The sequence below is a fragment of the Streptomyces xanthochromogenes genome, assembly GCF_014650455.1.
Classification (GTDB): domain Bacteria; phylum Actinomycetota; class Actinomycetes; order Streptomycetales; family Streptomycetaceae; genus Streptomyces; species Streptomyces xanthochromogenes.
The window spans coordinates 567997-624576 of the sequence record NZ_BMUZ01000003.1 but is presented as its reverse complement, the minus strand read 5'-3'; the positions used below and the strand labels follow the sequence as shown (position 1 = coordinate 624576).

The window sequence follows — 56580 nt, the reverse complement described above, 5'->3', positions numbered from 1 at the left end:
CCACGAGCACGGCACCGCCCGCCTCGTCGCCACCCAGTCGGTGTCCCGACTGCGCTGGCTGGCCTGGAAGTTGGGCTTCGCGCTCGGCCTGGTCGCGGTCACCACCGGGGTCCTCGGCGCACTGTTCGGCTGGTGGTGGCGGGCCGTCCGCCACGTGGTCTCCAGCAACTGGCTCGACGGCACGGTCTTCGACAACACCCTGCCGGTCCTGATGGCGCTCGGCCTGTTCACCACCACCCTCGGCATCGCCATCGGCGCGCTGGCGCGACGCGCGGTCACCGCCATGGCCGTCACGTTCTTCACCTCGGCGGCATTCCTCCTGGTGTGCGACCACTTCAGGACGCGGCTCGCCACTCCACGCCGTGTCGCCTTCCCGTTCGACGGCGCACATCCGGCCGTGCTGAACGACGCGGTCCAGGTCGACCAGTGGATCGGCACCGCGTCCGGCAAGGTCTACGGCTGGGGCACGTGCGTGTCCGACGCGGCGCCCGAGACCTGCCGGGCCAGACTGGGGATCGTCAACTCGGTATGGGACTACTTCGGTTACGACCAGATGGCCACCCTGCAGTGGACCGCGGCCGGCCTCCTGCTGGGAGGAGGCGCCCTTCTGGTGGCGCTGGTGGTGTGGCGCACCCGGCGTCAGGCGCTGTAGCCGTACCCGGGTCCCTACGCCGGTCCTCACACCAGCCCGTATCGTCGAGCCGCAGGGAAGGAGGCGGGTGCGATGGTCGTGTTCCGCATAGAGCGACGCAGCGGAGTGCCCGCGTACCTCCAGATCGTCCACCAGGTCGAGCAGGCCCTGCGGATGGGCGCGCTGGAGGAGGGCGACCGGCTGCCCACCGCGGCACAGGTCGCCGCCGACACGAAGGTCAACCCCAACACCACCCTCAAGGCGTACCGCGAGCTGGAACGGTCCGGGCTCGTCGAGGTGCGTCAGGGGGCAGGCACCTTCATCACCCGCTCCCTGGCCGCCCCCGGCAGCGAACCGGACTCACCGCTGCGGGCCCGGCTCGCCGAGTGGATGCGGGAGGCCGCCGCATCGGGGCTGACGGAGCAGGAGGTCAGCACCCTGTTCGACACGGTCCGCGCCCATACGTACGCCGCCGCGCTCACCCCGGCACCCTCGGCCTGAGCTTCACTTTCCCTTTTGGAAAGTTCTTGAGAGGGTGGCAAGGACAAGCCGGTGCCCGACCTCCGTTCGGCCGGCGCTCCTACGGAAGGTGGAGGCGTCCCATGCCGACGCAGGACCGCAGCCCCGACGCACCGTCCCTCGATGCGGACGCCGCCGCGAGCGCACTGCGGGACGTCGAAGCGGCCCGCACCCGCGCCGAACTCCGGGCGCGCCTCGTTCCCTCCTGGTACGGCCCCTCGGCCGCGGCCCTGCCGGCGGCCTATGGCATGGGGATGGGTGCGGCCAACTCCCATGGAATCAACGGCATATGGGGCTGGGCCGGGCTCCTGGTCGTACTGCTCGGCCTCGGCCTCGCCCGGCTCCGCAAGCGCGCCACGGGTGTCCTCGTGGGCCGTTCCCCCGCACGAAAGCGAGCGGTCGCCCTCTCGGTCGCGGCCGCGCTCGCCGTGGTGTGGGGCGTCTGCCTGTCGCTCGGTCTCGGTGTCCCGGTCACGCTCGGCGTGGCGGGTGTGGTCCTGGGGCTCGGCGTCTGGGCCCACTCCGCCTGGCAGAACACCACGGTCACAAGGAAGTTGCGGGAGGGGGCGTGACGCCCGGAGCCGCCGCATCGCAGGGCGCCGCCTTCGACGCGGCCTTCCGCCACCCCACCCGGCTCACCGTCGCGGCCTTCCTCAGTGCCTGCGACGAGGCCGAGTTCGCGACCGTACGCGACTACTGCCAGGTCTCCGACTCGGTCCTCAGCAAGGCCGCCTCGGCCCTGGAGGCAGCCGGATACCTGGGCATCCGCAAGGGCGCGGCCGGCAAGCGCTTCCGCACCTGGCTGTGCCTCACCGATGACGGGCGCGACGCGCTGGCCCGGCATCTGGAGGCGCTCCAGGCCCTCGCCTCGGCGGCCCGCGACGCGGGAGCGGCACGGGCGGAAACCGAGCCGTCCCACTCGGCGGCACAGCCCAACGCCTAGCCGCCCGCGCCCGGTTGGGCTGCCCGCGCGCTACCGCTGCGACTCGGCGGGCTCGGTGGCCTCGGCGACGGCCGCGGAGAGTTGTCTGCGTACGGATTCGGGCAGCGGGGTGCCCCTGGCGGACTCCACCACCTGCTCGGCCAGGCAGCGCAATTTGGTGTTGGTGTGCTGGGAGGTGGAGACGAGGGCCTGCCAGGCGTCGTCGGGGCTCAGGCCGAAGGCGGCCATGAGGACGCCCCGGGCCAGGTCGATGGTGCCGCGGCTTCGCATGGCCCGGCGCAGCTGGTCGAGTTCGCGGCGCAGGTCCTCATCGGGTTCCGCCTCGCCCGGGCGCCGGGAGGCGGAGTTCTCGGCGTGATCCGGGCCGAGGCCCTCCCGCCTGATGACCAGGAGGAGGTCCACGCCGGAGCAGTCGCAGAAGTCCACGCCGCCGACAGCGGGCCGCCCGGCCTCCCCGGCGGGTCCGGTGGCGTCGGGTGCGGAGCAGTCCGGGCGCAGGACGTGCAGGAGCTGGTGGTCCGCTGCGAGGTCGAGCTCGCCGCACACGCTGACGACCGTCCGGTCACCGTCGGGGCGGCTGAAGACCGTGAGCCCGGACAGCTGGTGCGCGCCGGTGAACGCGGCCAGCCGGGTGCATGCGCCGGCCTGCCCGGCCCCGTCCTGATCACAGCGCGGCATGGCCATCTCCCCCTGCGCACTACGGCAGTTCATTCACGTCATGCACGCCCAGACTCGCGCGCGCACGCGACGCACGTCAAGTGATACATGAAGTAAAGTTCGGGTATCCCTCGGCGTGCATCGCCAGGCCTGCGATTCACCCATGGGTGGAGTTCCGGAATCGCACACGGGGTGGACGTTCATCACCCGTCACGCACGCGTGCTCGCGACGATCGCGGACGATCAGAACGTTCTGATCCGCGACATCGCTGCCCGGGACGAGGCCGGGCGCGCGGACCCGTCCCGGGCAGACGCCGAGGACGCCCGGTGCTGACGCGCGGGCGACGGACGGGCTGCCCCGCTTGCCGCGGCTTGTTCTCGATAGTGACGCTGGCCGATTGCGAGCTGGTCGTGGGCCTCGTGCGCCGAGAGGATTCTCCCCTGCCGGGTGGGGATTCCGATTGGGGTGGGAGCAGATGCGTCTACGACGAAGAGGCTGTTCGGACAAGGGAGTTGGGGTGCTCGGGCGGGGGCTGGTCGCGGTGGCCATCGCCTGTGCCGGTGTCGCGGCGGTGCCGGCGGCTGCCCAGGCGGAGCCCGTCGCAGCCGCCGCTGCCACGACACCGGCGTGCAGTACGGACACGGGTGCCAGGGGTCTGGCGAGTTCACCGGTCTCCGACAGCCTGGTCTCGGTGGACCGCACGGACGGCCGGATCGCCCAGTTCCAGCTCTTCTACGACTCGACGGCGACCAGGGGCCTGCCCTTCGTCTGGCACCGCGAACAGGTGGCGCCGGGAGGCACCTACGGCGCCTGGCAGCGTGTGAGCGCGGCGACCGTGGGCCCGAAGAGCTACTACATCACCGCGATGGAGAACTCCGCGGGAGCCATCGAGCTGCTGTTCTCGACCTACGGTACGTTCTGCCACTCCGTCGAGAACGGCAGTGCGGCCGGCTGGAGCGAACCCGACGCGTTCGGCCTGGCCCCGACCCCGTACCACGGCGGAGTCGTGCTGTTCAAGGAGCGGGACGGCAGCATCGACGCCTTCGCCTCCGGCTCCAGGAACGGCAGCACGATGGAGCTGCGGCACCAGCAGAGCGCGGCATCGGGCTGGGGCCCCGTCCAGTCGACCGGCCCGGTCCCCGGCCAGGACGTGGGCCTGAGCCAGCCCGGGACGGTCGAGCAACTGGCCGACGGCAGGCTGCATTTGACGGCGCGTGAATGGAACCGCGACCGCACCTGGGAGATCTACCAGACGCTGCCCGGCGGCTGGGGCCCCTGGCAGCTGGTGTCGCCGACAGCGGCGGCGCCGTCAGCGCTCGCCGCCGCCGGCCCGCAGCTGAACGTCGACCGCACGACCGGTCTGCGCGACGGTGACGTCGTCAAGTTCACCATCGCGGGCGGACCGCCCAAGGACTACGTCTGGGTCAAGGAGTGCGGGCCCTCGGCGTCCGTGACCACGTGCGACGACGACACGGGCCGCCAGTTCCGGGTGTACCCGGACGGCACGTACCAACTCTCGCCGAAGAAGCTGTACGCCCAACTCGCGACCACTGCCGGGCCGTTCGACTGCCGTACGGCCTCGGCGGCGAACCCCTGCACGCTGGCCCTGACCGACAACAACGGGGCACTGCTGACCACCGTCGCGCTGCGTGTCGCCCCGCACGGGCCGCTGGAGGCGCCGCCCACCTTGCGGGTGAACCCCGACAAGGGGCTGGTGGACGGCCAGGCGGTGCGGGCGACGGGCAAGGGCTACGAGGTGCAGTACCACTCGCTCGTCATGGAGTGCGCCACCGGCTCCACCGACACCCTCGGTTGCCGCCCCCGTGCCCGGCCCCCGGCCACCAGCGACGAGGGCCGGTTGGACGAGACGGTGACCCTGTCGGCGGCGTTCACCGCGATCGACGGCCGGACCGTCGACTGCCGTGCGGCGAAGGCCTGTGAGCTGGTGGTCTTCGGCACGAGGGTGCGCGGCCCGGAAACCGTCCGCCATCTCCTCGCCTTCGTACCGGCCCCGGCCCCGACGCCCGGAAGCTGAAAGCTGCACTGCCATGAGGGCGGGGCCGCAATCCGGAACCTTGTCCGGGACGCGGCCCCGCCCTCATGTGCCATCGGCACCTCGTCAGCGGTAGGGACGGAAGAACGCGCGCAGTTCCTCCGCGTACAGCTCGGGTTCCTCGAACGGGGCGAAGTGGCCGCCGCGTTCCGGCTCCGTCGCGTAGGTGACGTTCGCCGTGCGCTCCAGCCATGCCCGGGGCGGCCGGACCACGTCGCCCTGGAAGATCGAGAACCCCGACGGCACCTCGACCCGCCGGGTCAACTGGGCGGGCGCGATGGCCGCGTTGGCGCTGTACATGCGCATCGAGGAGCCGATGGTCCCCGTCAGCCAGTAGAGCGTGATGTTCGTGAGGATCTCGTCCTTCGTGAAGGTCCGCTCGATGTCACCCCCGCAGCCGCTCCACGACCGGAGCTTCTCGACGATCCACGCGGCGAGCCCGGCCGGGGAGTCGGTCAGACCGAAGGCGGCCGTCTGCGGCTTCGTACGGTGCATGGCGGCGTACGCGCCCTCGCTCGCGCCCCAGGCGGCGACGCTGTCCAGCCAGTCGCGCTCCGGCGGCGCGAGGTCCGCCCGATCGCCGAGGAAGACCGGCACGCCCGCGTCGGTGCGGTGCACCGCCACGACCCGGTCGGGGTGGTCGAGCGCGAGGTAGCGGCTGACGTGACTGCCCACGTCGCCCCCCGATGCCCCGAACCGCTCGTAGCCGAGCACGCCCATGAGCTCGGCCCACAGTCCGGCGACGGCGATGGAGTCCAGGGGCGCCCCGACGGGGGAGTCCGAGTACCCGTAGCCCGGCATGTCGGGCACCACCACGTCGAACGCGTCGGCGGGATCGCCGCCGTGTGCGGCGGGATCGGTGAGGAGCGGGACGACCTTCGAATACCGCCAGAACGAGTCCGGCCAGCCGTGGCTGAGGACCAGGGGCAGAACGGGGCCGGCCGGGGCCACCGCCCGGGCGTGCACGAAGTGGATCCCGAGGCCGCCGAGCGGGACGCGGAAGCGGGGGAGCCGCGCGAGCGCCGCCTCCTGCGCGGACCAGTCGAACCCGTCGGCCCAGTAGGCGACGAGTTCGCGGAGGTAGTCGAGATCGGTCCCGAGCGCCCACCCCGCGTCCTGCGGTGCATCGGGCCACCTCGTCGCACGCAGCCGCGTACGGAGGTCGTCGAGCGCCGCGGGGGCGGTCTGCGGGATGAACGGCTCGGGGCGAGGCGGAGTGTCCGACATGGGACGCACCCTACCGACGAAGCCGCTCCGCACCGGGAGGTGGCGGAGCCGGCCGCGACCGGAACCACCGGAGCGACCGGCCGACTCGTCCTATGGTGACGGTGTGTCAGGGGCGACTTCCCACCTGCGGGTTGTTGCCGCTCAGCACATGCTGCTCGGCCAGCACCTGGCACAGACCCACATGCACACCGGTCCCGGCGCAGTTGTCGTCGTCATTCGGCGCGGCGGGGTGGGCGTCCGCGGCTCCGGCGAGCGCGAGGGAGGTGAGGGCGGCGATGGCCACCGAGGTGAAGGCGGTGCGCGTCAGAGGCATGCGCTGCCCAACGACCGGCCCCGCCTGGCGACACTCCTCATCCCGGGGCCGCCCGGGCGGGCCCGCGCCGGTCGGCGGATCGGGGCGGCCGGGGCTGTGGGGCGGTATCTCGTTGCGGCCCCACGGGGCGGGCCATAGGGTCAAGGACATGTCACTGCACGTCCGTATGCGCCAAGCCCTGCCCGCAGCCATGCGCGCCCGAGACAAGGTCGCGGTGCGTGCCCTGCGAGCCGCACTCGCCGCACTGGACAATGCGCAGGCCGTGCCGGTCGGCGCGGCCGAGCCGCGTGGTCTCTCGATCGAGGAGTCACCGGTCGGCGCCGGAGCCACCGAGGCGGTACGACGTGAGCTGAGCGAGGGTGGCATGGCGGACATCGTGCGCGCCGAGATCGCCGAACGGCTCGCTGCCGCAGCAGAGTTGAGCTCACCGGCGCATGCCGACCGGGCGGCCCTGCTGCACGAGGAGGCCGCCGTGCTGCGCCGGTTCCTCGACGAGCCGGCCGAGTAAGCGCGCGAGCCGGCCCCCAGTACTCCACCAGCGTGATGTGGGCGGGGTGATGATCTTCGACCGGGCGGTCGGGGGATTCTGGTGCCGGGGGCCGATGAGTTCTGCGGCTCCCCTCCGTCATATCCGCGACGGAACCCACCGCGTCCCGCAGCCAAGGAGCCCCCGACATGCGCAAGATCACAGCAGGCCTTTTCATCTCCCTCGACGGTGTCGTGGCCGATCCCCACACCTGGCACTTCCCGTACTTCAACGACGAGATGGCCGCCGCTGTGATGGGCGACGTACAGAACGCCGACACGTTCCTGTTCGGCCGCATCACCTACGAGGGCTTCGCCGAGGCCTGGCCCGCGCGCGAAGACGCGGGCGGCGAGGACGCGGGCATGGCGAAGGACTTCGGCGACGGGCGCAAGGTCGTCGTGTCGCGTCGCGCGCTCGACTTCACCTGGCGCAACTCCGAACAGCTCCAGGGCGACTTCGTGGCGGGCGTCAAGGCGCTGAAGGCGGAGGACAGCGAGAAGAACATCGCCGTCACCGGCTCGGTGTCCGTAGTCCGCGGGCTCTTGGCCGCCGGCCTGCTCGACGAGCTGCGCCTCTTGGTGCACCCGATCGTCCTGGGCCGTGGCCTGCGTCTCTTCGAGGAGGGCGCGGGCCCCTTCCCCCTGAAGCTCGTGCAGGCCCAGACGTTCACCACGGGCGTGATGGACCTGCTGTACGCCCCGGCCGACGTATCCGATGCGTCGAACCGGAAGTAGCCGAACCCGCTCCGTAGAGACAGGCACCCTGCGGTTCGTGCCTGTCGTGATCGACACCCCGCGTTCCGTGGTGGCTGGTGGCGCCGGAGCCCGGACTCCCCTTGGCCGTACGGCGGGGGCGGCAGCACCCACCGACCGAAGGCCGGCACCTCACAGAGGTGCCGGCCTTCTCACCTCCGGTGCCGTGGCGGCGGCACCGAATGGTGGCAGTGGTGCTCAGCGGCGGCCCCAGGACTTGGTGGCGATGGTGTGCTTGTGGTTGTCGCGCAGGGTCGCGGTGTCCCGGCTGTTGTCCCACGCGTAGTCGCGGCGGTTCTGGTAGACGTCGCGACCGGTGTCGCGGCCCTTGCCGGTGTGGACGCGAACCGACTGGTGTCCGGCCAGGCGCAGGTTGTGGAAGGTGTAGGTCTGGTGGGCGCGGTCGGTGAGCGTCCAGTCCTTGAGGTTCACCGTGCCGCGGCCCGTGTTGGTGACCGTGACCCACTCGGCGTTGAGGCTCTTCTGGGAGTGGTCGTCGCGTCCGGGGCTGTCGTACTGGATCGCCCCGAGAACGATCGGGGAGCGCGGTGCCGCCGGGTGCACGGTGGCGGAGGCGGGAACGGCAGCTGCCGCGGCGAGGGCGGAGGCGGCCAGGGCGAGTGCGGCGACGCGGGTGATGGTGCGAGGAGACATGTGAACTCCCAGTTCACGGCAGCCCGGGCAGGAGCCCGGGGATGCCGAACGGTGTGAAGTCCGACGCTGGTTCGGCCGGACACCCACACTCTGGACCCGGAGCATTGTGGACCGCGCGGAGAACGACTACACGTGACGAAACGCGGAACATGACACACCATCAGCGATCACGGCGTGCACGCCCCCGCGCGCGCGGCGCGGTGCCACGCGGGCCTCCCGTACCGGCCCGGACGCCACCGGCGGGCAGCCGGCCGCACCGGCCGGGTGGGTGCCTGTCCGCACCGGCCCGACGGGTACTTGGCCGCACCCGCCCCGACGGGGGCCTGTCCGCACCGGTGCGAACGGGGGTCAGCACGTGGGCGGGACGGGGGCTGGCCCCATGGCTCGGGCCCGGCGCGTGGGCGACGCTCGGAGCATGTTCCGTACGCCTCCGAACAACGGGTTCCCGCGGACCGAGAGCGCCGCGGCGCACCTTCGGCTGTTCGTCCTCGTCGGCGTCGTCACCGTCCTGGTGACCCGCGCCTTCCTCGCGTTGACCGACTACCCCAAGCTCGGGGGCGGGGCGGGCAACGGCGGCCTGCACATCTCGCACATGCTCTGGGGCGGGCTGCTCATGCTGGTGGGGCTCCTGTTGATGCTGATCTTCACCGGGGTCGCCTCCCGTCGCCGTGGTGCCCTGACCGGAGGTGTCGGCTTCGGCCTCTTCATCGACGAGGTGGGCAAACTGGTCGCCACCGACGGCTACTTCTACCGACCGGCGCCCGGACTCATCTATCTGTCGTTCGTGGCGTTGACGGGCCTCGCCTGGTGGGTGGCGCGGCGTGCGCGTTCGGACCGGCAGGAGGCGCCCGAGGCGTTCCGCGCGGCCTGCGCCGTCGACATCGCTCTGCAGGGACTCCGCTGTGGTCTCACCGCGCGGGAGCGGTGCGAGGCGCTGCGCCGCCTGCGGGGCACCGACGCATCGCCGACGGCCGTGGACGTGGCGCTGGCGGCCCTGATCGAAGCGGTGCCCGAACGCCCGGCCCGTGAGCCCGCCCCGCACCACGAGGTGCTGGAGCGGGTCCGCGTGTGGGCATCGGCGCGCGTGGCCCAACTGGTGGCGAAAAAAAGGCTGGTTCACCTCGTGGCCTGGGGCACGACGCTTCAGGCGGCCCTCCTGCTGGTTGCCGTGGCCGTCGAAGGCCTCACGGGCGGCCTCGATGGCGAGACCCAGTGGACCGCCATCGCCGGAGCACTCGCCTGCTCCCTGGCATCCCTGGTGCTCTCCCTGCGCGGCACGGCCCAGTTGCTCCGCGACGGGGAAGCGGCCCTGCGGACGCTGCGTGCCGCACTCCTGGTGGATCTGCTCGTCGGTCAGGTCTTCAAGTTCACGATCAACCAGTTCTCCGGGGTGACCGACTGGCTCGTCAGCCTGGCCCTGCTCTATCTGCTCTGCCAGGTCTCACCCCAGGTGACACATCGTCAGGCAGCGTGCCCGCAGGGTGTGGAAGGCATCGGCGATGCGCTTCACGCGACGCCACGGCAGACGGCATGACGCCGGGGATCGCTCGCTAGCCGTGCCCGGATTCTCGGCCGATGCCCGACGGCTCGGCCGTCGTGCTTTCGGCCGATGCGTCCCTCGGGCGCGCCGGGGCCAAGGACCTCCTGATCGAGGACGTGTGGCGCAGAGGGGCGGCCGTCTGCTTGGACAGGCTTGATACGTGGCGCCCCGCACCGTGGGCGCCGCCTCTTACCGTTCTCCCCTTTCGAGAGGTTGTCCCTTGATGTTCTCCCGGTCGACTCGCACCCTGCGCCGCCGCGCAGCCGCCGCCGCGATCGTCACCACCGCCGTAGCGGGCGTGTCCCTGGCCGTGGCCGGCCCGGCCTCCGCCGCTTACGGCCCGGACTACGGCGACGGGTGGGTCAACGGCCACACCGGCAAGTACGGCGACAACTGGACGAAGACGTACGACAAGGACTACGGCGACGCCTGGACCCCGCGCGTTCCAACTCAGAACCGGGCCGACGTCGCCGTCAGCGCCTCCGGTCCCGCGCACATCGACCACAATGCGGAGCAGCTGTGGACGGTGTCGATCACCAACACCGGCAGGTCGACGGCTCACGCGGTGCGCTCGGTCACCACCATGCCCAACGGCATCGAGCACCGCGCCCACCGCATCGTCCAGGGCGACGCCCACGCTCGGCTGAACGGCGAGGGCCGCGTCCTGGTCACCGTCGACGCGCTCAAGCCCGGCGAGACCGTACGCCTCCAGATCGCGGGCCGCGGACCCTCGCATGGCGGTGGCACCGTCCAGCTCATCACCAAGGTGACCACTACGTCCGCCGAGAAAACCACGTCCAACAACACCGCGACGGTCCACACCCGTATCGCTTGAGCTGGCACTTGAGGGGTCTTGCGGGGCAGGGAGGCGGTTGGACCGGTGCCGGTGACACCGCCTTAAGAACTTGCTGCAAGTTTCTGAATGATTTTGCGTCACCTCTTGACGGGGCGCCGGGCACGGCGGGATCGTCATCCTCGCGCAACCGAGCCCGACCGCCCCGCGGGCCGAGTGCCGAACGCCGCTGTGTCCGAACGGCTTTCGGCACGGGACGCCCGCGCGCCGGTCCCGGGACGGATTCGGTGTGCGGGTGGTGCCGTGGGCGGCGGACGGGTTGCGCGAGCCGCGGTGTCGGCCGACACCGCGGGTCACCTCCCCGCAGCACGACCGCGCCGGGCGGCCACCTCCCCATGGCCGCCCCGAGGCGCGGATCGGCGCTGCCCCCACCTGCCCAGGGAGCCGCCATGACCGCACCACCGAGCCGCCGAGCGACCACAGCCCCGTTGCAGATCGGGCGCCGCCGGGCCTCGGCCGGCCTGCTCGCAGCCGGAGCACTGCTCGCCGGGGCGGTCCTGCCCGTCGCTTTCCAGGGCACCGCGCACGCCGCCACCGCCAACGGCGGCGACGTGATCGCCAACCTCTTCGAATGGAACTGGAAGTCGGTCGGCCAGGAGTGCACGACCGTCCTCGGCCCCAAGGGCTACGGGGCGGTCCAGGTGGCCCCGCCCGGAGACTCGATCCGGCTGTCCGACGGCACCCACCCCTGGTGGGACGTCTACCAGCCGGTGGGCTACGACCTGAACAGCCGGATGGGCTCGGAAGCGCAGTTCGCCGCCATGGTGACGGCCTGCCACAACGCGGGCGTGAAGGTGTACGCGGACGCGGTCATCAACCACACCGCGGGTGCCAACCAGACCAGCACCGACTCCTACGGCGGCGCGAGCTTCAACCCCGGGACCTATACCTACGGCAGCATCGGCTACGACCGCTCCAGCTTCCACGACTACCCCGCGAACTGCCCCAACGCCGGAAACGTCATCAACGACTGGAACAGTGCCCAGCAGGTCCAGGAGTGCCAGCTGGTCTCGCTCTCGGACCTGTACACCGAGAAGGACGACGTCCGCTCGAAGATCGCCGGGTACCTCAACAAGCTGGTCGGATACGGAGTCGACGGCTTCCGGGTGGACGCGGCCAAGCACATCGCGCAGGCGGACATGGCCGCGATCCTCGCGAAGGTCGGCGACACCCGCTGGGGCGGCCGGCCGTACGTGTACCAGGAGGTCATACCCGGCGGCAGCGGACAGCTCGCGCCCAGCGCCTTCGAGGGCAACGGAAGCGTCCTGGAATTCACCTACGCCCACAAGCTCAAGGACCAGTTCAACGGCAGCATCGCCAACTTGAAGACGTTCGGGCAGGGTTGGGGGTTCGAGCCGAGCGACAAATCCGCGGTCATGGTGACCAACCACGACCTGGAGCGCGACAACAGCACGCTCACCTACAAGGACGGCTCCAAGTACACCCTGGCCCACATCTTCGAACTCGCCTGGGGCTACGGCACCCCGCAGGTCTACTCGGGGTTCCGGTTCAACAGCAGCGACGACTCGCCGCCCGCAGACGCGAACGGCTACGTCGGCGACACCGACTGCTCCGCCGGCGCCTGGAACTGTGCGGACCGCACCCAGGGCATCGCCAACATGGTGGGATGGCACAACGCCGCCAAGGGACAGAGCGTGGCCAACTGGTGGGACAACGGCGCCAACGCCATCGCCTTCAGCCGGGGCAACGCGGCATGGGTCGCCATCAACAATGGCGCGAGCGCGGTCACCCAGACCTTCACCACCGGCCTCGCGGCGGGGACGTACTGCGATGTCATCCATGGCAACCCCGCCACGGGCGGCAGCTGCACGGGTCCGGCGGTCACCGTCAGCTCCTCGGGCCAGGCCACGGTCACGGTCGGCGCGGGTGACTCGGTGGCGCTGTACGCGGCCGGCGCCGCGTGCAACGGCACCTGCCCGACGTCGTCGCCCACGCCGACACCGACGACGTCCGGGACCGTGAGCGAGACCTTCCACGAGACGAAGACGACGGTGTGGGGTCAGAACGTGTACGTGGTCGGCTCGCTCCCGGCCCTCGGCAACTGGGACCCGAACGCCGCCGTGGCCCTGTCCTCGGCCTCCTACCCCGTGTGGTCGGCCACGGTGAACACCCCGGCGAACACCCGGTTCGAGTACAAGTACATCGTCAAGGACGCCTCGGGGAACGTCACTTGGGAGTCCGGAGCCAACCGTGTCCATACGGCGTCCGCGTCCGGCTCGGAGACCTTGAACGACACCTGGAAGTAGCAGTCAGGCCGTAAGCGCGACGTCCGGGTCTCGGACCTGGCGGATCGCGAGGGCGGGCGGGCGCGGGGCCGGAGCAGCCCCGCACCCGCCCGCTCGCCGTGCGGCTCCGCTCGCCCCGGGGCAGCAGAACGGCCGGCCGATGATTTCCACCCGCCCCGGGAGTCGTTATGGAGGAGAACGAAAGGAGATCCGCCATGCCGACACACGGATCCGCCCAGCAGCCCACCACCGAGCTCGACGCCCGCTACAGCTCCGCGCTCAACCCGAGGCCCGGCGCCGCGGGGGCCGACGCCACCGAGTGGGCCGAGGCGCAGCGGCAGCTGACACAGGCCGAGATCTTCTGGGTCTCCACGGTGCGGCCCGACGGGCGGCTGCACGTCACGCCGGTCATCGCCGCCTGGCATGACGGCGTGCTGTACTTCTCCACCGGTCCGGACGAGCAGAAGGCGAAGAACCTCGCCCATGACGACCACTGCGCCCTCACCACCGGGGGAAACTCACTCACCGAAGGTCTCGACCTGATCGTCGAGGGCAGGGCCCGAGCCGTCCGCGACCCGGCGGTCGTCGAGCAGGTGATCGCGGCGTACGAGACCAAGTACGGAGCCCACATCACCGCGCCCGAAGGCACCTTCCACGGCATCGGGGACGCCTTCCGCAAGGGCGACGTGCTGGTTTTCGCGGTTGCCCCGGAAACGGCGTACGGCTTCGGCCGGGACGACGGAGCTTTCACGCACACACGGTGGTCCTTCTGAAGCGGTGACGAAGGCGCGGCCGAGGGGGCCGTCCGACGCGGGCGCGCATGCCGATCGGCGTCCAGCGTCTCGCATCCCCGGCACCTGGACCGTGCGCTGCAACGCGGCCGGCAAACGTCGTGCCCGTGCCGAGGGGGTCGTAGGGCACCCCTGGCGCCTTCGGCACGGGAAACGCCCCGGCCGTCCGCAGACGACCGGGGCGCATGGCGCAATGACCTGATGGAAGGTCAGGAACCCATCATGCGGAACATGTTGTACCCGAAGCCGATCTTGACGGCCGGGGCGTACGGGGCGGCGGCGTTGCCGGTGCCCCGGTAGAAGTAGAGGTCGCCGTTGGCGGCGCGGGCCAGCAGGTCGGCCTTGCCGTCGCTGTTCATGTCGCCGAGCGACAGCAGCTTGTCGTATGCGTTCCAGCCCGCGCCGATCTTGATGCGCGGGGCGAACGGCGCCTTGTAGTTGCCGGTGCCCTTGTACAGCCACAGCACGCCGGACTTGTCGCGGGCGACGATGTCGGCCCGGCCGTCCCCGGTCAGGTCACCCTGGCCGGCGATCTGGGTGTACGCGTCCCAGCCCGAGCCGATCTTGGTGCGCGGGGTCACCCGGCCGTCGGCGTACGCGAGGTACGTCCACAGCACACCGGCCTTGTCGATGCCGATGATGTCCGACTCCGCGGCGCCACCGAGGTCGCCGGGCGAGAGGACCTTGTCGTAGATGTCCCAGCCGCCGCCAACGGTGATGGTGTTGATGTCCGAGGCGGTGGACGTGAAGTTCAGCTGCCCGTCCCACCAGCTGTAGAAGCCGTCCTCCACGCCGTCCCTGTTGTTGTCGACGGCCTGGCTCTGGACCTCGGGGGTGTAGTCGATCTCGCTGGCGTCGATGAGCTTGACGCCCGACTCCAGCCCGCCCGCGTGGTTCTGGCGGTAGAGGTAGATGCTGCCCCGCTGGTCGATCGCGGTCAGGTCGAACGCCGGGGTGTTCACGACACCCTGCCCGGCGGCGGCGCGCGGCGCTGCGAACGTCGGCGGCGTGACCTTGTGCGACTTCTGTACGGCCTCGGCGCGCTTGGTGGCCGCACCGATCGGGTTCGCGTCGGCCGAGGCGGAGCCCACGGCGGCGGTGCCCGCAATCGCCAGACCGAGTGCCGTGGCCGCGATCCCGTTCAGGACGCGGCGGTTCTTGAAGTACGTCATTGAATTCCCCCCTGTTGCAGGTTCAACAGCGGCACCACCAACAAGATGTGCCGCATGCTCCCCGCAGTGTTTCACATGCCCTTCACAAGCTGTTCGGCTGGCACTGCCTTCGTGGACTCGTGACGCCGAACACCGAACGCCGAACGCCGAACGGCATTCGGCATTCGGCGCACGGCGTGCGCTGGGCCGCGAGTGCGAGGGCCCACCGATTCGGGGCGGGGTGGAGATCAGCCGGCGTGGATGGTGCGGTGGGCCCGGACGATGTCCGCGTACCGGTGCCCGCTGGCCTTGACCGTGCGGGTCTGGGTCGCGTAGTCGACATGGACGAGGCCGAAGCGCTTGTCGTAGCCGTAGGCCCACTCGAAGTTGTCCAGGAGCGACCAGGCGAAGTACCCGGCGAGCGGGGCGCCCTTGCGGGCCGCCGACGTGCAGGCGGACAGATGGCGCTCCAGGTAGTCCACCCGCTCCCGGTCGTCGATGGTGCCGTCGGGGCGGACCACGTCGGGGAAGGACGAGCCGTTCTCCGTGACGTAGATCTTCCGGGCGCCGTAGTCCTCGGTCAGCCGAAGCAGCAGGGACTCGATGCCGTCCGCCTCGATCTCCCAGTCCATCCCGGTACGCGGAACATCGTCCCGGCGGATCGAAGTGCCGTACGGGACAGGGCCGTTGGGGTCGTCGGCGACGTACGCCGGGAAGTAGTAGTTGAGGCCCAGCCAGTCGAGTGGGGCCGCGATGGTTTCCAGGTCGCCCGGACGCTCGGGGAGTTCGACGCCGTACACCTCGCGCATATCGGCCGGGAAGCCGCGGCCGTGGACGGGGTCGAGCCACCATCGGTTGACGTGACCGTCCACGCGCCGGGCGGCGGCCAGGTCCTCGGTGCGGTCGGTGGCCGGGTGCACGGGGGAGAGGTTGTTGACGATGCCGATCTCGGCGCCCGGTGCCGCGGCGCGGATCGCCTGGGTGGCCAAGCCGTGGCCGAGGAGCAGGTGGTAGGAGGCGCGGACCGCCGCGGTGAGATCGGTGAGGCCGGGGGCCATCCTGCCTTCCAGATGGCCGATCCAGGCCGAGCACAGGGGCTCGTTGAGGGTGGCCCAGTGCGACACCCGGTCGCCCAGGCGCTCGGCGACGACCGAGGCGTACGCGGCGAAGTGCTCGGCGGTCTCGCGCTCGGGCCAGCCGCCCCGGTCCTGGAGGACCTGCGGGAGGTCCCAGTGGTAGAGGGTGACGGAGGGCGTGATCCCCGCGGCGAGGAGCCCGTCGATGAGCCGGTCGTAGAAGTCGAGGCCCCGGGCGTTGACCGGACCGTCGCCGCCCGGCATCACGCGCGGCCAGGCGATCGACAACCGGTAGGCGTCGACGCCCAGTTGCCTCATCAGGGCCACGTCCTGGGGCCAGCGGTGGTAGTGGTCGCAGGCGATGTCCCCGTGGTCGTCGTTGTCGATCTTGCCGGGGCTGTGCGAGAAGGTGTCCCAGATGGACGGCGAGCGGCCGTCTTCGGCTACGGCACCCTCGATCTGGTACGCCGAGGTGGCCGTGCCCCACAGGAAGTCGTGCGGAAGGGCGGCGAAGTCGATCGGTGCGGACACGTGAGTCCCTTTCGGAATGCGGGAGTTGGTCACTTGACGGCGCCCGCCGTCAGCCCGGCGACGAGATAGCGCTGGAGCAGCAGGAACCCGGCGACCACGGGGACGCTCACGACGAGGGAGGCGGCCATGATCTGGTTCCAGTACACGTCGTTGAGCGTGGAGTAGCCCTGGAGTCCCACGGCGAGGGTGCGGGTGTTGTCGTTGGTCATGACGGAGGCGAAGAGCACCTCGCCCCACGCCGTCATGAAGGCGTAGACCGCGACCGCGACGATGCCCGGCATCGCGGCCGGCACCACGACGCGGAACAGCGCGCCGAGCGGGCCGCAGCCGTCCACCAGGGCCGCCTCGTCCAGGTCGCGCGGTACCGAGTCGAAGTACCCGATCAGCATCCAGATGGAGAACGGCAGCGAGAACGTGAGGTACGTCAGGATCAGCCCGCCGCGCGAGCCGAACAGGGCGACGCCGGTGGCGTTGCCGATGTTGACGTAGATCAGGAACAGCGGCAGCAGGAACAGGATGCCCGGGAACATCTGCGTGGACAGCACGGTGACCGTGAAGACGCGCTTGCCGCGGAAGGAGTACCGGCTGACCGCGTACGCCGCGAACACCGCGATCACGACCGAGCAGACCGTCGCGGTGCCCGCCACGATCAGCGAGTTCACGAAGTACCGCGCCAGCGGGACCGTCGACCAGATGTCGATGTACGGGCGGATCGTCAGACCGCTGGGCAGCCAGCGGAACTTCCCGGAGACGTCCTGGAGCGGCTTGAGCGAGCTGGACACCATGACGTACACGGGCAGCAGCACGAAGCCGGTCAGCAGGGTGAGGAAGAGGCGCCGCGACCACAGGAAGGAGCGCGGCGGCGCCATCGGCGAGGGCGCCGGGTGGCGGCGGGACGTCCGGGGTGCTTCGGCGGTGCTAGACATCGGGCGTCTTCCTTCCTCGGGAGGTCAGCAGCAGATAGCCGCCCGTCACGATCAGCAGGAAGAGCAGCAGCAGGACGGACATGGCGGAGCCGGTGCCGAAGTTCCAGGTGACGAAGGACGACTGGTAGATGTGGATGGAGATCAGGTCAGCCGCCGCGGGCGCGGACTTGCCGAACAGGACGTACGGCGTGTTGAAGTCGTTGAACGTCCAAAGGAAGAGCACCAGGACGAGCACCTGGTTGACCGGGCGCAGCGAGGGCAGGGTGATCCGGCGGATCTGCTGCAGCATGCCGGCGCCGTCGAGTGCGGCGGCCTCGTAGAGCTCCTTCGGGATGTTCTGGAGGCCGGCCATCACGATGAGGAAGGCGAACGGCCAGCCCTTCCACACCGACACGATCAGCAGGGCGTAGAAGCTGTTGTCGCCGATGAGCCAGAAGGAGGGCTCGTCGGTGAGGTGCAGCTGGTCGTGCAGGACGTGGTTCACCAGACCGTTGTCGTGCTGGAACATGAACGCCCAGGTGATGACGGCCGCGTAGACGGGCAGCGCGTACGGCACCAGGAAGATGGTCCGCAGCACGCCCCGGCCGCGGAAGTTGTCCTGGAGGTAGAGCGCGGCAGCGGTGCCGATCAGCCAGCACAGGCTGACCGACAGGAGCGTGAAGACCACGGTCACCAGGAACGAGTGCAGCAGCGCTTCGCCCACGGCGCCGTGGAAGTCCACCGCCAGACGGTAGTTGCCGGTGCCGGACCAGGGCGCGGTGCCCCAGTCGCGGATGTAGAACTGGGTGAGTTCCTTGAAGCTCATCGCGACGCCGATGACCATCGGCACCAGGTGGACGAGGAGTTCGAGGAGCAGGGCCGGGAGCAGGAGCAGGTAGGGCAGTCCGATGCGCCTGATCCGCCCGGGGCGGCGCGGGCCGCGCGCCTCCCCGGGGGAGTGCTCGGGCACCGACCGCGTGCCTGCGGGAGGGGCCGTGGTCGTCATGAGGGTGTCGGTCCTCACTTCGCGGGCATCTGCTGCTGGGCCTTTTGCAGCTTGGCCTTCACCGACTCGGTGGTCACCGCGCGGCCGGCGGCCGCGTCGGCGAACAGGTCCTTCACCGCGGTGCCGACGGCCGTCTCGAACTGCGACTCGTCGGGCACCTGCGGCAGCGCCTGCGCACTGCTCGCCAGGGTCTGCCTGAGGACGGCGGTCGCCTGGGAGTTGAACGCCGGGTCCGACTGCGCGGACTTGACCGGCGGGATGGACCCGTACGTGGTGTTGAGGAGCTTCTGCTCCTCGTCACTGGTCATGAACTTCACGAACTGGGCCGCGCCGTCGAGGTTGTGGGTGTTCTTGAAGACCGCCATGTTGATGCCGGCGACCATCGAGTTGGTCTGCGCTCCGGTCCCGGGCGCTCCGGACTGCACGGGAGCCGCGGCCACACCCCAGTCGGAGTCCTTCATCCCCAGGGACTTGAAGGTGGCCGATGCGGTCTGCCACAGCACCATCCCGGTCTTGCCCTTGGCGAAGTCGCTCAGGGACTGGTTCTGGGCGTACTCGGCGTTGCTCTGGTTGACGACCTTGTCCTTGGCCATCAGATCGACGTACTGCTTGACCGCCGCGACCGCACCGTCACTGGTGAAGCTGGGCCTGCCGTCCGCGGTGAAGAACTCGGCGCCGTGCTGCTTGGCGAGGACGAAGACCTGGTGGATGTTGTTCGACAGGTTGGAGCCTTCGGCGCCGAGCCCGTTCTTGCCCGTGGCCTCGATCTTCTTGCCGTCGGCGACCAACTCGTCCCAGGTGGCCGGTGGCTTGGTGATGCCCGCATCGGCGAAGGCCTGCTTGTTGTAGTAGAGCGCGTACGACATCGAGTACAGCGGCACCGCGGCCGGATCCTTGCCCGGTACTCCGGTGGAGCCGAGCGCCGAGTCGACGAACCGGTCCTTGCCGCCGATCTTGGAGAAGTTGGCCGCGTCCCACGGCAGCAGCGCGCCGGTCGCCTGCAGGGAGGCGCTCCAGGTGTTGCCGATGTTCATCACGTCCGGACCCTGGCCCGACGTGGTGGCGGTCAGGATCCGGTTCAGCAGATCCGACCAGGGCACGACCTCCAGCTTCACCTTGATTCCCGTCTGCTTCTCGAACTTGTCGAGCTCGGGACGGAGGACCTTCTCGTCCACCGAGATGCTGGCGCCCTGGTTCGAAGCCCAGTAAGTGAGCGTCTTGGGCGAGTCGTTGGAACCGCCGCCGGAGGCGGAGCCGCCGCCGCAGGCCGTGGCCGCGAGTGCGAGTGACAGGGTGGCGGCGCCTATGGCCGCGGCTCTGATGGTGCGCATGGCCCCTGGTGTCCCTTCCCGGGAGTCGAAAACCGTGAGGGCGCCTTCGGAGACGCCGGAACGGCGGCGTTCGACTCCTGAAGGTCCGCATGGCTTAATTTAAGACGTGAGTTAAGCGGCGCCGGAAGTGAGGCGTCAAGATGTAAAGCAGGGTGTCTCACCCAACGAACTCGCCGGAGGAGCCGCCCGAGTCGGTGTATGTGGTGGCCGTACGGCCTGTCACCTGCGACGCCGCGAGCGGACCGCACTTTGCAACGGTTGTGTCTCGGAGGGGTGTTGAGCCCGACGCCGATGTTGATGGGTTCAGGGCTCGCTGGTGGGTCGCGAAGTGACATGGCACCCCGCCGCTGGTGATACACCGTCAACTCAGCCTGTGCGAGCGGTGGATGGTGTCGTGGCGGGTCATCCCACCGGATGGGGAGAGGCGCGCTCGTCCCCCGGGCCGGCCGTGGCTAGGCCGTCTCGCGGACTACGAGTTCGGGGTCGAAGACCACGGACGTCGCCTCCGTGCGCTCGCCGCGGATGTGCTGGTCCAGGAGACGGGCCATCTCCGCGGCCATCTGCTCCACCGGCTGGCGGACCGTGGTCAGCGGGGGGCGGCAGGACAGCGCGATGCCGGAGTCGTCGAACCCGATCACCGCCACGTCGTCGGGCACCCGCCGCCCCCGCTCCCGCAGGAGCTGGCAGACACCCTGGGCCATGAGGTCGTTGGCGGCGAACACGCCGTCCACGTCCGGGTGTTCGGCAAGGAGGCGGGCCATGGCGGCGATGCCGCTGTCCAGGGTGAAGCCGCCCTCGGCGACCGGCACATACGGATGGCCACCCCGTGCCATCGTGTCGCGGAACCCGGCCAGCCGTTCCTGGCTGGCCGGGACGGCCAGGGGGCCGGCCACGGTCGCGGGGCGTCGGCACCCGCGCTCCAGGAGCCGCTGGGCGGCGAGCCGTCCGCCGTCGCGGTGGTCCAGGTCCACATAGCTCAGTGGCACGGGGGGCGTCGGACGGGCGAACAGCACGCTGGGCAGGTGCGCCGCGGCGAGCAGGGTGGGCAGGGGGTCGTCCGGGTGGGTCGAGACGACCAGCGCGCCATCGGCGCGGCCCTGCCGCAGATAGGTCAGTACCTCGTGCCGGTCGTCGGCCGACTCGGCGAACATGAGCACCGGGTGCATCGAGCGCGGCCGCAGGAAGCCGACCACCCCCGCGACCACCCGGCCGAAGAAGGGGTCGGCGAAGACCCGGGCGGCGAAGGCCTCCTGGCTCTCCTCGGGGCCGCCGCCCGCGCCGGACACCACCAGGGCGATGGTCTCGGCGCGCCGGGTCACCAGGGACCGGGCCGCACGGTTGGGTGCGTAGCCGGTCCGCTCGATCGCCCGCTGTACCTGTTCCTGGATCGCCGGATCCACATTGCGGACGCCGTTGACGACCCGGGACACGGTCGCCCGGGAGACGCCCGCCTCGCGGGCGACGTCCTCGAGGGTGGGGGCCTGCCTGCTCATGCCCCGCACCTTAACGGCATGCCGGGGACACCGTATAGAGCGCTCTCCCTCCACTCACGGCCATGCCGTGCCCGACGCTCCCGCGCAGGTGCGAGCCGTTCAGCCGGCCGCCCGCAGCTCCACTTCCAGGGACAGCGGTACGTGCCCCGCCGAGGGCCCCGCGAGCACCCGGAAGGCCCCCGCTTCGGTACGCCACCCGCCGGCGCGCTCGTCCCAGTGCCGCAGCGCCCTCGCCGGGACGCGTACGACCGCCGTCACGGTCTGTCCGGCGCGGGCGTGCACGGCCGCGTAGCCCGCGAGCCACCGTCGCGGGTACTCCACCGCTCCTCCGGGGCGGGCCAGATACACCTGGACCACCTCACGCCCGGGGCGGGCGCCGGTGTTGCGTACCCGGACGCGCACACCGAAGGACTCGCCCGCCTCGACCTCCGACGGCCCGTCCAGCTCCTCGTAGTCCCAGGTCGTGAACCCCAGACCGTGTCCGAACCAGTAGGCGGGCGTCCGGCCCGCCCGCAGCCAGGCCCGGTGCCCGATGTGCAGCCCCTCGGTGTATTCGAGACGCCCGTCGAGCGGGGAGGTGCTGGTGACCGGGGCGTCCGCGAGCGCGGCCGGCCAGGTGGTGGGAAGCCGTCCGCCCGGCTCCCGCAGCCCGAACACCACATCGGCGAGGGCCGCACCGCCCTCCTGACCGGGAAACCACGAAAGGAGCAGCGCCCCGACCTCGTGGCGCCAGGGCAGCTCCACCGGACCGCCGCTGTTGACGATCACCACCGTACGGGGGTTGGCCGCCGCCACCGCGTGGACCAGGGCGTCCTGATCGCCGCCGAGCCGCAGGTGAACGCGGTCGCGGCCCTCGCACTCGTCGTCCTCCGTCGTGCCGACGACCACGATCGCCACGTCCGACGAGCGGGCCGCCCGCACGGCGGCGTCGAGTGCGGTGGCCGTGTCGGGGACGGGCGGCGAGGCACAGACGACCACCGCACGACCTGTGTCCGGGGCGAGTTCGCGGCGCGCGACGAGAAGGGGCAGCGTGCCTGCCGTGAGATCGGCGGTGACGGTGTGGACCGGAGGCATGACATGGATGAGGGCCGGGTCGTCTGTCTCCCTGGGGAAGTCGTCGGCGAGGAGCTCCCGTCCGTCCAGACGAAGACTCATCCGGCCGAAACCGGCGATGCCCAACGTCCAGGCACCCGTTTCACGCGGATGCAACTGGGCCCTGATCTCCACCGTGTGCGCCCCCGGCGGCAGGGGTGGCTCCAACTGCCGTGCGCAGAAGCGGTGTTCGGTGTACAGCTCGACTCCATCGGCGTCCAGGACCCGCAGCAGGACCCCGGGCGCTCCGGAGTCCGGGTCGGTGCACAGGGTGCCGTCGAGCGCGGGCGGTGGCCCGGCGAGGCCGGGGCCGGGCACGTGCACCACTTTCGCCCGGCCGCGCAGCCGCCCCCGGATGCCGTCCAGGACACCGACCTCGGCCTGCGGGAACACCCCGGCGCTGCCACCCCCCTGGGTGCGGGTGCGTGCGGCCCGGGCACCGATGACGGCCACCGTGGTCAGTTGCTCGGCATCCAGTGGCAACACGTCACGGTTGGCCAGCAGGACCGTCCCGGCGGCGGCCGCCCGCCGTACCAGGGCCCGCACCGCCGCGGGGCGCGGGCGCGGCCGGCCCGAGGGCCGGCCCACCGGCCCCAACACCCCCAGCCAGTCGGCCAGTCGCAGCACGTTGCGTACCTTGGCGTCCACCGCGTCCTGGGTGACCTCACCCCTCTCGACCGCGCGCAGCAGTGCCTCACCCCACACCCCGTCGGGCCCGGGCATCGCCAGATCGAGACCGGCGCGCGCGGTCTCGTGCGTGGTGCGGACCGCTCCCCAGTCCGAGACGACCACACCGTCGAAGCCCCACTCGGTCCGCAGCGGGGTGCCGAGCAGTGAACTCGCCGTGGCGGTCGTGCCGTTGACCGCGTTGTAGCCCGCCATGACGACCCGGACGCCGGCCGCGACGGCCGCCTCGAACGGCGCGAGGTACACCTCTCGGAGCGCCCGCTCACCGACCCGTACGTCCACGGTGAGCCGGTCCGTCTCGGAGTCATTGGCCACGTAGTGCTTGGCCGCGGCGGCCACCCCCTGTGCCTGGACGCCGCGTACCAGGGCTGCCCCCATGCGGCCGGTCAGCTCGGGGTCCTCCGAGAGGCACTCGAAGTGCCGGCCGCCGAGGGGGCTGCGGTGCAGATTGAGGTTCGGCGCGAGGACCACGTGAACGCCCTTGCGCCGCGCCTCCAGGGCGAGGAGCGAGCCGAGCCGCTCGACCAGCGGCTCGTCCCAGGTGGCGGCGAGCGCGGTGGCCGAGGGCAGCAGGACGGCGGTGTGCCGCTCGTCCCACGACGGGCCGCGTACGCCGGCCGGTCCGTCCGACATCACCCACGGCCGCAGCTCGACGGCCGGTTCCGCCGCCGTGCGCCAGGTGTCGGCGCCCGTGAGCAGCCTGACCTTCGCCTCCGGCGTGAGCTTGTCGATCAGCCGGTCGAGTTCGTCCTCGTCCGTCATGCCGTTCCCCCTTGTCGTCCGTCCCCGTGCCGAGTAGTGACGGACCGTCAGTTGTAGATGCCGAACTCGTACAGCGAGTAGCCGTAACCGGTGCCGCGCGCGGTACCGTTGACGCGGACGTAGCGGCCGGTGCCCTGCAGATCGAAGTCGTCCACACCGCCGTTGCCGTCGGTCACCGTGCGCAGGGTCGCCCAGGTCTTGCCGTCGTCGGACGTCTGGATGGTGTAGGCCTTGGCGTACGAGGCCTCCCACAGCAACTGCACGTGCTTGAACGACGTGCGGGTGCCGAGGTCGACCTGGAGCCACTGCGGGTCGCTCCAGTCGCTGGCCCAGCGGGTGGTGCTGTTGCCGTCGACCGCGTTGGCCGCCGTGCACGGGCAGTCGCCGTAACTCGCCTGGAACGACGAGGCGGTGGCGGGCTTGCCGCGCGCGACATTGGTCCCGTTCACCACGGGCGGCACGACCTTGATGGAGCGGGTCTCGACCCCGACGTTGCCGTGGCCGTCGGTCGCCTTGACGTAGACCTTCCAGACGCCGGGCCGGTCCGGCGCGGTGAACTTCAGCCTGCCGCCGCCCAGGTTGGTGAACGGCTGGGACACCAACTGCTTGCTCGTGTCGATGTAGTTGCTGTTGTCCAGGACCTCATAGGTGATCGGATCGCCGTTGGGGTCGGTGGCCCGGACGTCCAGCGTGACATCACGGCCGGCCTGCACACTGCCCGCGCCGCCCTCGACGTCCAGGGCGGAGATGACCGGGGGAGTGTTGTCGTGGGAGGTGTCCGCGCCGTAGGCACGCTTCACCGCATAGTACGAAAGACGCTTCTGTCCGGCGGGGAGGAGGTTGAACCAGATGCCGCCGAAGTCGTACTCCGTGCCGTAGTGGAACATCGTCGCGCCCAGGGCGACACCCTTGTGTCCCGTGATGCAGCCCCACGCCTTGGTGTAACCGTCGGCCTTGGCCTGGTCGGTGGGCTCCTGTGGCACCCCGTTGGCGTCGTTGGGCACCTCCCACTCGCCGGCGGGCCCGGTCTCCGTGACGATGTACGGCTTGGTGTAACCGCCCTGCTGCCAGGCCGACTTGACGTCACACACGGCGTTGTAGGAGTTGACCGCGTACAGGTCGAGATCGGGCGCGTTCTTCTTGAAGTACGGCCACGCTCCCACCCAGGCGTCCGTCGAGGTCACCGGGTGGTTCGGGTCGATGCTGTGGATCTTCTTGGTGATGTCGTTGACGAGGGTGGTGTACGCGTTGCGCTGCTGCTCCAAGTCGGTTCCGCTGTAACAGTTCTGGAGGCCGAGCACGGACTCGTTGCCGACGTCCCACATCAGGACCCCGGGGTTGTCCTTGTAGGTCTGGACCCACTTCGGGAACTCGTCGAGCACCTGGTTCTTGTACGCCGTGTCGGTCAGGTAGTTGACACATCCGCCCGAACCGGGACCGCCGCCCGGCTGCAGCCAGAACCCCGCGATCACCTTGATGCCGTGCGCCGCGGCCGAGTCGAAGAGCGGCTTGCTGGACGCGTCGGTGCCCCAGGTGCGGATGGTGTTGACACCCATGGACTGCAGGTCGGGCAGGTACTTGTCGGCATCTGCGACGGAGGGACCCCAGGTCAGGCCCTTGACCTGGTACGGGTGCCCGTCCACGGACAGCTGCCAGTTGCCCTGGGTTCCGGTTACCTTGACGACGCTTCCGGCGGCGTGCGCGCTCGTCGCGGGCAGGGCGGCGAGCGCGCCGACGGTCAGGACTCCTGCGGCCAGGGGGGCCAGCAGACGGCGTGGGCGGGTGCGAGGTGGTCGGCTCATTGCGGGTCCTCTTCGGATGTGGGGGCGGGAAGGGGTGGCCGGCCCGGCCGCGGCGGGACGAGTGGGCGGCCGGGCCGGCGTATGGGGGAGGGTGAACTCCTCTAGGGCAGGCGGTAGTTCTCGTCCAGAGCGGCGCCTGCCTCGGGGTGGGTCTGGTCGTAGCCGCGCGCGTCGCACTGCAGACCACCGACGACGCAGTGGTTCACGAGTGCCTTGAGCGTGGCGTCGTCCCAGGCGTTGAAGAAGTCGTAGTGGAACGAGTAGCTCGCACCACTCGCGAGCTTCGCCTGGGAGAGGTCGCCGTTGACCGGGAAGGCCATCTTGAACTCGATCATCGGCAGGGCGACGGGGTGGTCGGCCGGGCAGACGTTGTCGTTGGTGCCGGGCTTGACCACCGGGTAGGCCATGTGGCTCTTGTGATCGGGCGTGTCGAGGTACTTCCCGTCCCAGCAACTGGGTGCCTGGAAACGGATGTTGAGCTGGACGTCGGCCCGGCTCGGGCAGTTGGTCGGGAAGTTGACGTTGAAGAAGCTGTCACCGCACTCCCAGCCTTCGACGAAGCCGGGGTGGTGGCGGAACTCGTCGGCCGACTGCATGGGGTTGGCCACCACGAACCGCAGTCCCTTGGGGAAGGGGCGGACGCTGGTGTAGTCGGTGACACCGGCCTTGTAGTAGATCGTCTGGGGGCCCACCGGCAGGATCTTCTGGGCGCCGTTGAACAGCGAGGGCATCCAGTACCCCGACTTGTCGCCGGGTGCCTTGCAGGTCGTGGATCCCGCGTCCAGCGAAGCGGTGGTGCTGTTGGCGTTGGTCGTGGTGTTGCCCATGAAGGTGTGGTCATGGGATTTGCCCGGTTGCTGCGGGTAGACGATCGGGTCGTCCGGCGCGGTGTGCGTCACCGAACAGTTCGCCTGGAACTCGTGGAAGTAGCGGTGCGGCGGGTCCTGCGTGGACGGCGATACGCCGGTGACCGGCGGATTCGCCGGAATGTAGCCGTCGCCGTCCGGGTCGTCGGGCGAGCTGGCGGTGGACGCGGGCATCCCCGCCATCCCGCTCATGTCGTGACCCTGCGCGGCGACGGCCGACGAAGCGGCGGGGGAACCGCCGGCGGGTGCGTCGACGCTCGCGGCGACACCGCCGAGGCCCAGTGTGGTCAGCAGGACCGCGCCCGCGATCAGTGTGCCGGAAAGGAGCTTCGATCTCCGTGGCATGGAGACCTCCTGAAGGTGGGGGATGGGGAGGCAGAGCGGGCCACCGGCTGCGCGAGTTCACCGGCCGGTGACCGGGAGAGCGCTCTCCCGATCTGGAGTCTCGGGGCGCCGAAGCGAAGGTGTCAAGAGATGTGACAGGAGAAGGAGGGGCGGCGCGTGGGCCCGGTCGAAGAACCCCATGGCCATACGGGCAACGGCAGTTGCGTAACATCTGGCAGGTCGTCAGGTGCCCATCGGCAAGATGACGACCTGTGAACGCAAACCCCGAGGATTTCTGCCGGAGGCCTTGACGTTGCCTTCAGCGGGATGAAGCATTCCCCGGCGAGAGAGCGCTCCCCCGCCCCCCTTCGTTCACCTCTTGAACCAGGAGAGTCGCCCCATGCCCCCAGTTCCGCCCGAATCCAGCGCCCCCCGCCCGTCCACGGTCAGCCGCCGCACCGTGCTCGGAGCCGTGGCCGCGACGGCCGCCTCGGCGCCTCTGCTCACGGGCCTCGCCGCCCCCGCCTCGGCGGTGCCCTCGACCGTCCGGCCGCGTGCCCTGCCCGGCGGGGGAGACCTCGGCCCCAACGTGCTGGTCTTCGATCCGGGCACCTCCGGCATACAGGCGAAGCTCGACCAGATCTTCCACCAGCAGGAGTCCGCGCAGTTCGGCACGGGCCGCTACGCCCTGCTGTTCAAGCCCGGTACCTACAGCGGCCTCAATGCCCAGATCGGTTTCTACACCTCGATCGCCGGGCTCGGGCTTTCCCCGGACGACACCACCATCAACGGGGACGTGACGGTCGACGCAGGCTGGGCCAACGGCAACGCCACCCAGAACTTCTGGCGCTCCGCGGAGAACCTCGCCCTCGTCCCGGTCAACGGCACCGACCGCTGGGCCGTCGCCCAGGCCGCGCCCTTCCGGCGGATGCATGTGCGCGGCGGCCTCAACCTCGCGCCGTCCGGCTACGGCTGGGCCAGCGGCGGCTACATCGCGGACAGCCGCATCGACGGCCAGGTCGGACCGTACTCGCAGCAGCAGTGGTACACCCGGGACAGCGTGATCGGCGGCTGGGTCAACGCCGTGTGGAACATGGTGTTCTCCGGCGTGCAGGGAGCTCCCGCGCAGAGTTTCCCGAATCCGCCGTACACCACGCTCGACACCACACCGGTCTCGCGGGAGAAGCCCTTCCTCTACCTCAACGGCAGCGAGTACCGGGTCTTCCTGCCGGAGAAGCGCACCAACGCGCGCGGGGTCACCTGGGGGAACGGTACGCCCAGGGGCACCTCGCTCTCCCTGTCCCAGTTCTATGTCGCGAAGCCCGGTGTGAGCGCGGCCACCCTGAACCAGGCCCTCGCACAAGGCCTCCACCTGCTGTTGACCCCGGGCATCTACCACGTCGACCAGCCCATCCAGGTCAACCGGGCCAACACCGTTGTCCTGGGCCTCGGTTACGCGACGATCGTGCCGGACAACGGAGTGACCGCGCTGCGCGTCGCCGATGTGGACGGCGTACGCCTCGCCGGATTCCTCATCGACGCAGGACCGGTCAACTCCGCCACGCTCCTTGAGGTCGGCCCCAGCGGCGCCTCGCGGGACCATTCGGCCAACCCCACCACCGTGCAGGACGTGTTCGTGCGCATCGGCGGGGCCGGCGCGGGCAAGGCCACCACCAGCATGGTCATCAACAACCGCAACACCATCGTCGATCACACCTGGGTCTGGCGCGCAGACCACGGCGCGGGAGTGGGCTGGGACACCAACCGGGCGGACTACGGCGTCGTCGTCAACGGCGACGACGTGCTCTGCACGGGCCTGTTCGTGGAGCACTTCAACAAGTACGACGTGCAGTGGCTGGGCCAGCGCGGCCGCACCATCTTCTTCCAGAACGAGAAGGCCTACGACGCGCCGAACCAGGCCGCGGTCCAGGACGGCAACGTCAAGGGCTACGCCGCTTACAAGGTGGGTGACAACGTCACCACGCACGAGGCCTGGGGGCTCGGCAGTTACTGCAACTACACCGCCGACACGGGCATCGTCCAGCACCACGGCTTCGCCGCTCCGAACACCTCCGGGGTGAAGTTCCACGGCGTGCTCGTGGTGTCGCTCGGTGGGAACGGGCAGTACGAACACGTCATCAACGAGGCCGGAGCGCCGACGTCGGGCACTTCGACGACGCCGTCCACGGTGGTGTCGTACCCCTGACCCCCATGGGCGTACCCCTGACCCTCATGGGCCCGGTCCTCCCTCCGCCGGCGCGGGGGAGGGACCGGGTGGGGACGGGGGGTACGCGGCCCGCGGGCGCAGCGCCGGTAGACAGGTCGACGCGGTGTCGGGATAGGCGGCCGCGTCATCCCTGCCTCACTGCTCCAGGGCGCGTGCCGACTGCTCGGCCGCGATCGCCCCGCGCGGTTGCATGATCTCCTCGTAGCGGGAGACGGCCCCGCCCAGGGCGCTGCCTTCGGCGACCGCGTCACGGATGGCGCCGGCGAGATCGGCCGCGTCGAGCAGGGCGAGGTTGGCGCCCTGCCCGGCGGGCGGCATGAGGTGGGCGGCGTCGCCGAGCAGCGTGACAGCCGGGTGGTGCTTCCAGGTGTGGGGGTACGGGAGCCGGTGGACGGGGCGGTTGATGAAGGGCCCCTTCGTGTCGTGGACCGCGCGCAGCAGATCGTCGTGCCAGCCGGCGAACAGCTTCGTGAAGTGGGCCCGCACGGCGGCGCTGTCCGCCAGGTCCACCGCGGCCCGTTCGGCCCAGTCCTCCTCGCACTTGAGCCCGACGCAGACGCGGATGGTGTGGTCACCGCCTCGCTGGCCGATGATGAGGTGGCCGGTGTTCTCCGCGTCGACGGCGAGCATGATGCCGTGACCGACCGTCGCGGCGAGTTCGGGGTGCTGCCGGTCGACGTCGGTGAACCACGTCTCGACGAGAGTGTTGCCGGTGTAGAAGGGGCGGGCGTCGGAGACCGCTGGCCGGACCCTGGACCAGGCACCATCGGCGCCGACGACCAGATCGAACTCTTCGGTTCCGCCCGTGCCGAGGGTGACGCGGGCTCGCCCGCCGGAAGACGGCGCCACCTCGCTGACCGGCGTTCCCCAGCGCACCTCGCCCTCACCGAGAGCGGACAGCAGTATGCCGCGCAGCTGCGTGCGGTCGATCTCGGGGCGGGGTGACGACGCGGGGGCGTCTTCGTGGTTCACCAGGTGCCCGGTGCGGTCGTACTCGCGCACTTCTTGGCCCTCGGGGCGGGCCAGGGCCAGGAAGGCGTCGTGGAGGCCGGCCGCGCGAAGGGCGGCCTGGCCGGTGTGTTCGTCGAGGTCGAGACTGCCGCCCTGCGCGCGGTGGTCGGGCTCGGGATCGCCTTCGAAGACCGTGGTGTCGATTCCGTGCCCGCGCAGGATGACGGCGCACAGCAGGCCGCCGAGTCCGGCGCCGACGATGGCGATGCGGGGTTGGTTGTCCGGCATGGTGGTGTCCCTTCAGGTGGATCGGGTGGATCGGGCCGCGTGAGGAGTGCAGGGAGGGCGGGGGATGCGGGGGAGGTTCATGGTGTGGGTGCGGTGGATTCCCGGGCGGGGGCGGCCACCGCGCGGACGAGCAGCACGGCCGCGGCGACGATCATCACGAAGCCGAGGGTGTACGGCGTGCCGTGGCCGGTGCTCGCGTACAGCCATCCCGCGAGGAGCGGGGCCGTCATCTGTATCGCCGAGCCGATGGAGGAGATGCCGCCCGCCAGCCACCCCTGCTCGTCCGCTCCGACGGCGTTGGACATCAGCCCGTCCAGCGCGGCGGTCATCGCTCCCTGGCCGGATGCGAACAACAGGGCTGCCACGGCCAGGAGTTGGGGTGCGTCGAGGGAGAGGGCGACCAGGGCCATGCCGCCGCAGCCCACTGCCTGGGCGACGATCCCCGAGACGACGACACCGCGCTCCCCGATGCGGGGCAGGAGCAGGGCGAGCAGTCCGCCCTGGATCGCTATGTCGAGAATTCCGGCGACCGAGAGCAACAGGCCGACCTGGGTGGGCCCCCATCCCACGGTGTCCCTGCCGAGCACGGACAGGTTGTTGGCGTAGAAGTAGAACGGGATGCTGACCAGGGTGAATCCCATGAGCAGGGCGCGCAGTTCGGTGCGGGCGAAGGCGTCCTTGAGGACCTTGAACGGGTGGAGGTCTTCGAGCTTCAGCCGCGCCGTCCGGTGCTGCGGGGCGAGGCTCTCGGGGAGCGCGAAGATGGAGACCCCACCCACCAGGACGGCGATCACCGCGGTCGCGTAGACCGGGGCATCGAGGCTCACCTTGGCGAGAAGGCCGCCGATCGCGGGCCCGACCATCATGCCGACGCCGGTCAGCGCGCCGAGCAGCCCGTACCGCTTGGTGCGGTCCTTCGCCGGGGTGATGTCCGCGACGTAGGCGAATATCGCCGGCATGTCTCCGGCCGTGAGCCCCTGGACCGCCCGGGCCGCGACCAGGACCCACAAGGCGCCGCCGACACCGAACATCGCATAACCGGCCGCGGCGCCGAAGGCGCTGATGATCAGGACCGGGCGACGGCCCACCCGGTCGGACAGGCCGCCGAGCAGCGGCGCGACGAGGAACGCGCACAGGGCGTTGACCGATTCGAGGACGCCGACCCACAGGGCGAGTGACCCCGCGTCGACGTATTCGAGCGTGACGAACGGAAGCACCGGAAAGACCACGGTCATCCCGATCGAGTTGAGCAGGGTCAGACACACGATGACGAGCCATGCCCGCCGACGTCCGGACGGCTCCTTCGCCGGTGGGTCCCCGGGGGTGATGGGTCCGGACGGCTCTTTCGCCGGTGGGTCCCCGGGGGTGATGGGTGACGTGTTCACGGCTTCCTCCAGTCGGCGGTCGGAACGCCGCGGTGCAGCGCCTTTCGGAACAGTACTGTAATTGGAACTGTTCCGACTTCACAACTGCTATGGTTGTCTCATGGCGGCACATGGGGCGACAAACGAGCAGCTCGGGCGGCGTGAGCGCAAAAAGGCCCAGACGCGCAGGACGATTGCGGAGACCGCCCTGCGGCTGTTTCTGGAGCGCGGATACGACGCGGTCGGCGTCCGCGAGGTGGCGCAGGAGGCGGACGTGGCGACCGCCACGCTGTTCGCCCACTTCCCCTCGAAGGAGGCCCTGGTCTTCGACCAGGACGACGAGCAGGAGGAGGCTCTGCTCGACGTCGTACGCACGCGCCCCGAGGGCGTCTCCATTCCCGAGGCCCTGCGTCGCTGGTTCCACGGAATGGTCGACGCGGCCAGGAATGAGCCGGACCTGGACCGCTTCCATCGGCTCATCGAGACGACGCCCGCCCTGCGGGACTACTCGGCCAGGATGTGGCTGCGCCACGAGCAGGCGCTGGCGGATGTCATCGCCGCCGACATCGGGCTCGCCGCTCCCGACACCGCCTCACGGCTGGTCGCCCGAACGGCGCTCGGGGTGATCCCGTCGATCACGTCGCTCGACGAAGGGGCCCGGATCATCGACGTGACCTTCGACTTCGTGGAAGCGGGTTGGACCGCCACCGCGCCGACTGCCGACGCCGGTGCGACGGCGGGCGGCCGTCAAGACCGGGCCTGCGCCCGGTAGTTGGAGTGGCGGGTGGAGAAAGCACTTTCCCCGGCAGCGTGACGCGACGATCATGGCGTGGACGCCGGACGCCGGACGCCGGACGCCGGACGCCGGACGCCGGACGCCGGACGCCGCACGAAAGGAAGCGCCCCCATGCCCGTACCCGCCGACTCCACGGTCCTCCACCCGATGCCCGGGCAGCCAAGGGTGGTGCTGCTGAAACCGCTCGTGACCTCCCCGCTGATCGAGGTGGGGGAGTACTCCTACTACGACGACCCGGACGACGCGATCGCTTTCGAAACGCGCAACGTGCTCTACCACTACGGGCCGGAGAAGCTGATCATCGGCAGGTTCTGTGCGCTCGGCACCGGAGTGCGGTTCATCATGAACGGGGCCAATCATCGCATGGACGGGCCTTCGACGTTCCCCTTCCCCACCATGGGTGGCTCATGGGCCGAGCACTTCGATCTGCTCACCGGCCTGCCCAACCGGGGCGACACCGTCGTCGGCCATGACGTCTGGTTCGGGCACGGCGCCACCGTGATGCCCGGCGTGCGCATCGGCCACGGCGCGATCATCGCCGCGGGGGCCGTGGTCACCTCCGACGTCCCTGACTACGGAATCGTCGGAGGAAACCCGGCCCGTCTCATCCGCAGCCGCTACAGCGAACCGGATGTCGCCCGGCTGCTCGCGGTGGGGTGGTGGGACTGGCCGGCGGAATTCATCACCGAACACGTACGGACGATCATGTCGGGCAGCATCGACGACCTGGAAGCCGCCGCTTCGAAGTCCCCCACGGCGTAAGCGATCCGGCAAGGGGCAGGGCAAGGCGCATGAGGTCCAGCGGGCTTCGGTCACTCCCGGCGGCGCACGGTCATGCGGATGTCGTCCGCCGCCCACAGCACGAACCGCTCGATCGGGACGACCTTGTGCCCTGGCACCGGCCGGAACCGGAAGCGCTTGAGCAAAATGGCGAGGATCAACTGCGCCTCGATCGTGGCGAGTTGCGCACGCTCCGCCCGGGCCCTACGGCGCCCGGGAGACGACGGAGGCCATCACCCAGGTCTTTCTGGAGAGCGACGGGTTCCCGGTCGGTACCGGCGTGGGCGCCTTCGGACCAGCTGTCCGCCGGCGCAGTCGTCAGCTCCGTGAACCGCGCGAAGTGCCGCTCGTGGGAGGGGCGCCCGGCCAGGACCGACAACAGCAGGCGACGCCAGGGGGTGTGCTCCTCGACGGGCAGCACCTGTACGTTTCCCGCCTCGAACAGGGGAGTCAGGAAGTCGAAGAGCCGCTCCGGCCGTTCGTCGAGGTGGGCTGTGGCCTCCAGGAGTACGGGATCGGCGATCGACACCGCGGTCTCGGCGCCCGGCAGCTGCAACCGTACGACGGGGCCGTAGGCGGCGTGCAGCAGTCGCTGGTAGTGGTGCAGGCCGCCCGCTGCCGCGATGGCGCCCGCTCCGCCGTCGGTCCGGAGCTCGGGACCGGGGATGTTCATGGCCGCTCCTCATGGCTCGCACCGCGGGGCGGCCCGCCGGCCCGCCGCCGCGCTGGGTGAGAGAGCCAACGTGACAACGGCACCCGGCACAAGGGCACCGGGTGAGCCGTGTCTCACCTGGCCGGTGCCGCTTGTCTATGCAACGAGTTGCATAGAAGGATTCGGGCATGGCGCTTGAGCACGCGATTCTCGTCTCGCTGTTGGAGAAGCCGGGCTCCGGTTATGAGCTGGCCCGGCGCTTCGACCGGTCCATCGGCTACTTCTGGGCGGCCACCCACCAGCAGATCTACCGCATCCTCAAGCGGATGGAGGGCGACGGCTGGATCGACGCCCGTGAGGTGGCGCAGGCCGGCCGGCCGGACAAGAAGGAGTACTCCGTCGCCGACCCCGGCCGGGCCGCCCTCTCGCGGTGGCTCCACGAGCCGATCGAACCCGAGAGCGTCCGGCACGAGCTCGCCGTGAAGATCCGTGGGGCGGCCTTCGACGACCCCGCCGCCCTGCTCCACGAGGTCGAGCGGCACCGCAGGGCACACGTCGACCGCCTCGCGCACTATCTCGCCGGAGAGCTTCGCGACTTCACCGGACCCGAGGCCCCCGCACCCGACCCGGGTCGCGAGCTCCAGCACGTGGTGCTGCGCGGCGGCATCGCGTACGAACGGATGACGCTCGCCTGGCTCGACGACGTGATCGCCACCCTCCACCGCCTCGGCGCCGAGCGCTGAACCGAGCGCATCCGCGCGGGCGCCCGCCCGGGCCGCTCCTTCCCGCCCGCCCACCACCACCGACCCACGCTCCTTGTTCCACCGAGTCTTCCGTCCACCCCTCCTCAACTCCCCGAGCCGGAAAGGCGAATGGCCATGGCCGACGCGCTGCTGTTCAACCCGCACACCTACGACCCGAAGCACTTCGACCCCGAGACCCGCAGGCTGCTGCGCGCGACGGTCGACTGGTTCGAGCAGCGTGGCAAGCGCCGGCTCATCGAGGACTACCGCTCGCGCGCCTGGCTGGCCGACTTCCTGGCGTTCTCCGCCAAGGAAGGCCTCTTCGCCACCTTCCTCACTCCGGCCTCCGCCGCCGGGGACGGCGAGGGCGACAAGCGCTGGGACACCGCGCGGATCGCCGCCCTGAACGAGATCTTCGGCTTCTACGGCCTCGACTACTGGTACGCCTGGCAGGTCACCATCCTCGGCCTCGGACCGGTCTGGCAGAGCGACAACGCCGCTGCCCGCACCCGCGCGGCCGAACTGCTGGCCCAGGGCGAGGTGTTCGCCTTCGGCCTGTCCGAGAAGACCCACGGCGCGGACATCTACTCCACCGACATGCTCCTGGAGCCCGACGGCGACGGCGGGTTCCGGGCCACCGGCAGCAAGTACTACATCGGCAACGGCAACGCCGCCGGGCTCGTCTCCGTCTTCGGCCGCCGCACCGACGTCGAAGGCCCCGACGGCTACGTATTCTTCGCCGCCGACAGCCGCCACGAGGCGTACCACCTCGTGAAGAACGTCGTCGACTCCTCGAAGTACGTCAGCGAGTTCCGTCTGGAGAACTACCCGGTCCGCGCCGAGGACGTCCTGCACTCCGGCCGGGCCGCCTTCGACGCCGCCCTCAACACGGTCAACGTCGGCAAGTTCAACCTGTGCACCGCCTCGATCGGCATCTGCGAGCACGCGATGTACGAGGCCGTCACGCACGCGCAGAACCGCATCCTGTACGGCCGCCCCGTCACCGCCTTCCCGCATGTGCGGCGCGAGTTGACCGACGCGTACGTGCGCCTCGTAGGGATGAAGCTGTTCAGCGACCGGGCCGTCGACTACTTCCGCTCCGCGGGGCCCGAAGACCGCCGCTACCTCCTCTTCAACCCGATGACGAAGATGAAGGTGACCACGGAGGGCGAGAAGGTCATCGACCTGATGTGGGACGTGATCGCGGCCAAGGGCTTCGAGAAGGACAACTACTTCGCCCAGGCCGCCGTCGAAATCCGCGGTCTGCCCAAGCTGGAGGGCACGGTCCACGTCAACCTCGCCCTGATCCTCAAGTTCATGCGCAACCACCTGCTGAACCCGGCGGACTACGCGCCCGTCCCGACCCGCCTCGACGCGGCCGACGACGCCTTCCTCTTCCAGCAGGGTCCGGCCCGCGGTCTTGGATCCGTGCGCTTCCACGACTGGCGTACGGCCTACGACGCCTTCGCGGAGCTGCCCAACGTCGCCCGCTTCCGCGAACAGGCCGACGCGCTCTGCGAGTTCGTGACCACCGCCGCGCCCGACGAGGAGCAGAGCCGCGACCTCGACCTGCTCCTCGCCGTCGGTCAGCTGTTCGCCCTTGTCGTGCACGGCCAGCTGATCCTGGAGCAGGCACGCCTGACGGACCTGGACGCCGACGTGCTCGACGAGCTCTTCGCCGTCCTCGTACGGGACTTCTCCGCGCACGCCGTAGAACTGCACGGCAAGGACTCCGCCACGCCGGAGCAGCAGGGCTGGGCACTGGGCGCGGTCCGCCGCCCGGTCGTCGACGCGGCCCGCTCGGCCCGGGTCTGGGACCGCGTCGAGGCGCTGTCCGGCACCTATGAGATGGCTCCCTGACCGATGCCGCTGTCGCCGGGCGGCCGCTGAGCCGACCGCCCGGCCGACACCTCAGCCGAGGTGGGGCCAGTCCGGCAGGGTGATCGAGTTGGCCGCGCGGGCGAGTTCGTCGGGCGGGGTCCTGTTGGTGTCGGCCGCCCGGTTCTGGGCCAGCCGCTGGTTGTCGCGGACGTAGTCCCGCATCAGGTCCTGGTACCGGGTGAAGGCGGAGCGGTGGTCGTGCGGGTGGTTCGCGAGTTCGCCGGCGAGCACGTACGCGCCGACCATCGCGATGCTGGTGCCCTGGCCCGACCGGGGCGAGGCACAGTAACCGGCGTCCCCGACGAGCCCGACGCGGCCGTTCGACCAGTGGTCGAGGTGGACCTGGCTCATCGAGTCGAAGTAGAAGTCCGGCGCGTCCCTCATGCTCTCCAACAGCCGGGGCGTCTCCCAGCCGACGCCGGCGAACCGCTCGGCGAGGATCGACTTCTGCTGATCGAGGTCGCGGTGGTCGTAGTCGAGTTCCGGGGAGTCGAAGAGCAGCATCGCCCGCGCCTCGGTGTTCTGCCGCACGCTGTAGACGCCGACCAGCAGGTCGTCGCTGGTGTGGTACGTCTGCCAGTGGTCGAGGCCGAGGTAGTTCTGCACGCTGAAGATGGCGAGGTAACTGCCCAGGAAATGAAGGAAGTCCGACTCGGGACCGAATGCCAGCCGCCGCACATTGGAGTGCAGTCCGTCCGCGCCGATCACCAGATCGAAGCTCCGCGGCCGTTCGTGCCGGAAGCGGACCTCCACGGTGTCTTCGTTCTGCTCGACGGACGTGATGACATCGCCGAACAGGTACTCCGTGCCGTAGCGGCTCGTGTCGAACAGGAAGGTCGTCAGGTCGTCCCGCATGATCTCGACGTCGTCGTTGTCGATCAGACCGCCGGTCAACGTGGCCTCGGTGGACCGGGACAACTCCTTGCCCCGGGCGTCCACGAACGACATGCCTCGCATGTCGGTGGTGGCGGAGCGGACCTTGTCGAGCAGCCCCATCCGCTCCACGACGCCTAACGCCGAGCCACGGATGTCGATGGCCTGCCCACCCCTGCGCAGCCCGGGCGCCCGCTCCACCACGGTGGGTCGAAAGCCGGCCCGCTGCAACCAGTGGGCCAGCGTCAGTCCCGCGACGCTGGCTCCGGATATGAGTACATTCCTGCTGCGCATGGCTCTCCCCAAGTCTGCTGATGTCCGGTTCGCCGAGTCGACGATGCAGCCCCCGCGCCGGGGACCGCGGACTCGTCGAGTCCGAGTCTTGGCAAGGGGGTGCCACGGCGGCAATGCGTAGATCGGCAAGTAATGGTTGCGTTTCGGGCAATCTGCCGTTGCGCCCGGGCTGCGACGGGACTGATGGGTTGTCGTGCGGTCATGCCCCGCGGACGGCAGCCCCTAGGTCGGAAACCCCTCGGACGCCTGCCCCGTGGACGGCCGCCGCGGTACGGGCGAGCGAGTGGACGAGCGGGGCCGGGGCGCTCTCGCGCCACGCCATCACCAGGCGGCTCGGCGGCATGTCGGTCAGGGGCACCACCGTCAGGCTCTCCCCGGGGTCGTGGTCCAGGAGCGTCAGGCCCACCGTGCCGTTCCACAGGACGGCCTGACGGCACTCCTGCACGGCTCGCACCACGGGCCCCTCGCGCGGCTCCCCGCCGTTCCAGTACGCCTGCCACCGCGGGTCGGTGCCCTCGGGGAAGACGAACCAGCGTCGATCCGCCAAGTCGGCCAATGTCAGGGCCACTCGACCGGCGAGCGGGTCGTCGGTGCGCAGGAGCGCGCCCACCGGGTCGGTGCGGAGTTCGTGGACGGTGAGGCCGGTCTCGTCGAACGGCCCGCGGGTCAGGGCGACATCGACCGTTCCCGCGTGCAGCCCGCAGGTCGGATCGCTCAAGTCGGCCTCGCGGACGCGTACTTCCACGTGTGGATGCCGTCGGCGGTACGCGTCGGCCAGCCGCAGGACGCGCGGGTCGGCGCTGTCACCCAGGATGCCGAGGGTGAGGGTCGCCGTACCGGCCGCACGGGCCACGCGTCCGCGTACCCGGTCGGCCCCAAGGAGCAGGGCACGGGCCTCGTCGAGCAGTACGGCGCCCGCTGGTGTGAGGGCGACCCCGAGCGGGGAGCGGTCGAGCAGCGAGGCACCGAGGTCGGTCTCCAACTGCTTGATCGCCCGGCTCAGCGGCGGCTGGCTCATGTGCAGACGCCGAGCGGCCCGGCCGAAATGGAGTTCCTCGGCGACCGCTACGAAATAGCGCAGCGTACGTAGCTCCATGCTGCGACGATACCCGTCCGGTATCGGCCCTGCGCGACTGGTCTTGGACAGTCGTCGGGCCGCGCAGTGCAATCGAGCCATGACCTTCGAACCGAAGAACAGCGAACTGCCCGCCGAGTCCGCCGAGTCCGCCGAAGCAGCCGAGCCCGCAGTGTCGGTGGTCGGCCCGGATGACGGCGAGATGATCGTGCTGGGCACCACGCGACTGCGCCTCCTCGAAGACGGGAGCAACACCGGGCACCGGCTGGGAATCGCCGAGTCCGTGCTCGCCCCGCACACCCCGGGCCCGCCGCAGCACCGTCACGCCCAGCACGACGAGGGCTTCTACGTCATCTCCGGCACCGTGCGGTTCACCGTCCGGGACCGCGACTACGACGCCACCGCGGGCACCCTCGTGATGGTCCCGCCGGGAGCCCCGCACACGTTCGCCAACGTGACCGACCAACCGGCCGTCATGCTCAGCACGTTCACCCCGGACCTGTACGTCCAGTACTTCCGGGACCTCCAGGACATGGTCGCCGGTGGCCGGGCGATGACCCCCGAGGCGACGATCCGGACGATGAGCCGGTACGCCACCGAGCCCGCCGCCGACTTCGGCTGACCGCGGCTCAGTAGCCGCTCAGCAGGGTCCGGACCCTGCGCAGGGCGTCCGGCCCTGCCGAGCTGCTCCAGCGTGACGGGTCCGCCGGGCGGCGCCCCCACAGCAGCAGGACCCGGGTGGCCGCGTCGCTCTCGACGGTGGCGGGGCCTTCGGGGGCGGCGAGACGAATGCCGGTGCCCCCGGCGTCGGCCGTCACGACGACGTCGTCGGTTCCGGGGCAGCGCAGACGGCCCTCGATCCTCCCGTCGGGTCCCAGATCGAGGCCGGTGCTGCCTCTGACCAGCAGGGGACGGCCGACGGACACCACACTGTGCTCCGTCATCCAGGGCTCGGCGAGCGCCTGCACCGCCGTCCGGTCGTCACCGCTCAGGTCCCAGCGGTGCAGGATCAGCTCCTCCCGCATGTGTTCGGCGAAGAACGGCACGTTCACCGACCGGCCGGTCCACATGATCTCGGTGTCGGGCGACAGATCGCGCTCGGCGGCCGCGGCGATCTCGGCGAGGTGTTCGCAGCGACTCATGAAAGCCGCCCAGAGATCGGGGTCGGACATCCGCCGATAGGGCTCCTCCCGGTCGAAGCCGCGCGTTTCCACCGGGGAGCCCGCGAGGAACGCTTCGAGGACCCGGGCCAGTTCCTCGGCGTTGCCCGTCTGGTGGGCCAGCACGTCCCGTACCGTCCATGCCTCGCACCAGGTGCCGTCGTCGGGCCGGTGGGCCCGCACCTCGTGCAGGAAGGGCGCCAGCTCCGGCAGCGTGTCATCGACGTGGGAGGGGATCACGTGCCACGGGTATCCCGACCGGGTGGCCCGTCAAACCACCGGGACCGAACGGCGCCCGGTCGGGCGACCGCCCGCAGGGCCTTCGGGCGCCCGCGCGCCCTCGGCCGCCGCCATGGCGAGCGGCCCGCACGGACGAGCGATGCCCTCACCCGATCGTGAGTTCCCCGGCGGAGGACCGGCGGGCGCCGCGATTCTGGAACGCATGGCATATGACGGACGCCGTCCGGCTGTGCCGCGGGGTGAGGGGAAAAGCCATGACAGGGGAAGCGGGACGACGTGAGGGCCTGGACGAGCAGGCCGTTCTCTTGGCGGCGGGAATCGCCGACTTGGCGGTGAGCACCCTGGGCTCGGCCCTCGGGGTCGTGCGGGGACTGCTGCGCCGCTCGGACACCGCTGAGATGGCGGCGGACGCCGAGCACGATCTGCTGGCGCGCGGCCGTCTGGTGGTGGACCGGTACGCCGCCGCGCCGCCGGCCCACCTGGAGGTGCTCGCCCGGCACGCCCTGGCTCGGCGGGCCGGCGATGTCTGACCGGTGGGAGCCGGCCGCCTTCAAGGCCCGCGTCGACGAGGTGCTGCGGCATTTCGTGGCCGCGGAGGCCGACGAGCTGTCGGCCATCGACCCCCTGCTCGGCCCGGTGGCCGGCCAGTTGGAGGCGGCGGTCGCCGACGGCAAACGGCTGCGGTCGGCGTTCTGCTACTGGGGCTGGCGCGCGGTGGGGCAGCCGGACAGTGACGCGCTGGTGCGGGCGGCGGCCTCGATGGAGCTGGTGCATGCCGCGGCGGTGGTGCACGACGACCTCATCGACGACAGCCCATTGCGGCACGGCCGGCCCTCGGCACACATCGCGTTACGCGGTGCCGTACGCCGTCGGCCGCGTGCCGTCGCGGCCGCCAGATCACTCGCGATGCTGGTGGGGGACCTGCTGATGTCACTCGCCGGGCAGCTCTTCGCCACCAGCGGACTGCCCGCCGCCTATCTGGCGCGGGCCCGCCCGCTGTGGTCGCTGCTCGCCCGGGAACTGATCGCGGGCGAGTGCCTGGAGATCCTGCGCACCGGGGCCCCTCCGGACATCTCGGCCTCGCTGAAGGTGATCCGGTACAAGACCGCCAAATACACCGTCGAACAGCCCCTATTGATCGGCGCGGCCCTTGCCGGGGCCGGCGAGCGGCTGCGGCAGGGCTACTCCGCGTACGGGCTTCCGCTGGGGGAGGCCTTCCAGCTGCGCGACGATCTGCTGGGCCTGTTCGGCGACCCGGAACGCACGGGCAAGGCCAACTCCGACGACGTGCGCGGCCACCGGCCCACCGCCCTGCTGGCCGAGACGTGGCGCCTGGCCGACGCGGGTGAACGGGAGCGGCTCGGCTCGCTTCTCGGCCGCCGTGATCTGGACGAGGAAGGTCTCACCGAGGTCCGCGCGGTGATGCGCAGCCTGAAGGCCCCCGAACGCATCGAGCTGATGATCGGCGAGCGGGTCGACGAGGCCCTCACCGTGCTGGGGACGCTGAACGCCCCCGCGCCCGCCACCGCCGCCCTCACCGCGCTGGCACGGTCCGCCGCGATCCGTCTGTCCTGACCCGCACCGCGGGTTCCTGTGTGCTGCCCGGCGGCGGACCGCGCCTGCCGTCGACGACCGTGAAGGACGAGGAGACCTGTCATGACCTACACCGAGGCATCGATGGACGCCCTGCGGCAGGCCGGAGACGAACTCGCCGACGCCACCGTCGCAACGCTCTTCCAGCGGGGCGAGGTGGGCAAGTTCAACACCCTGATGCGGTACGTCTCCACCGTCGGCGCGCCCTTGCCGGACGGGCTGCCCGATGTGGCGCGGGAGTACCTCCAAGTCACCAGCGCGCCGCCGCCCTGGGTGGACTGGGGCGAGATGGAGCGCGCCCGCCTGTTCTTCATCGACAACAACGTGCACATCTCCACCGCCCTGTCCTTCGCCTCCATGCCCGCGTGTTACGTCGTACCGCACGTGGCGAAACTCCTCTCGGCCACGCACGGGCTCAAGTACCCCTCCAAGCGGATGGCGGAGACCGGGCAGTTCACCGTCTACCTGATGCAGCCCGACGCCTTCGAGGCGGGCAGCCGGTTCATCCCCGCCGCGCAGAAGGTCCGCCTCCTGCACGCCTCCATCCGCCACCACCTCAAGCGGGAGAACCGTTGGGACACCGAGACGCTCGGCACCCCGATCTGCCAGGAGGACATGATCGGCGGGCAGATGTTCTTCTCCCTGCTCGTCCTGGACAGTCTGCACCGCCTCGGCATCCACATGTCCACGGAAGGAGCCGAGGCGTACTACTACGCCTGGCGCGTGGTCGGCGCGATGCTCGGCGTCGACCAGGAGGCCGTCCCCAAGTCGCTTGAGGAAGCACGCGAGTTCCTCGATCTTTACATGGTGCGGCACATGGCACCCTCCGACGAGGGCGCCGAGCTGACCCGGCAGCTCATCGACCTCTACGAGGAGATCGTGCCCGGCACCTTCTTCGACCCGATCGTCTCCGCGCTCATCCGCCACCTCGTCGGCGACACCTGCGCGGACTGGCTCCAGGTGCCGCGCACCCGCTGGGACACCGTCGTCAAGGCGGTGCCGCACCTCCTCGGCGTACTGGAGACGATCGAGGACCGCTCCCCGCTCGGAGCCTGGGCGCTCGACCGCATCGGCCACCTCACCGCCGTCCTCGAACTGTCCTCGCTCACCCGGGGCCGCGTCATGCACTACGCCATCCCGGAGCAGCTCAAGAAGGACTTCGGCGTCGCCGGAGCAGTGGCCCGCACCCACCGGTGGACGCCGCCCACCGCCACGGTCCCCTCCTGACCGGCCGATCCGCTCATCGCCCCGGTTCCTTCCCGGCCGGCCGACCCGCCCCCGCGCGGACGGGCGTGGGCGGGAGCGGGCCGCTCCGGGCGTCTACCGGATGTCGCACCAGGCGATCGCGTCCTCCACCAGGCTGCCCAAGACCAGTCGCCCGTCCCGCTCGGCCACACCCGTGGCCATGCGGAACTGCCGTCCCGTGTCCGCCAGTTGACGTATCCCGCGGCCCCGAACGTCGACCTCCACCACACCGGCGGCGTGCGCGGGCAGCGGTGGCAGCAGCCGGAGTGCGGCGGCCGCCGCCCGGCGCACCGGCGGCGCGGTCCGGTGGAGCCAGTCCAGGGGCGGTGTGCGGGGACCGGCGAGCGCGACCCAGAACCCGCCGTCCGGACTGCGGGACATGTTGTCGGGGAAGCCCGGCAGGTCCCGTGCGAACGTGTCGTGACGGCCTGCTTCGGCACCGGTCAGCCACCACCGGGTGAGCCGGCGCGCTCCGGTCTCGGCCACCGCGACGAACGACTCGTCGGGGGCGAGAGCCACCCCGTTGGCGAACTGCAGCCCGTCCAGGAGGACCTCGGGCTCCCCGCCCGGGGTTAGACGGACGAGCAGGCCTGTCGGGCGGTGCTCCACGATGTCGCTCGGCCAGTCGGCGAGGCCGTACCGGCGGCTGGACACCGTGAAGTAGACGGTGCCGTCGGACGCCGCCACCGCGTTGCTGCAGAACCGCAGCGGTTGCCCGGCCACCGAGTCGGCCAGCACGTCGAACCCGGCCGTGCCGTCGGGATCGAAGCGGAGCAGGCCTCGTTGGGCGTCGCACACCAGCAGCCGTCCGTCGGCGAGGACGTCGAGCCCGAGCGGTCGCCCGCCGGTGCGGCCGATCTCCACGAGGTCGGCGGGTCCGCCGGGACGCCCGGGCAGCTCGATCCGCAGGAGGCGGCCGTCCCCGAGCCCCGTGAGCACCCGGCCCGCGTGATCGAAGACGACGTCCTCGGGGCCGGTGCCGTCGAGCTCGATGCGGTGCAGCCTCGGCAGCGGGGCCGGGGCGGGGCGCCGAGGGCTCATGCGCCACCCCTGGCGAGGCGGGTTCCGGTGGGAGTCGGCATGGCGGCCCTTCTCATCGCGGACAGGTGTCCAAGCTTCGCGCGTATCGTTCCGGGGACTCCGGGGCCCGTGTGATCCGGCGGCGCGAGTGCGTCCGCCTGGTACGGCCCCCGGCACGGGTGACCGTTCCCGCGCGCCGAAAACCCATGGCTGGGCGGTGGACACGGCCTCGGCGGGACCGCCGGGAAACGGGTCCGAATCTCGTGCGAATGGATCGGTGAGTTCGGGGCAGACGCGAAACGAATGTTATTTGTACGGGGGACGAGGAGGGGAGTGGCTGTGACTGCCGTAGCGACTGCGACGATGAGGACCGCCGAGCCGGAGACCGGACACGAGGTGCGGGTGCTTCCGGTGATCGAGGACCCGGCGCGCGTGGCTCCTCGCGATGCGCGGGCGCTGTCCCGGCAGTTCTTCGAGCGCCTCGCGGTCCTTGAGGAGGGCACGGCCGAGTACCAGTACGCGCGGAACACCCTGATCGAGATGAACATGTCCCTCGTGCGGTTCGCCGCTCGTCGCTTCCGTAATTTCGCGGACGAGATGGAGGACGTGGTCCAGGTCGGCATGATCGGCCTGATCAAGGCGATCGACCGCTTCGAGCTCTCCCGCGAGACCGAGTTCGCGACCTTCGCGGTGCCGTACATCGTCGGCGAGATGAAGCGCTTCTTCCGTGACACCACCTGGGCCGTCCACGTGCCGCGACGCCTCCAGGAGCGCCGCAGTGAGCTGGCCCGGGCCCGCGAGGAGCTCGAGAGCCGTCTGGACCGCTCGCCCACCGTCAAGGAACTCGCCGCCCTCATGGACCTCAGCGAGGACGAGGTCGTCGAGGCGCAGATGGCGGCCAACGGTTACAACTCCGCCTCCCTGGACGCCGCGCTCTCGGGCGACGAGGAGAGCGGGGAAGCGGCCCTGGCGGACTTCATCGGTGCCGAGGACCCGGCGATGGACCTGGTGGAGAACTTCCAGAGCCTCGCCCCGCTGATGGCGGAACTCTCCGACCGGGAGCGCCTGTTGCTGCAGCTGCGCTTCGGCGAGGAGCTCACCCAGAGCCAGATCGGTGAAGAGCTGGGCGTTTCCCAGATGCAGGTTTCCCGGCTTCTGTCGCGTACCGTCGCCAAGCTCCGCGCCGGAATGTTCGAGACCGCCACGGGCGCAACTGCCTGAAGTGCCGTCCGGGACAGTGCGATCCAGGACAACCGGACGTTGAACGAATGAGGAAAAGGAAGTCGACCGGGCTTTGAATTCAGGCCAGTCCTGATTCATCCCGTCGGCTTCCTTTTTCGTCTCCCGTCGGCATCGATGCCGACGGCATACGGCAGCCGAAGGTATACGACAGAAGACGTACGCCAAATGACAGAGAACAAGGGCCGGAGACCTGCTCAAGGTCCGGCCCTTGTCCTATGTCTGCTGTCCTATGTCTGCGTGGTCTGCGTGCCGCTCGGCTACCAGCGGTACCAGCGGGAGCTGCCGCCCCTGGGGCGGGCGACGAAACCGACGAGCCACAGGACCAGGACCACGATGGCCACCCACCAAAGGATCTTGAGGGCAAAGCCCGCGCCGAAAAGGATCAGGGCGAGCAGCAGCACGAGAAGAAGGGGAACCATGGCTTTCAACCTCCAGTCCACCGCGTGCCCGGAAGACACCCGTCACGCACTCGAATCGGCTTGATACATATTCCCTGGCTCAAGCGCCCGAATCGCCTCGCCCTCCGGAATTCTGGCGCAATCCCGTACGCTGGGAGAAGGCGGTGGACTTCCTTTGGGTCTCTGCGGTTTGGATCGGCCGAATGCGGCGAGGAGTACTGCTGTCGCAGTTTGACGTCGATTTGTGGGAGTGGTGGTTGTTGTGTCCGGTGAGGAAAAGGGCAAGTCGAAGGTCGAGCAGGCCAAGGGCAAGGTCAAGGAGGCCGCTGGCCGCGCCGTGGGCAACGAGCGCCTTGAGGCCGAGGGCCGCGGCGAGCAGGCCAAGGGTGACGCCCGCCAGGCCAAGGAAAAGATCAAGGACGTCTTCAAGCACTGAGCGCACTGGCACTCGACGCGCTGACCGAGCGGGTCAGGGCGCGAGGGCGAGGCCGGCCGGCTGATTCGGTCGGCCCCGCCCTCGTCCTCGTGCGTCCTCGTGTCGCGTCCGTGGCGGCACCCCGGACGCGATCGTTCTTGGGACGGGCTTGGGACGGGCGCGGGACAGAGGCGGCGGCAACGCCTACGTCGCCCCGTACGGCCGACGCAGAGCCAGTGCGAGGCGGCCCCTGCGACCCCAGGTCACCTGGAAAAGCACGAACAAGGTGAAGATCGCGGTGGACGGCCTCGCGGGCTCCGATGCCGCCGATTTCTTCGATGAACATGTCAGGCAGATGCGGTCCATCACGCCTCCGGAGGGCGGGCACGCCCTCGATGCCGAATACCGTCAGGCGGGCTCGACGGCTTGCATGAGGCGCTGGAAGGCCGACATGCAGGGCAGACAGTGGTGGTCGGTCTGAGTGTCCTCGACGGGGTCGAGGGGCTGGCCGCACAAGGTGGCGCGCTGGTCGTGGGCGACGACGTGCCACACCCGGCGGGTGCCGGTCACGGCCGTGCCGACGTGCATTTCGTACATGGCGGTCCTCCTACGGGGGAGAGCACTTCACACCACCACCCCTGAGGGGCCCACGCCTGTTCAGGACGCTATTCGGGTGAATCCGGAGCCGCCGCGATTAGGATGCGGACACCGGTCCCTGACGCCGCCTCGCACCGCCGTCCGCGGCCCGGGACCCGGGGCGCCTGCTCGGGGTCTCGGGGTGGCTCTCCGAGGTCCCCAGGGCCTCCAGCCCCTTCGGGGTCTCCAAGCCCTCCAGGGTCTCCGCGGCCGTCACGCGTCGCCGTGGAATCCGATGTTGATCACGTTGCCGTCCGGCGCCCGGACGAAGAAGCGACGGTGGCCCCACGGCTCCGTGGTCAGCGGATGCACGATCTCGAACCCGAGCCGCCGCGCCTCGGCGAAAGCGCCTTCGACGTCATCGGTCAGGACGGAAATGACCGAGTCCTCGGGCGCCGTCGCGTCGTGCGTCACGAGCTGGACGCTCGCCGCGGAATCGGGCGATGTGCAGCGGGCCACCCATGTCAGATCGAACTCCTCGGTGCTCAGGCCGAGGTAGTCCCGGTAGAAACTCTTGGCCGTCGCGATGTCGGCCACCGGAAGATTGGCCATGATGTGCGTGGTACGCATGCGGTCCTCCCGCTCGTAGGAGAGACGGGCGACGGCGGATCGCGGTGACACGGGCCGACGTGGGCGCGCGCACCGACCGCCGTCGGCCTGTTCTGGCTCGCGATGATTCCGTACCCGACAGGACGGGGGAGTGGCGTTCCGCCGTGGCGCGGGCGCGCGGGCCCCCGCATGGCCGTCAGAACACCACCGTGCCCCACCGGTTGAAGCTCACGTCGCTCCCGCTCGGCCCGCACTGCGCATGCGCGTTCGCGGGTGGCGGGCTCTCGTCTCGCGGGGGTCGGGCGCCGGCCTCCTCTGGTGGGGAGGAACAACGCTTCGTCACGCGCGGGCCTTTGATCGGATGAGCGCACTCTTCCATGGAAGGGGGAACGAGCGACTGCCCCGGGAGGATGCGCGAGGCGCGTACGGCGCCCGGAAGGCACCCGCACGCCCCCAAGAGGCGCTCGCGGTGTGACTGTCATCCGATTCGCTCGTTTGAAGGGCAAAGCCACAACGTCCGCCCCGGAGAAGGTGTTCCACCATGTCAGCCCCACAACGCGAGCGTCACCCCCGTCCTGCCGGTCCGGTGCCCGCGCTCGGCCAGGCGGAGGCGACGCTCGTCGAGCACTACCCCCGGCTCGTCCGGCTGGCCTACCTCATCCTTCCGCCCCGGCTCGGCCGTCATCGGCGCGTGCTCGCCGCGCACGGCGTGGTACAGAACGCGCTGCCCGCCCGGCCGACGCCGATCAAGAAGGGCCGGGTGCCCGCGCCGCGCGGCGACCGGGCGCCGGCCCTCGGCTGGATCGTGCGCCGCGTGGTGGGCGCGGCCCTTTCCTACGAGCACGGTGCCGCCCGCTGGCGCCGGGCCGTGCGGCCCGCGCTGCCCGCCGTGTGGGGGCTGAGGCTGACACCCCGTATCGGCGGTGCGGACGAACTGGCCCTGGAGCAGCAGTTGGCGACCGTACCGGCAGGGGTCCGGGCGGCCTTCGTGCTGCAGCACCTGGAGGGGTACGCCTCGGACACCGCCGCCGAGCTGCTGACGGCGGCCGGAGTCCCGGACCCGCAGGCCGCGCTGCGCGCTGCCAAGGCCCTGGGCCCGCAGGACGACGGCACCCGGGCGGGGCTGCTGCTCGACTCCGTCGAGTTCGACCCGTGCACCGTGCAGGCCCGGCCCACGGACCTGTTGCGCCGTCGCCATTGGCGGCGCTGGGGGGCGGCTGCCGCTCTCCTCGTAGCGGTGATGCTCACGGTGGGCCAGAGCGCCAAGGACCCGGCGTCGCCGCATCCCACCACCCCCTCGGCCGTCGGCGTCGCGATGGTCGACCCGGGGGCCGTGGGGCGCGCGCCGGGCACGGCCTGGCAGTCGAGCTCGCGCATCGACTTCACGGTCTGGCCCGCGCGCGGCAGCCTGGTCGACGACCGGGCCCTGCTGGGGCGCGCGCTCCGTGCCTGGGCGCGGCCGGGCACCGCTGTCCAGGTGTCGGCCGCGCCCAGGACCGGGACGGGACCGACGGCCGCGTCGCCCCAACTCCTGTACGCGGGAAGGGTGGACGACGCCGACGTGGTCCTCCTGTACGACGGCGAGCGGGTCGTGCGCTACGCGGAAACCACCGGGCAGCCGGCCGAACTCGCCTTCTCGCGCGCCGACAACGCCGATGTCACCACGGCGGCCGCGCTCGTCCTCAGCCGGACCGGGAGCCGGACACGCTTCCTGTTCGCCCCCTGGGTGGCCGAATCCACCACGCGCGACCTGCTCGCCCCCGACAGCCCGGCCCGCGCATTGCACGTCGGCGACGACGGCGTCAGTGACGCGGTGGCTCGCCCCGACCTCACCGGGCCCTGCTCCAACTGGCCCGCCCTGCAGCTGCGTTCGTCCGAGCGCATCGCCGAGAAGCACGCCTTCCTGCTCACCGACCTCGGTGACCTGTCACCCGTCCACCTCACCTACACGCCGCCGCCCGGCGGCGGCGTCCCGGCCCGTCAGCCCCGCGAGGCCACGAGCACGGCGGCGCTGGTGAGCTGGTCCCACACGGCCTGTACGTTGCGGTCCGCGGTGGGGGGCGGCGTACGGTCGGTCAACAACTGGGTCTTCGCAGAACAGCAGTTGCCGGAGAACGCGGGCCAGGCGGAGTGGCTGTGTTCGAGGGCAGACACCTGGAACGGTCCGGGCCGGGCCGTCGTACGGTTCCAGCCGCCCACGACGGCGGCGCGCGAGCCCGGCACCCTGATCGCCGACGCGCGGGACACCTCGTACTGCAGCCGTTTCAACCAGCACATCCTGGCCGACGCCCGCTGGAGCGCTCCCTCGGGCGCCACCTACCTCCTGGCCGCGGGAAGCCGCGCCGTCACGCGGATCACCGTGACGGGCCAGGTGCGCGCCGACACGACCGGCACGACCCTCGCCGTGAAGGCGCCCCCGGGCCAGTCGGCGGAAATCGGCGCGGTGCTCAGCACGGGAAGGACGCTCGGCGCTGTTCATTGAGGCGGTCCGGAGCGGCATCCCGCCGAGGTCGCGCAGAGCAGCACCTCGCCGCAATCGCAAGCGGACGGCCATGTGCGATATGGCCGGTCGCGTGTGCATGCTTGGCCACGCGACCACTGCAATCAGCAAGCGAGGTAGGGGAGTTGGCGGACCGGTGACGGCCCGTGTCCCGCTCGCCCCCTCTGTCGAAGGAGCACTGCCATGGACGACTGGTACGTGGACGACCGTTGCACCAACTGCGATGTCGCCCGCCAGTTCGCGCCCGAGCTGATCGGCGAGACCGGAGGGAAGTCGCAGATCCTGCGCCCGCCCAGCGGTGCGGAGGAGACACGGCGCCTGCACGCCGCCGTCTTCGCCTGCCCGACACGTTCGATCCGGCCCAGGTCCGGGCGGGCGGACCAGAGCCGCGACCCGTTTCCGATGGAGTTGGACGACGGTCTGTGGATCTGCGGGCACAATTCCCGGCACACCGCCGGGGCCAACTCCTACCTCCTGCTGCGGCCCACCGGCACGGCGATGATGATCGACACCCCGCGCTGGAGCGCCGAACTCGCCGATCGATACGCGGCGTCGGGGCCGGTGACGGACGTCCTGCTGACACACCGGGACCATGCCGCACACGGCAGGAGTTACGCCGACCATTTCGGCGCCCGCCTGTGGATCCACGAGGGAGACCTCGATGCGGCCCCGGACGCCGACTGTGTGATCCGGGGGATCGACCCCGTGGAGATCGCCGAGGGGGTGACCGTCCACCCGCTGCCCGGCCACACCCGGGGGAGCGTGCTCTACCTCGCGGACGACAGGTACTGCTTCAGCGGTGACAGCTTCTACTGGTCGCGGGCCACCGGGGACCTGGAGGTGGCGGACAGCGTCACCTGGTACTCCATCGAGGAGCAGGCCGTTTCACTGGCGAGGACGGCCGAGCGGCTCCGCTTCGAGTGGGTGTTGCCGGGCCACGGCGACCGCCACCGGCTGCCCGCCGACGAGATGTCCCGCCGGCTGCGCGCGCTGACGGAACGCACCCGGCTGCTCGAACCCCGGCCGGTCGACTTCACCGCCGTCCGCTGGTGACGGTGACGGTGGTGCGGGCGAGGGGGCGAGGGGGCGAGGAGGCGTGGCGGTGCAAGGCGTGGACGAGTGAGGCGTGGAACGGATCTCCCAATCCGTTCCACGCCCCTCTCCGCAGCGGCCGCCGGCCCTCCGTCCGGCGGCCGACCCGGGCCCCTCAGCCCCGGTCGTAGAGGTGGAACCCGCGGCCGCTCTTGCGGCCGAGCAGCCCTGCCTCCACCATGCGCTGCAGCAAGGGCGGCGGGGCGTAGAGGGGTTCCTTGAACTCTTCGTAGAGGGATTCCGCGATGGCGGCGACCGTGTCCAGGCCGATCAGATCGGCCAGCTTCAGCGGGCCCATCGGGTGGGCGCAGCCCAGCTCCATGGCAGCGTCCACATCGGCCGGGGTGGCGAAGCCGGACTCCGTCATGCGGATCGCCGACAGGAGGTAGGGCACGAGGAGCGCGTTGACGACGAACCCCGCCCGGTCCTGGGAACGTACGACCGTCTTGCCCAGGGTGTGCTCGGCGAAGGCCGCCACGGCATCGGTCGTCCGCGCCGTGGTGTGCAGCGAGGACACGATCTCGACCAGCGGCAGCACCGGTACGGGGTTGAAGAAGTGCAGCCCCAGGACGCGGTCGGCGCGCCGGGTGGCCATGCCCAGGCGCATGACGGGGATGGAGGACGTGTTGGTGGCGAGGATCGCGTCCGGGTCTTCGACGATCTTGTCGAGGCGGGCGAAGACCTCTGTCTTGACCGCGGTGTTCTCGACGACGGCCTCGATGACGAGCTGGCGGTCGGCCAGGTCGTCGAGACTGCCGGTGAAGACCATGCGGGCCAGTGTGTCCTCGGCCGCACCGCGGCCCAACTTGCCTCGCTGCACGGCCCGTTCGAGCGAGACGGCGATCCGCTCGCGTGCGGCCCTGGCGGCGAACGCGTCGGCCTCGCAGACCACGGTGTCCAGTCCCGCGCGGGCGCACACTTCGGCGATCCCGGCGCCCATCTGACCGCCGCCCACCACGGCGATCCGGCTGATGGCTGTGGTCATGACTGTCCCTCCGGGCGGTGCACGAGGTGGCGGGTGTAGGCATCGGTGGTGAAGAAGTCCGGCAACTCCGCTGCCAGAGCCGTGCGTTCGAAGAGCTCGCGCAGTGAGTCGATCGCCGCGCGGGGCAACTCGGCTTCGAGACGGGCGAGTTCGCCCTCCATGAGCTTCAGGACCGTCGGGCGTCCGACGACCCGTTGTCTGAGCCACTGCCAGATCTGCACCCGCGCGATCTCGGCGGTGGCGGCGTCCGCCATCAGCCCGTCGAGGGCGACGGTTCCCCGGCCGTCCAGCCAGGCGGCGAAGTAGCGCAGGGCGACGACCACATTGGTCCGGACGCCCTCGGGGGTGGGCGGGGCGCTGGTGCGGCGCACGGAGACGAGCTGGGCGGCCGTGACCTCGACGTCGCCGCGGGTGCGTTCGATCTGGTGCGGGCGGGCGCCGAGGACGCCGTCGAAGGCCTCGCGGCAGACGGTGACGAGGGCGGGATGGGCGACCGAGGAGCCGTCGAAGCCGTCCTCTGCCTCGCGTTCCTTGTCGAGCCGGACCGTGGCCAGAGCGGCCCGGTGGGCGTCGGCGTCCTGGCCGGGCAGCTGGGCGGCCGCGCCGCCGATGGCGTGGGCACCCCGCTTGTGGCAGGTGTGCACCAGGAGTTCGGTGCAGGCCCGCAGGAACGGGGCGGTCATGGTGACCTTCGCGCGGTCCGGCAGCAGGAAGTCGGTGCGGTGACCGAAGGTCTTGATGAGGCTGAAGAGGTAGTCCCACCGGCCCGCGGTGAGCCCCGAGCTGTGCTCGCGCAGTTCGTAGAGGATCTCCTCCATGGCGACCGCCGCCGTGATGGTCTCGATCAGGACGCCGGCGCGGACGGTGCCGCGGGGAATGCCCAGGCGCTCCTGGGCGAAGACGAAGATGTCGTTCCACAGGCGGGCCTCGTCACGGCTCTCCAGCTTCGGCAGACAGAAGTACGGCCCGTGCCCGGCGTCGATCTGCCGCTGGGCACAGTGGAAGAAGTAGAGCCCGAAGTCCACGAGGGAGGCGGGTGCCGGGCGGCCGTCGAATTCCAGGTGCTCCTCGGTGAGGTGCCAGCCCCGCGGGCGTACGGCGATGGTGGCGAGCTGCCGGCCCAGCCGGTACCGCTTTCCGGCGGGCGTGGTGAAGTCGATCCTGCGCTCGATGGCGTCGAGCAGGCTGAGCTGGCCGTCGACGATGTTGTCCCAGGTGGGCGAGGTGGCGTCCTCGAAGTCCGCCGTCCACACCTGGGCGCCCGAGTTGAGGGCGTCGACCGTCGTGGCGCGGTCCGGCGGGCCGGTGATCTCCACCCGGCGGTCGGTCAGGCCGGGCGCGGGCGGCGCCACCTTCCAGGACCCGTCCGCGCGGATGGCGGCCGTGGCGACGGAGAAGCCGAACGGTGAGCCGGAGGCGAGCCGGGACGCCACTCGCTTGCGCTCCCGCAGGATGTGCAGGCGGCGGTCGCCGAACTCGTCGACGAGGAGGCCGAGGAACTCAAGGGCCTCGGGGGTGAGGATCTCGTCGTGGCGGTGTCCCGGAGCGCCGAGGACCCGGGCACGGACGGTCGGGGCGGAGATGGTCATGCGGGTCTCCTCAGCGGGAGGGGCGGGGGCCGGACGGAGACGGTCGGTCGTGCGGCCCCCGCCGGGACACGGGGATGGCGGGGTGCGGGGCAGGAGGAGCGGGGCGCGCCGGTCCTAGTGGAACTGCTCCTCCTCGGTGGACCCCGTCAGGGCCGTGGTGGAGGAGGCCGGGTTGATGGCCGTGGACACCTGGTCGAAGTAGCCGGTGCCGACCTCGCGCTGGTGCTTCACGGCGGTGAAGCCGTGCTCCTGGGCGGCGAACTCCCGCTCCTGCAGGTCGACGTAGGCGGTCATGCCGTGCTCGGCGTAGCCGCGGGCCAGGTCGAACATGCCGTGGTTGAGGGAGTGGAAGCCGGCCAGGGTGATGAACTGGAAGCGGTAGCCCATGGAGGCCAGTTCGCGCTGGAACTTGGCGATCTGGTCGTCGTCCAGGGACGCCTTCCAGTTGAAGGACGGCGAGCAGTTGTAGGCCAGCATCTGGTCCGGGTGCTCGGCGTGAACGGCCTCGGCGAACTCACGGGCCTGCGCCAGGTCCGGGGTGCCCGTCTCGACCCAGATGAGGTCGGCGTAGGGGGCGTAGGCGAGGCCGCGGGCGATGACGGGAGCCATGCCGTTGCGCACCCGGTAGAAGCCCTCCGCGGTGCGCTCGCCGGTCACGAACCGCGCGTCGCGCTCGTCCACGTCGCTGGTGAGCAGGTTGGCGGCCAACGCGTCGGTGCGGGCGACGATCAGCGTGGGAACGTCGGCGATGTCGGCGGCGAGGCGCGCCGCGTTCAGGGTCCGGATGTGCTGGGAGGTGGGGACGAGCACCTTGCCGCCGAGGTGGCCGCACTTCTTCTCCGAGGCGAGCTGGTCCTCGTAGTGGATGCCGGCGGCGCCGGCCGTGATCATCGCCTTGGTCAGCTCGAAGGCGTTGAGCGGGCCGCCGAACCCGGCCTCGGCGTCGGCGACGATCGGAGCCAGCCAGTCGGTGGTGTCCGTGCCGCCCTCGGCGGTGGCGATCTGGTCGGCGCGCAGCAGCGCGTTGTTGATCCGGCGCACCACCTGGGGAACGGAGTTGGCCGGGTAGAGGCTCTGGTCGGGGTAGGTGTGTCCGGCCTGGTTGGCGTCTGCGGCCACCTGCCAGCCGGACAGGTAGATAGCCTGGAGACCGGCCTTCACCTGCTGGACGGCCTGCCCGCCGGTGAGCGCGCCGAGGGCGTGGATGTAGTCCTGCTCGTGGAGCTGGCGCCACAGCCGCTCGGCGCCGCGCCGGGCGAGGGTGGCCTCCTCACGGACGCTGCCGGAGAGCCGCACCACGTCCTCGGCGCTGTAGGTGCGCTCGATCCCCTTCCACCGGGGGTCGCTCGCCCACCGCTGGGCCAGTTCCGCGGCCGCCGCTGTCGTCGTGTCTGCCTGTGCCATGACCGTCTCCCGATGAGTCGTGAACCGCGCTGCGTGACTGCTTCGTGAACTGTGCTGCGTGAACTGTGCGAAGGTTCGGCACGGGGTGCCGTGACGATGTGGGGTCGCGGCCCGTCGCTCTCCTGATCGGCAATCCGAGCAATGGTGCAGAGCCGGGGGGCGGAGTCGGGATCTCCGACGTCAGGGCATTCATCGGCGCCCGGACTTCCGCTCCACCCGACGGAGTCCGACGGGCCGCGTTACGACTCTGACACTGGCACCGAGTGCCAACAAGCTGGGAACGATGCCAAGTTCTGCGCATCTTTCCCCCGCACTTTGCCAAGGTTGCCAAGGCTCCGAGCGGAACCCGGGCGGCTACGATCGCGGGCAGTGCCGACGATCGTGACCACACGGGAGCCACGGGTGAGCAAGACGTACGCGGGGGCGCGGCTGCGCCGGCTGCGGGAGGAACGGCGGATGAGCCAGGCCGACCTGGCCCGAACGCTCGGCATCTCGCCGAGTTATCTGAACCAGATGGAGCACGACTCGCGCCCGCTGACCGTGCCCGTACTGCTACGCCTGACCGAGGCATTCGGCGTCGACCCGGGTTTCTTCTCGGAGCGCGATACCAGCCGCCTGGTCGCCGATCTGCGGGACGCCCTCACCGGAGAGGTCTCCGTGGGCCGCGTGTCCGCCTCCGACCTCGCGGACCTCGCCGCGCGCATGCCCGCGGTGGCCTCGGTCCTCATCGAACTGGGCCGCCGCAACCAGCACTTGACCGAGCAGCTCGCCGAAGTGGCGGAGGGCAGGGGGCTCGGCGCCGTGGCACAGCCGCGCTCGCCGCACGAGGAGATCCGTGAGTTCTTCTACCGGCGGCAGAACTACCTCCACGACATCGACCTCGCCGCGGAGGACCTGGCCGCCGAGACCGGCATACGGCCCGGGGAGGTCCTGCGCGCTCTTTCCGCACGCCTCGGTGAACGGCACGGGGTACGGACGGCGACGGACTCCGAGCGGCTCCTGCACCACTACGACCCCGTCGCGCGCGTCCTGCACCTCTCCGGCCGGTTGCGCCCGGGCCAGCAGGCGTTCCGGATGGCGACCCAACTCGCCCTGCTGGAGCACGCGGAGGGGATGTCCGCGCTGGCGTCGGAGGACTTCGACGAGGCCTCCGCCGCATGGCCGCTCGCCCGGATCGGCATCGCCAACTACTTCGCCGCCGCGCTGATCCTGCCCTACCGCCGTTTCCACGCGGCCGCCGAGGAGTCCCGCTACGACATCGAGCGGCTCACCGACCACTTCGGGCTCGGGTACGAGACGATCTGCCACCGTCTGAGCACCTTGCAGCGCCCCCGGCTGCGCGGGGTTCCCTTCTCCTTCGTACGGGTCGACCGGGCCGGCAACATGTCCAAACGCCAGTCCGCCACGGCCTTCCACTTCTCGCGGGCCGGCGGCACCTGCCCGCTGTGGAACGTGTACGAGGCGTTCGCGGCGCCCGGCCGCATCCACGTCCAGGTCGCCGCGATGCCGGACGGCCAGCGCTACCTGTGGACCGCCCGGGCGGTCTCCCGGCACCGGGGCGGCTGGGGCGAGCCGGGCAAGACCTTCGCCATCGGCCTCGGCTGCGAACTCCGGCACGCCTCACGGCTGGTGTACTCCGACGGCCTCGACCTGGACAATACCTCCGCAGCCGTCCCCATCGGCATGGGATGCCGGCTGTGCGAGCGCACCGACTGCCCTCAGCGTGCCGTTCCACCACTGGACCGGCGCCTCGCGATTGACGAGAACAGCAGCACGTTCGTCCCCTACCCGGTGGCGGACTCCTCATCGGCCGGCCGTTGAAGGCACCACGCTCTTCTGGAAGTCGGCTGCGCCAC

51 protein-coding genes and 2 pseudogenes (1 of these 53 only partly in view) are annotated in these 56580 nt (G+C 70.6%); 26 read left to right on the top strand and 27 right to left on the bottom strand.

The features are described 5' to 3' along the window. From IE267_RS10170 to IE267_RS10155, 4 genes are all read left to right on the top strand, one after another. Nucleotides 1–652 carry the 3' portion of an ABC transporter permease gene (locus tag IE267_RS10170; RefSeq protein WP_189762896.1) on the top strand. The gene continues 332 nt to the left of window position 1, outside the view, so the window shows 652 of its 984 coding nt (coding positions 333–984); the start codon falls outside the window, past its left edge; it ends in the stop codon at nt 650–652. A 72-nt stretch (nt 653–724) separates the two neighbouring features. Beyond that, the gene (locus IE267_RS10165; protein WP_161244301.1) at nt 725–1132 is read left to right on the top strand and encodes a GntR family transcriptional regulator; all 408 of its coding nucleotides are present in this window, start codon (nt 725–727) and stop codon (nt 1130–1132) included. A 101-nt stretch (nt 1133–1233) separates the two neighbouring features. Then, nucleotides 1234–1722: a hypothetical protein gene (locus IE267_RS10160; protein ID WP_189762895.1), complete on the top strand. Its 489-nt coding sequence runs from the start codon at nt 1234–1236 to the stop codon at nt 1720–1722. Next, nucleotides 1719–2093 (top strand): transcriptional regulator, encoded by a 375-nt coding sequence (locus tag IE267_RS10155; protein WP_167160630.1) that lies wholly within the window; start codon nt 1719–1721, stop codon nt 2091–2093. The genes IE267_RS10160 and IE267_RS10155 overlap by 4 nt, the downstream gene beginning before the upstream one ends. 30 nt (nt 2094–2123) lie before the next feature. Here IE267_RS10155 and IE267_RS10150 read toward each other — a convergent pair whose 3' ends face one another. After that, entirely contained in the window at nt 2124–2771 is a 648-nt protein-coding gene (locus IE267_RS10150) for an ANTAR domain-containing protein (protein ID WP_189762894.1), read from the bottom strand. 142 nt (nt 2772–2913) lie between these two features. On the opposite strand from IE267_RS10150, the pseudogene IE267_RS10145 reads away from it, so the two are divergent. Further along, a pseudogene (locus IE267_RS10145) lies at nt 2914–3027 on the top strand (MarR family transcriptional regulator); the annotation flags it as partial. Between the two features lie 241 nt (nt 3028–3268). Next, nucleotides 3269–4786 carry a neocarzinostatin apoprotein domain-containing protein gene (locus tag IE267_RS10140; protein WP_189762893.1) on the top strand — a complete coding sequence of 506 codons (1518 nt, stop codon included), beginning with the start codon at nt 3269–3271 and terminating at the stop codon, nt 4784–4786. An 84-nt stretch (nt 4787–4870) separates the two neighbouring features. Here the strand turns inward: IE267_RS10140 and IE267_RS10135 are convergent, their stop codons facing one another. Together IE267_RS10135 and IE267_RS10130 are read right to left on the bottom strand one after the other, a co-directional pair. After that, the gene (locus tag IE267_RS10135) at nt 4871–6031 is read right to left on the bottom strand and encodes an epoxide hydrolase family protein (protein WP_167160636.1); all 1161 of its coding nucleotides are present in this window, start codon (nt 6029–6031) and stop codon (nt 4871–4873) included. A gap of 106 nt (nt 6032–6137) precedes the next feature. Continuing rightward, nucleotides 6138–6344, bottom strand: a complete 207-nt coding sequence (locus IE267_RS10130) for a hypothetical protein (RefSeq protein ID WP_189762892.1) — start codon at nt 6342–6344, stop codon at nt 6138–6140. 190 nt (nt 6345–6534) lie between these two features. Between IE267_RS10130 and IE267_RS10125 the strand changes: the two genes are divergently transcribed. Next, a complete protein-coding gene (locus IE267_RS10125; RefSeq protein ID WP_189763026.1) occupies nt 6535–6852 on the top strand; it encodes a hypothetical protein in 318 nt (105 codons plus the stop codon). Between the two features lie 167 nt (nt 6853–7019). Continuing rightward, nucleotides 7020–7604 carry a dihydrofolate reductase family protein gene (locus IE267_RS10120; RefSeq protein ID WP_189762891.1) on the top strand — a complete coding sequence of 195 codons (585 nt, stop codon included), beginning with the start codon at nt 7020–7022 and terminating at the stop codon, nt 7602–7604. A gap of 216 nt (nt 7605–7820) precedes the next feature. Here the strand turns inward: IE267_RS10120 and IE267_RS10115 are convergent, their stop codons facing one another. Further along, on the bottom strand, nt 7821–8276 hold the full coding sequence (locus IE267_RS10115) for a lamin tail domain-containing protein (RefSeq protein WP_167160642.1): 456 nt from the start codon (nt 8274–8276) through the stop codon (nt 7821–7823). 415 nt (nt 8277–8691) lie between these two features. Here IE267_RS10115 and IE267_RS10110 point away from each other — a divergent pair, with 415 nt between their 5' ends. The 4 genes from IE267_RS10110 (at nt 8692) to IE267_RS10095 (ending at nt 13688) form a co-directional block, all read left to right on the top strand. Beyond that, on the top strand, nt 8692–9810 hold the full coding sequence (locus tag IE267_RS10110) for a hypothetical protein (protein WP_189762890.1): 1119 nt from the start codon (nt 8692–8694) through the stop codon (nt 9808–9810). Between the two features lie 229 nt (nt 9811–10039). Beyond that, a complete protein-coding gene (locus IE267_RS10105) occupies nt 10040–10651 on the top strand; it encodes a DUF11 domain-containing protein (protein ID WP_189762889.1) in 612 nt (203 codons plus the stop codon). A 407-nt stretch (nt 10652–11058) separates the two neighbouring features. Then, entirely contained in the window at nt 11059–12936 is a 1878-nt protein-coding gene (locus IE267_RS10100; RefSeq protein ID WP_189762888.1) for a carbohydrate-binding module family 20 domain-containing protein, read from the top strand. Nucleotides 12937–13130: 194 nt separating this feature from the next. Next, on the top strand, nt 13131–13688 hold the full coding sequence (locus IE267_RS10095; RefSeq protein ID WP_167160651.1) for a pyridoxamine 5'-phosphate oxidase family protein: 558 nt from the start codon (nt 13131–13133) through the stop codon (nt 13686–13688). Nucleotides 13689–13915: 227 nt separating this feature from the next. Here the strand turns inward: IE267_RS10095 and IE267_RS10090 are convergent, their stop codons facing one another. The 9 genes from IE267_RS10090 to IE267_RS10050 all read right to left on the bottom strand — a co-directional run bounded on the left by IE267_RS10090 (nt 13916) and on the right by IE267_RS10050 (nt 26753). Beyond that, a complete protein-coding gene (locus IE267_RS10090; RefSeq protein ID WP_189762887.1) occupies nt 13916–14878 on the bottom strand; it encodes an FG-GAP repeat domain-containing protein in 963 nt (320 codons plus the stop codon). Nucleotides 14879–15105: 227 nt separating this feature from the next. Then, nucleotides 15106–16464: a GH1 family beta-glucosidase gene (locus tag IE267_RS10085; protein ID WP_189762886.1), complete on the bottom strand. Its 1359-nt coding sequence runs from the start codon at nt 16462–16464 to the stop codon at nt 15106–15108. Nucleotides 16465–16493: 29 nt separating this feature from the next. Beyond that, nucleotides 16494–17333 (bottom strand): carbohydrate ABC transporter permease, encoded by an 840-nt coding sequence (locus tag IE267_RS10080; protein ID WP_161244303.1) that lies wholly within the window; start codon nt 17331–17333, stop codon nt 16494–16496. 49 nt (nt 17334–17382) lie between these two features. Continuing rightward, nucleotides 17383–18375 (bottom strand): carbohydrate ABC transporter permease, encoded by a 993-nt coding sequence (locus tag IE267_RS10075; protein ID WP_189762885.1) that lies wholly within the window; start codon nt 18373–18375, stop codon nt 17383–17385. A gap of 14 nt (nt 18376–18389) precedes the next feature. Next, nucleotides 18390–19706: an ABC transporter substrate-binding protein gene (locus IE267_RS10070; RefSeq protein WP_167160659.1), complete on the bottom strand. Its 1317-nt coding sequence runs from the start codon at nt 19704–19706 to the stop codon at nt 18390–18392. Nucleotides 19707–20158: 452 nt separating this feature from the next. Next, a complete protein-coding gene (locus tag IE267_RS10065) occupies nt 20159–21199 on the bottom strand; it encodes a LacI family DNA-binding transcriptional regulator (protein WP_167160661.1) in 1041 nt (346 codons plus the stop codon). Between the two features lie 99 nt (nt 21200–21298). Beyond that, a complete protein-coding gene (locus IE267_RS10060; RefSeq protein ID WP_189762884.1) occupies nt 21299–23740 on the bottom strand; it encodes a glycoside hydrolase family 3 C-terminal domain-containing protein in 2442 nt (813 codons plus the stop codon). Nucleotides 23741–23787: 47 nt separating this feature from the next. Further along, complete coding sequence (locus IE267_RS10055; protein ID WP_189762883.1) at nt 23788–25542, bottom strand: discoidin domain-containing protein; 1755 nt, start codon at nt 25540–25542, stop codon at nt 23788–23790. A gap of 101 nt (nt 25543–25643) precedes the next feature. Continuing rightward, a complete protein-coding gene (locus IE267_RS10050; protein ID WP_167160668.1) occupies nt 25644–26753 on the bottom strand; it encodes a DUF1996 domain-containing protein in 1110 nt (369 codons plus the stop codon). A gap of 379 nt (nt 26754–27132) precedes the next feature. Between IE267_RS10050 and IE267_RS10045 the strand changes: the two genes are divergently transcribed. After that, nucleotides 27133–28938: a pectate lyase-like domain-containing protein gene (locus tag IE267_RS10045; RefSeq protein ID WP_189762882.1), complete on the top strand. Its 1806-nt coding sequence runs from the start codon at nt 27133–27135 to the stop codon at nt 28936–28938. Nucleotides 28939–29094: 156 nt separating this feature from the next. Here IE267_RS10045 and IE267_RS10040 read toward each other — a convergent pair whose 3' ends face one another. Next, nucleotides 29095–30198, bottom strand: a complete 1104-nt coding sequence (locus tag IE267_RS10040; RefSeq protein ID WP_189762881.1) for an FAD-dependent oxidoreductase — start codon at nt 30196–30198, stop codon at nt 29095–29097. A 77-nt stretch (nt 30199–30275) separates the two neighbouring features. After that, on the bottom strand, nt 30276–31583 hold the full coding sequence (locus IE267_RS10035) for an MFS transporter (RefSeq protein ID WP_229860924.1): 1308 nt from the start codon (nt 31581–31583) through the stop codon (nt 30276–30278). Between the two features lie 100 nt (nt 31584–31683). Here IE267_RS10035 and IE267_RS10030 point away from each other — a divergent pair, with 100 nt between their 5' ends. Continuing rightward, on the top strand, nt 31684–32334 hold the full coding sequence (locus IE267_RS10030; RefSeq protein ID WP_189762880.1) for a TetR/AcrR family transcriptional regulator: 651 nt from the start codon (nt 31684–31686) through the stop codon (nt 32332–32334). Between the two features lie 135 nt (nt 32335–32469). Continuing rightward, nucleotides 32470–33120, top strand: a complete 651-nt coding sequence (locus IE267_RS10025; RefSeq protein WP_189762879.1) for a CatB-related O-acetyltransferase — start codon at nt 32470–32472, stop codon at nt 33118–33120. A gap of 50 nt (nt 33121–33170) precedes the next feature. Here the strand turns inward: IE267_RS10025 and IE267_RS39525 are convergent, their stop codons facing one another. Together IE267_RS39525 and IE267_RS10020 are read right to left on the bottom strand one after the other, a co-directional pair. Further along, nucleotides 33171–33299, bottom strand: coding sequence for a cytochrome P450 (locus tag IE267_RS39525; protein WP_229860922.1), 129 nt, complete (start codon nt 33297–33299; stop codon nt 33171–33173). A 77-nt stretch (nt 33300–33376) separates the two neighbouring features. After that, nucleotides 33377–33811 (bottom strand): annotated as a pseudogene (locus IE267_RS10020) (cytochrome P450); the annotation flags it as partial. Between the two features lie 167 nt (nt 33812–33978). On the opposite strand from IE267_RS10020, the gene IE267_RS10015 reads away from it, so the two are divergent. Both IE267_RS10015 and IE267_RS10010 read left to right on the top strand, forming a co-directional pair. Then, nucleotides 33979–34533 (top strand): PadR family transcriptional regulator, encoded by a 555-nt coding sequence (locus tag IE267_RS10015; RefSeq protein ID WP_189762878.1) that lies wholly within the window; start codon nt 33979–33981, stop codon nt 34531–34533. A 135-nt stretch (nt 34534–34668) separates the two neighbouring features. After that, entirely contained in the window at nt 34669–36393 is a 1725-nt protein-coding gene (locus tag IE267_RS10010; protein WP_189762877.1) for an acyl-CoA dehydrogenase family protein, read from the top strand. 51 nt (nt 36394–36444) lie between these two features. On the opposite strand, the gene IE267_RS10005 is transcribed toward IE267_RS10010, so the two are convergent. Beyond that, nucleotides 36445–37581, bottom strand: a complete 1137-nt coding sequence (locus IE267_RS10005; RefSeq protein WP_189762876.1) for an FAD-dependent monooxygenase — start codon at nt 37579–37581, stop codon at nt 36445–36447. A gap of 199 nt (nt 37582–37780) precedes the next feature. Further along, nucleotides 37781–38677 carry a LysR family transcriptional regulator gene (locus IE267_RS10000; protein ID WP_189762875.1) on the bottom strand — a complete coding sequence of 299 codons (897 nt, stop codon included), beginning with the start codon at nt 38675–38677 and terminating at the stop codon, nt 37781–37783. Between the two features lie 79 nt (nt 38678–38756). On the opposite strand from IE267_RS10000, the gene IE267_RS09995 reads away from it, so the two are divergent. Then, nucleotides 38757–39278 carry a cupin domain-containing protein gene (locus IE267_RS09995; RefSeq protein WP_373300094.1) on the top strand — a complete coding sequence of 174 codons (522 nt, stop codon included), beginning with the start codon at nt 38757–38759 and terminating at the stop codon, nt 39276–39278. Between the two features lie 7 nt (nt 39279–39285). Here IE267_RS09995 and IE267_RS09990 read toward each other — a convergent pair whose 3' ends face one another. Beyond that, nucleotides 39286–40056 carry a maleylpyruvate isomerase N-terminal domain-containing protein gene (locus IE267_RS09990; RefSeq protein WP_229860918.1) on the bottom strand — a complete coding sequence of 257 codons (771 nt, stop codon included), beginning with the start codon at nt 40054–40056 and terminating at the stop codon, nt 39286–39288. Between the two features lie 254 nt (nt 40057–40310). Between IE267_RS09990 and IE267_RS09985 the strand changes: the two genes are divergently transcribed. The 3 genes from IE267_RS09985 to IE267_RS09975 all read left to right on the top strand — a co-directional run bounded on the left by IE267_RS09985 (nt 40311) and on the right by IE267_RS09975 (nt 42876). Then, the gene (locus IE267_RS09985; RefSeq protein ID WP_167160686.1) at nt 40311–40586 is read left to right on the top strand and encodes a polyprenyl synthetase; all 276 of its coding nucleotides are present in this window, start codon (nt 40311–40313) and stop codon (nt 40584–40586) included. Further along, nucleotides 40579–41631: a polyprenyl synthetase family protein gene (locus tag IE267_RS09980; protein ID WP_189762873.1), complete on the top strand. Its 1053-nt coding sequence runs from the start codon at nt 40579–40581 to the stop codon at nt 41629–41631. The genes IE267_RS09985 and IE267_RS09980 overlap by 8 nt, the downstream gene beginning before the upstream one ends. An 81-nt stretch (nt 41632–41712) precedes the next feature. Beyond that, on the top strand, nt 41713–42876 hold the full coding sequence (locus IE267_RS09975) for an oxygenase MpaB family protein (RefSeq protein ID WP_189762872.1): 1164 nt from the start codon (nt 41713–41715) through the stop codon (nt 42874–42876). A 93-nt stretch (nt 42877–42969) separates the two neighbouring features. Here IE267_RS09975 and IE267_RS09970 read toward each other — a convergent pair whose 3' ends face one another. Beyond that, nucleotides 42970–43935 carry an SMP-30/gluconolactonase/LRE family protein gene (locus IE267_RS09970; RefSeq protein ID WP_167160692.1) on the bottom strand — a complete coding sequence of 322 codons (966 nt, stop codon included), beginning with the start codon at nt 43933–43935 and terminating at the stop codon, nt 42970–42972. A 342-nt stretch (nt 43936–44277) separates the two neighbouring features. Here IE267_RS09970 and IE267_RS09965 point away from each other — a divergent pair, with 342 nt between their 5' ends. Next, on the top strand, nt 44278–45135 hold the full coding sequence (locus IE267_RS09965) for a SigB/SigF/SigG family RNA polymerase sigma factor (protein WP_161249320.1): 858 nt from the start codon (nt 44278–44280) through the stop codon (nt 45133–45135). A gap of 278 nt (nt 45136–45413) precedes the next feature. Here the strand turns inward: IE267_RS09965 and IE267_RS09960 are convergent, their stop codons facing one another. Further along, a complete protein-coding gene (locus IE267_RS09960) occupies nt 45414–45575 on the bottom strand; it encodes a hydrophobic protein (RefSeq protein ID WP_167160694.1) in 162 nt (53 codons plus the stop codon). A 241-nt stretch (nt 45576–45816) separates the two neighbouring features. Between IE267_RS09960 and IE267_RS09955 the strand changes: the two genes are divergently transcribed. After that, complete coding sequence (locus IE267_RS09955; RefSeq protein WP_100573672.1) at nt 45817–45990, top strand: CsbD family protein; 174 nt, start codon at nt 45817–45819, stop codon at nt 45988–45990. Between the two features lie 387 nt (nt 45991–46377). Here the strand turns inward: IE267_RS09955 and IE267_RS09950 are convergent, their stop codons facing one another. Continuing rightward, complete coding sequence (locus IE267_RS09950; RefSeq protein WP_167160696.1) at nt 46378–46566, bottom strand: hypothetical protein; 189 nt, start codon at nt 46564–46566, stop codon at nt 46378–46380. Between the two features lie 252 nt (nt 46567–46818). Next, a complete protein-coding gene (locus IE267_RS09945) occupies nt 46819–47175 on the bottom strand; it encodes a VOC family protein (RefSeq protein ID WP_189762871.1) in 357 nt (118 codons plus the stop codon). Nucleotides 47176–47695: 520 nt separating this feature from the next. On the opposite strand from IE267_RS09945, the gene IE267_RS09940 reads away from it, so the two are divergent. Then, the gene (locus tag IE267_RS09940; RefSeq protein ID WP_189762870.1) at nt 47696–49636 is read left to right on the top strand and encodes a hypothetical protein; all 1941 of its coding nucleotides are present in this window, start codon (nt 47696–47698) and stop codon (nt 49634–49636) included. Nucleotides 49637–49837: 201 nt separating this feature from the next. After that, nucleotides 49838–50707: an MBL fold metallo-hydrolase gene (locus IE267_RS09935; protein ID WP_167160702.1), complete on the top strand. Its 870-nt coding sequence runs from the start codon at nt 49838–49840 to the stop codon at nt 50705–50707. 154 nt (nt 50708–50861) lie between these two features. On the opposite strand, the gene IE267_RS09930 is transcribed toward IE267_RS09935, so the two are convergent. The 3 genes from IE267_RS09930 to aceA all read right to left on the bottom strand — a co-directional run bounded on the left by IE267_RS09930 (nt 50862) and on the right by aceA (nt 54724). Continuing rightward, on the bottom strand, nt 50862–51731 hold the full coding sequence (locus tag IE267_RS09930) for a 3-hydroxybutyryl-CoA dehydrogenase (RefSeq protein WP_189762869.1): 870 nt from the start codon (nt 51729–51731) through the stop codon (nt 50862–50864). After that, nucleotides 51728–53320 (bottom strand): malate synthase A, encoded by a 1593-nt coding sequence (gene aceB, locus IE267_RS09925; protein WP_189762868.1) that lies wholly within the window; start codon nt 53318–53320, stop codon nt 51728–51730. Before aceB ends, IE267_RS09930 begins: the two co-directional genes overlap by 4 nt. Before the next feature lie 114 nt (nt 53321–53434). Continuing rightward, nucleotides 53435–54724: an isocitrate lyase gene (gene aceA, locus IE267_RS09920; protein WP_167160707.1), complete on the bottom strand. Its 1290-nt coding sequence runs from the start codon at nt 54722–54724 to the stop codon at nt 53435–53437. Between the two features lie 402 nt (nt 54725–55126). On the opposite strand from aceA, the gene IE267_RS09915 reads away from it, so the two are divergent. Continuing rightward, nucleotides 55127–56545, top strand: a complete 1419-nt coding sequence (locus tag IE267_RS09915) for a short-chain fatty acyl-CoA regulator family protein (RefSeq protein WP_189762867.1) — start codon at nt 55127–55129, stop codon at nt 56543–56545. Nucleotides 56546–56580: the final 35 nt, after the last annotated feature.

Coding starts and splice junctions, on each gene's coding strand:
- IE267_RS09965 (WP_161249320.1), top strand. CDS start 44,278: ATGAGGACCGCCGAGCCGGAGACCGGACACGAGGTGCGGGTGCTTCCG.
- aceB (WP_189762868.1), bottom strand. CDS start 53,320: ATGACCATCTCCGCCCCGACCGTCCGTGCCCGGGTCCTCGGCGCTCCG.
- IE267_RS10100 (WP_189762888.1), top strand. CDS start 11,059: ATGACCGCACCACCGAGCCGCCGAGCGACCACAGCCCCGTTGCAGATC.
- IE267_RS09970 (WP_167160692.1), bottom strand. CDS start 43,935: ATGAGCCCTCGGCGCCCCGCCCCGGCCCCGCTGCCGAGGCTGCACCGC.
- IE267_RS10080 (WP_161244303.1), bottom strand. CDS start 17,333: ATGGCGCCGCCGCGCTCCTTCCTGTGGTCGCGGCGCCTCTTCCTCACC.
- IE267_RS10120 (WP_189762891.1), top strand. CDS start 7,020: ATGCGCAAGATCACAGCAGGCCTTTTCATCTCCCTCGACGGTGTCGTG.
- IE267_RS09995 (WP_373300094.1), top strand. CDS start 38,757: ATGACCTTCGAACCGAAGAACAGCGAACTGCCCGCCGAGTCCGCCGAG.
- IE267_RS10000 (WP_189762875.1), bottom strand. CDS start 38,677: ATGGAGCTACGTACGCTGCGCTATTTCGTAGCGGTCGCCGAGGAACTC.
- IE267_RS10115 (WP_167160642.1), bottom strand. CDS start 8,276: ATGTCTCCTCGCACCATCACCCGCGTCGCCGCACTCGCCCTGGCCGCC.
- IE267_RS09935 (WP_167160702.1), top strand. CDS start 49,838: ATGGACGACTGGTACGTGGACGACCGTTGCACCAACTGCGATGTCGCC.
- IE267_RS09940 (WP_189762870.1), top strand. CDS start 47,696: ATGTCAGCCCCACAACGCGAGCGTCACCCCCGTCCTGCCGGTCCGGTG.
- IE267_RS09980 (WP_189762873.1), top strand. CDS start 40,579: ATGTCTGACCGGTGGGAGCCGGCCGCCTTCAAGGCCCGCGTCGACGAG.
- IE267_RS10015 (WP_189762878.1), top strand. CDS start 33,979: ATGGCGCTTGAGCACGCGATTCTCGTCTCGCTGTTGGAGAAGCCGGGC.
- IE267_RS09945 (WP_189762871.1), bottom strand. CDS start 47,175: ATGCGTACCACGCACATCATGGCCAATCTTCCGGTGGCCGACATCGCG.
- IE267_RS10060 (WP_189762884.1), bottom strand. CDS start 23,740: ATGACGGACGAGGACGAACTCGACCGGCTGATCGACAAGCTCACGCCG.
- IE267_RS10125 (WP_189763026.1), top strand. CDS start 6,535: ATGCGCGCCCGAGACAAGGTCGCGGTGCGTGCCCTGCGAGCCGCACTC.
- IE267_RS10135 (WP_167160636.1), bottom strand. CDS start 6,031: ATGTCGGACACTCCGCCTCGCCCCGAGCCGTTCATCCCGCAGACCGCC.
- IE267_RS10090 (WP_189762887.1), bottom strand. CDS start 14,878: ATGACGTACTTCAAGAACCGCCGCGTCCTGAACGGGATCGCGGCCACG.
- IE267_RS09960 (WP_167160694.1), bottom strand. CDS start 45,575: ATGGTTCCCCTTCTTCTCGTGCTGCTGCTCGCCCTGATCCTTTTCGGC.
- aceA (WP_167160707.1), bottom strand. CDS start 54,724: ATGGCACAGGCAGACACGACGACAGCGGCGGCCGCGGAACTGGCCCAG.
- IE267_RS10045 (WP_189762882.1), top strand. CDS start 27,133: ATGCCCCCAGTTCCGCCCGAATCCAGCGCCCCCCGCCCGTCCACGGTC.
- IE267_RS10005 (WP_189762876.1), bottom strand. CDS start 37,581: ATGCGCAGCAGGAATGTACTCATATCCGGAGCCAGCGTCGCGGGACTG.
- IE267_RS09930 (WP_189762869.1), bottom strand. CDS start 51,731: ATGACCACAGCCATCAGCCGGATCGCCGTGGTGGGCGGCGGTCAGATG.
- IE267_RS10160 (WP_189762895.1), top strand. CDS start 1,234: ATGCCGACGCAGGACCGCAGCCCCGACGCACCGTCCCTCGATGCGGAC.
- IE267_RS10050 (WP_167160668.1), bottom strand. CDS start 26,753: ATGCCACGGAGATCGAAGCTCCTTTCCGGCACACTGATCGCGGGCGCG.
- IE267_RS10110 (WP_189762890.1), top strand. CDS start 8,692: ATGTTCCGTACGCCTCCGAACAACGGGTTCCCGCGGACCGAGAGCGCC.
- IE267_RS10150 (WP_189762894.1), bottom strand. CDS start 2,771: ATGCCGCGCTGTGATCAGGACGGGGCCGGGCAGGCCGGCGCATGCACC.
- IE267_RS10130 (WP_189762892.1), bottom strand. CDS start 6,344: ATGCCTCTGACGCGCACCGCCTTCACCTCGGTGGCCATCGCCGCCCTC.
- IE267_RS10040 (WP_189762881.1), bottom strand. CDS start 30,198: ATGCCGGACAACCAACCCCGCATCGCCATCGTCGGCGCCGGACTCGGC.
- IE267_RS10095 (WP_167160651.1), top strand. CDS start 13,131: ATGCCGACACACGGATCCGCCCAGCAGCCCACCACCGAGCTCGACGCC.
- IE267_RS10025 (WP_189762879.1), top strand. CDS start 32,470: ATGCCCGTACCCGCCGACTCCACGGTCCTCCACCCGATGCCCGGGCAG.
- IE267_RS10070 (WP_167160659.1), bottom strand. CDS start 19,706: ATGCGCACCATCAGAGCCGCGGCCATAGGCGCCGCCACCCTGTCACTC.
- IE267_RS10105 (WP_189762889.1), top strand. CDS start 10,040: ATGTTCTCCCGGTCGACTCGCACCCTGCGCCGCCGCGCAGCCGCCGCC.
- IE267_RS10075 (WP_189762885.1), bottom strand. CDS start 18,375: ATGACGACCACGGCCCCTCCCGCAGGCACGCGGTCGGTGCCCGAGCAC.
- IE267_RS10165 (WP_161244301.1), top strand. CDS start 725: ATGGTCGTGTTCCGCATAGAGCGACGCAGCGGAGTGCCCGCGTACCTC.
- IE267_RS09975 (WP_189762872.1), top strand. CDS start 41,713: ATGACCTACACCGAGGCATCGATGGACGCCCTGCGGCAGGCCGGAGAC.
- IE267_RS09950 (WP_167160696.1), bottom strand. CDS start 46,566: ATGTACGAAATGCACGTCGGCACGGCCGTGACCGGCACCCGCCGGGTG.
- IE267_RS10055 (WP_189762883.1), bottom strand. CDS start 25,542: ATGAGCCGACCACCTCGCACCCGCCCACGCCGTCTGCTGGCCCCCCTG.
- IE267_RS10065 (WP_167160661.1), bottom strand. CDS start 21,199: ATGAGCAGGCAGGCCCCCACCCTCGAGGACGTCGCCCGCGAGGCGGGC.
- IE267_RS10030 (WP_189762880.1), top strand. CDS start 31,684: ATGGCGGCACATGGGGCGACAAACGAGCAGCTCGGGCGGCGTGAGCGC.
- IE267_RS10010 (WP_189762877.1), top strand. CDS start 34,669: ATGGCCGACGCGCTGCTGTTCAACCCGCACACCTACGACCCGAAGCAC.
- IE267_RS09985 (WP_167160686.1), top strand. CDS start 40,311: ATGACAGGGGAAGCGGGACGACGTGAGGGCCTGGACGAGCAGGCCGTT.